Consider the following 57,671-nt stretch of genomic DNA (forward strand, 5'->3'; position numbering starts at 1 on the left):
GCGCGAGCTCATCCTGCCCGAGTACCTCGTGTCCTATCTGTCCTATCCGCCCGTGCAAAGGGCCTTGCTGGGACAGTCCCTCCCGGGTACGGTCCCCTCGCTCAACTCGGCGATGCTGAATGAGCTGCCGCTCACCGTGCCACCCCTGGCCCGGCAGCATGCTGTCGTCGAAGCCCTGGCGGATGTCGACGCCCGGATCAGGATCCAGCGGCAGATGGCCGACCGCCTAGAGGCACTGCGGCCGGCCATCTTCGGAGAGCTGATCCAGGGAACGAGGCGAACATGAGTCTGTCTACCGTCACGCAGTTGACACGTGCCCTGTACGATGCCGCCGATATCCTGCGCGGCCGCATGGATCCATCGCAGTGCCGTGACGTCATCTTCGGGATGCTGGTCCTCAAAAGGGTCTCGGATCAACCAGGCATCCTTCACGTGCCCGAGCATGCGCGCTGGTCCCATATCGTCGACTACGAGGGCAAGCCACTGGGGCGTCTACTCACTGAGGCTCTGTGGGAGCTCGAGCGAAGCAACCCGGATGTACTGAAGGGCGTGTTCGAGGCCCTCGACTTCGACACGCGGCTGAGCCGTGCCGAGTTGAAGGCAGTGGTCGACCACTTCGAGCGCATTCCGCTGAACGACGACGATCTGGAGTTCAGCGATGTAGTCGGTCGTGCCTACGACCGGCTTCTCGGCGACTTTGCCGACAGCGCCGGGAAACGGGGTGGGGAGTTCTTCACTCCCCGTTCTGTGGTCCGGCTGATGGTGCGCCTGGTCCGGCCCAAGGAGGGACAATCGGTCTACGACCCGTTCGCCGGCTCGGGAGGCATGCTCGTTCAGGCCAGACAGTACGTCGAAGAGCACGGTGGGGGCGACGCGGACCTCGCCCTCGTCGGGCAGGAAAAGAACGGCGCAACCTGGGCCACAGCCCGGCTGAACCTCCTGTTGCATGGCATCACGGACAGTTCGGTTCTCTGCGGCGACACACTGACCGATCCCCTCCACACGCTGGGGGACGGGCATCTCAGACGCTTCGACTGTGTGCTGACCAATCCTCCCTTCTCGATGAACTACTCCGAGAAGGAGGTGAGACATCCGGAGCGGATGAAGTACGGCTGGACACCCGGGCAGGGCAAGAAAGCCGATCTGATGAACGTCCAGCACGTGCTGGCCACACTCCATCCGGACGGGATCGGAGCGGTGGTCACCCCGCATGGTGTGCTGTTCCGGGGCGGAGCGGAGACGGAGATCCGCCGGGGAATTGTTGAGGATGCCCGGCTCGAAGCGGTGATCGGCATCGGACCGAACGTCTTTCACGGAACTGCCATCCCCGCCTGCATCCTGGTATTGCGGGGCACGAACGGAGTACCAGAGGGTCAGCGCGGCCAAGTACTGTTCATTAACGCCGAGCGTGAAGTGGTCACGGGGCGGTCGCAGAACCGTCTGGAGCCGCAGAACGTGGAGAAGATCGTCGGCGCTTTCCGCGAGTGGGCAGACATCCCCGGCTTCTCACGAGTGGTCCCACTCAGTGAGATCGCGGACAACGACTTCAACCTCAACATCCGGCGCTACGTTGACGTGGGTCCACCTGCTGAGCCACCGCTGGACGTCCGTGCGGTGCTGTTCGGCGGAGTACCAAGAAGCGAAGTCGACGCGCAAATGGGGAAGTTCCGCCTATTTGGGATCGATCTGGCCGACTTGTTCAGAACAAAAGACCCTGACTACCTAGTTTTCCCGAGTGACGGCTGCGAGGCGACCGCCGAGCGCATCCCGGACCTCGCTGCTGCCCGGGTGAAGGACTTCACCGATCGCTGCCATTCGTGGTGGGAAGGAGCGGAAGCACGTATCGCTGAACTTGCGGGCACGAACCGGCTGTTGATGTTGCGTTCTCGACTGATGGCTTCCTTCCGTGAGGAGCTCCTGTCCGCCGGCATCCTCGACCGGTACCAGTTGACCGGTGCCTTCGCGAGATGGTGGTCAGACCGGCAGGACGACCTCAGAAGCCTAGACCACCGGGGCTTCTCCGGGGTGATCGACCGTTGGGCGGCGGCCGACGGCCGGCCTTTGCATCTCCCTGAGACCCTGGCGCGTGAAAGAGTGCTTCACGTTCTTGGCGACGATCTCCGCTCTCGGGTGGAGAGACTTGTTACTGCGGAACGACAGGGACTGGTCGAGCTCTACCGCTCATGGGGCGACCGATACGCGATCTCGCTCACAGACTTGGAGAAGCAGAGCGAGGCCACTGCGGCACGGCTCAGATCTCGCCTGAAGGAGCTCGGTTACACCTGACCTGGCACTGCAGCTCCCGGCGGCGCGATCGGCAGTCGCCGGCATGGGCCGATCTCCGAACGCCGACGACGTGCCAGGACTGGCTACCACAACCGTCACTCCGAGATCGAGCAACCAGAACAGTGCAGTCACCCCGCGTCTGTCCTCCGCCTTGAGGTTCCGCCCCGGCGCCCGAGACTTAGGACTGCCGGGGCACACTCCACTGGCGCGTCTGGGGCGTCTGATGTTGCCGTAGGTGACCCAACGGCCTTCTTGTTCCGAGACTGAACGGCTTCCTTCAGATCGGTCGCGCCCCTGTCCCTCGTGACTCGCGGCTAATACCCGGACGCAGCGGAGGTGGGCCGGTTAGGCGCCAGCTATCGGGATGACCGCACAGCTGTCCCGCTTCCACGTTTCAGGTGTTCGTTGATGTGTCGCAGGCGCTGCCAGGCGACGGGGTCGGTGCCGTCGCCGAGCGGGTAGTGCAGGGCGGGGCGACCGGCCGGGCCGAGTTGGGTCGGGATGCAGTCCGGCAGGGCGTTGCGGGCATGGCTGATGCCGAGGTCGGCCACGGCGTCCGGGCCGAGAGTGAGAGCGACCGGGATCGACGGCGGTTCGTAGTGGGCCGGAGTGGTCAGGTCTGCGCGCGCCGCACGCAGTTCGCTGATCATTGTGGCGAGGTTGTGCCTGGCGGCGAGGGATTCGGCGAGTTCGGGCAGGAGCTCGATCGGTGCTCGCTCGTCGGCGGCGTAGCCGAGAGCCAGGGTGATGTGCTCCTCTACGCCGTCTCGCGTGTGAGCGATGCTCAACGTGGCGATTGCAGGGCGGTCGGCGGTTCCTACGGCGACAGCCCAGGTCGGCTGTGCCTGGCGGGCGCGGCTGCGGGCCAGGTCGGTCAGCTGCCTTGACGACCAGGGGACGTTGACGGGCTCGGCGGTGGCCCATCCGGCCGGCGGCAGTCCGGTGAGGGTCTGCCAGGCGTCCTCCAGAGCGCCACCGAGTATCAGGTGCTCCTGGGCGGGATGGATGGTGCGGATGGACAGCAGCAACTGCCGTTCACCGCCCTTACCAAACGGGGGTTGGAAGACGTCAGCGATCTGGAGGCCGTTGTCGGCAGCCGGGGTGAAACGTCCGTCATGCCAGCGCAGTACGGCTCCGGAGAGGCCGTCGTAGTAGCCGTTCTCGGGGTGGCGTACGACCCAGCGTGCGGGCATGCGCTCCAGCACGGTGCGGGTGGGCAGGCTCAGCCGGGTATTGGGGGACGTGACGAGATACAGCTCCCGTCGGCTCTGTGCCGCCGTTCGCACCGCCTCGGTCAGCCATGTCGTGGCGGCGACGACCGGGCGGTCGTAGATGACGATGATGCTTTGGTCGGTCAGCACATCCGCATCGGTCAGTACGTCCACGTCAGCGGGCGGGACCGTCACCTCGCCCGTGGCCGGGACGGTCACGACGTCGGTGTGGGCGGCTTCATGCGGCCATGTGGTGCCACCGAGCAGCGTTGTCAGCCGTCCCGCGACCGAGCCGGCGAGCAGCCTGGCTTCTGCGATGGCGGTGGACGCCCGCACCTCGGTCCACCACACCGGTCCCTCTGTCTGAACAGGTCCTAGCAGCCGCTCCGTCTCGCCCGGCACTTGCAGGTAGCGGGGGGCCTCCACGGAGACCAGGGGCTTTCCGTCATCCGTGCACAACTGGGCCACTGATCCCCCACCTGCCCGGTTCACGCGCAGGTCCGGGCCGCCGGCGTGCAGTGCGGCCAGCAGCGTCTTGATGTCCGGCATCTGCGGGGTGAGGGCGATGACGTCCTGGGGCATGTGCTGCTTTCTGTCAGAGAGGGCGGCGCTGCGACTCTCAGCACCGGCCCGAGAGTTCTTCGAGGACGTCCAGGGAGGGGGCTTCTTGAGGGGCGTCCTCGACGACCAAGCCGATCTCCGGACGCGGCGGACTCTGCGCTACCCACGACAGCCCCGTGAGTGCACTGGGCCCTTGGCCATGAGCGACCCGCTGGCCTAGCAGCCATTGGGCGCCCGCTTCGAATGGCACCTTGCCAGCATCCGTTGCGTGTGCGGCCAGGACGTCTTTCCGTTACGCGAGCGGATACCTTCAGCGCCCGGCGTGACTTCCAAGTCCAGTCAACAACGGGTTAGAGATGATCACACGACGCCCTTGAGAAGATCCCCTTTCGAGCTGCCCCGCGCGGGCTTCCGTGTCGTCGAGAGGTCATTGTTGAAGCCTGGCGGGGATTTTCCGCGACCCTCACTACCCTGCCGATATTCGCGCCCTGCTCATTCCTCGTCGTCGGCCTGGGTAGAGAGATTCAAGGTGAGCTCTGCACTGGCCAGCATCCGGACGATTTCGATGGGACGGTTAGCGAATTCCTTGGCTACCACATCGATGGGGTCAACCCGACGGGTCTGTCCGTCGAGTCCGGTTGCCTCGATGACATAGCGGAATCCAACCGGCCCAGTGGGATCATCCGCGACGATCCAGCGCGCACCGTACTTATGGATGAGGAAGTCGGCGACGTAGGACGCCAAGTCCAAATGCAAAGTCACCCAGTCGGACTCCTCGAATTCGCTCAGAGGAGCGCGAGACACGTAGTCGTCCAAGGCCGGGATGAGGCCTGTTGGGTCACTCGCGTAAATTTCGGGGGGCACTCCGAGCATATCCGCAATGTCGATGGCGTTCCGATGCCTCTCCTCACTCCAGCCCTGGAGGTCGGGTTCATTTGCGTTTACCACGCTATGTTCCTTTCGCGGCTTTCGCGGTTACTTGGGGGCCGGCCCGAACTCGATGAAGATGATGCGAGCATGTATGAGGTAGTTTCTCAGCGCTTGCGACGGAGGCGCATGCAGGAAGACCCAGCGTGGATCGAACCTTGGGTCCAGCCGTCTTAGCGTGAGGTCCTTGTTGATTTGCTCAATGATACCTTCGTTCAGCGGGACTTCGCCCCTCACCCGACGGGTGCCGCCACCCTTGAGTTTGATCGTCCTCCATTCAAGGTAATGCTTCACCTCCACAGCCAGAGTACGGCCGTCAGGCATGTCCACTGGGACATCGACATTGCGGCCTCCTGGCTTCTTTACAGGGTGATAAGGGTGGTCATGAGTGGGCACGCGATAGTGTCGCTCAGGTGCGCCACCCGCAATCTTGCGGACGTAGTCCTCTGCCCCCTTGTACCTTTCCCGGCTGTGACGCATGCGCCGCATCTCGCGCAAGGTTCTGTCAGCGGTACCCGGCGGGAGCGCGCGGCGTGTGTGATCCGGCTCTGCGCCCGAGGCGTTGTGATGGTGTGGATCGGACGACTGGCTGCCCGGGTCATCGGGTGAGTCATGGCCAGTGTGCTCATCGCCACCGTCATGGTGGGCGGAGCCGCTGTCGGATGCCGAGCCGTGAGGGCCAGGTCCCGTTCCTCCGGAGCCATGTCCCCCTGCTCCGCTACCCGCTCCACGCCGGCTGACCGGTTCTGCACCGGCACCCCTGGTGGAAGAGCCTTCGGATGATGCAGCGTGACCGCTGGCGTGTCCGCCTATTTGCCCCGGTGTCCGCTCACTGGTGTGCGCGGAGCCGGCAACGTGTTCTGCCCGAGCACCGGTCCCGACCAACTCGTGTGCTCGGTTGGAGTGGGCGGACGTATCCGTGGCGCCGCGTGCCGAATCCGAGGTCGCGTGGCTCAGTGGCGCCTCACCGCCACGGTCGGCGGCGGCAGGCTCGTGCGGGGCCTCGGCAAGGTTGGGCGTGCCGTCGGCGTTGATCGGAATGAGCTGGCCGTTCTTGTCGACCCTGTAGCGGTTGCTGAGGTCGTCCAGGGCGCCGTCGGGGAACCTCGTCTTCGGCAGCCGCAGGTGTTCGCTGACGTTGGTCAGTACCTCAGAGACCTTCGGCAGATCGGACAGGGCTCTCGCCGCCCTTGCGGCGCCGGAGATCGGATCCAGGGCACCTCCGACCTTGGCCACCGTGCTGGCGGCTTCGACGAATCTGGCTCCCTTACCCAGCCTGGCGAGCGCCCCGCCGGCACCCCCCAACACGGTGAGAAGGTTGAAGCTGGTAACGGCGTGGGCCCGAGCCGGGTCCTTGTGCCACTCGTCGTAGGCGATGAACTGCTTGCCGAACTCCTTGGCGTTCTCCTCGCTGCCGCGCTGCCAGTCCGAGAGGTGGTCGCCCTCACCGACCGCATCCATGCCGTAGGCGTAGGCACCGACGACGGTGCGTTTGAGGCCGTCCCAGGTCTGGTGCTGTGCGTCGGAGCCGTTGATGCCCAGGATGTTGTCCTCGAAGGTGCCCAGGCCGACGAAGCCACCCCAGAGGCTGTCTTTGACGAGGCCGTCCCACGCCCAGCTCTTGATGCCGTGGCCCCACCAGTCCAGGCTCCAGCGGTCGTAGGTGCGGGCAACGGGAGTACCCCACGGCAGGTCGGGCATGGACTCGAGCTTGTCGACGCTGATGCCGTACGTGCTGCCCTCGTCGCCGACGGGGCGGCACACCGCCGGGCTGATGGCACCGATCTTGACCGCCGCGTCGTGCTCCGCCTTCTGAAAGCCCACGACGGCCTCCGCCACGCCATGCATGAGGGCGTTGTGCTCGTCCACCTTGTGCTGGTCCTTGGTCCAGCCGTCGTCGCCTTCGACGCTGTCGACGAAGGCGATCGCCTGCTCCTTCAGATGCCTCAAGCGGTCCGCATACGGCTTCGCTTCGCCGACGAAGGTGTCCAGGGCGTCGGCGAGGGACTCGATGTGACCGGCGAACTCGTCCGCCGTGTCCATCACCGGCTGGGTGGAGGAGAAGAGCTGGTCCGCCTCCGGCGCCTTGTAGAACGCGGCCGTCGCCTGGAAGCGCGAATGGACGTCCTTGCCGGCGTCACGGATGCCGATCGCGTGTTTACGCAGCTCGGTGACTGCTTTGGACAACGCGCCGAAGTCGCCGGTGTACTGGAATATCCCCCCCGGCTCGATCATGTCCACTACGCCCCGCCCCCGTGGTGCTTCGTCTGCTCGCCCACGGCCTGCAGCTCGGCCGGGGTGGGTGCCTTGGCCGCGTCACGCTGGGCCCGGGCCGCCATCGCCAGGTCCCCATCGATGTACGCACCGGTCGCCTTGACCGTCCCGTCCATCGTCTTCTTGATACGGGCCGCCATGAACTTGATCGAGCTCTCGGTATCGGACACGAAGTTCGCGACCGCAGCACCTACCGGCCCCACCGGCGGACCACCGCAGTACGGGCCGCTGATCGTGCCCGCGGACTCCGCCGCGTCCTGGACGCTCGTCCCGTAGCCCTTGATGTCCTTGCTCAGGTCGTCGGCCGCAAGCCCCACCAACGACAGAATGGACTCCACCCCGCTGGGACTGATGTCCCACCCCGTCACGTCAACCCCCGCTGTGTCACTTGCAGATACGTTCCATCAGCGCTGCTCAGCATCGCACGCGCTACTGACAACAGGACATTCATCCCTATCAGATCGGTTGTCGCAGCAGCCACACGCTTCTAGCCAAAGGGGCAGCCAACCCATCAATTGGTCATGTCGGGGCCTGCGTTGGCTCGGTTTCGGGTGCGAGGGCGGTCTGGATCAGCTGGTGGCGGCGGCCGCGGCGGACCAGGGTGCCGCGGCCGGGCGGCTGGGTGGAGGCGTACAGGCCGGGGAAGAGCTGGCCTTCGGTGCGGTCGCCCGTCATCACCAGCGCTGTGGTTCCGGTTTCACGCAGCGCCGTCAGGAACGGTTCGTACAGGGCTCGTGAGGCTCCGGCGACTCGGCGGGTGACGACGAAGTGGAGGCCGATGTCGCGGGCCGAGGATATGTACGGCAGGAACGGGGTGAGGGGCTGCTGTCCGGCCGCGGTGAGGATGTCGTAGTCGTCGACGAGGATCACGATCCGCGGGCCGGTGAACGACGGCTCATCGGTCAGGGCGTCGGGGTCGGGGGCCTCCGGAAGGCGTTTTTCCAGTTCGGTGGCGATGCCGGTGGCGAGCGCCTGGGAGAGCGCGGCATTGTGCGCGTAGCCGCCGCGATAGGGCTCCGGGATGACGCCGCGCAGGCCGCGCCGCGGGTCGAACACGCCGAAGACCAGCTCGTCCTTGTCGTAGCGGTCGATGAGGGAGCGGGAGATGAGCCTGAGCAGGTTCGTCTTGCCGCACTCGTTGTCACCGAGGACCAGTATGTGCTGGTCGGCGCCGAACAGGTCCAGGACGGTCGTGGAGAGGGCCTCCTGGTCGACACCGATCGGGATCGCGCGCGGCTCCGCCCCGGTGGAGGGCAGGTGCTGCGCGGGCAGCCTGGTCGGCAGCACCCGCACGGGCGCGGCGATCTCACCGTGCCAGGCGGCGCGCAGCGCGGCCGCCGCCTGCTCCAGGGCCTGGCCGAGACCGTCCGTCGTGGCATGGGCGTCGATGCGGGGAAGTGCCGCCTGGGCGAACAGCTTGCCGTCCGTCAGAGCCCGGCCCGGTGTGTCCGCCGACAGGGTCGCGGAGAGCTTGCGGTCGACGGAGGAGTCGGCCGGGTCGTTCAGGCGCAGTTCGATGCGGCTGCCGAACAGGGACTGGGTGGCGATGCGTACGTCGTTCCAGCGGAGCATCCCCGCCACGACATGGATGCCATAGCCGCTGCCACGTTTGAGGAGGTCGGCGACATCGTCGTCGAGGTGGGCGAACTCGTCGCGCAGAGCACCGAATCCGTCGATGAGCAGCACCACGTCGGTGGAACCGAGCTGAGGAAATTGCCCTCGCCCCCGCAAAGCCCGCAGCTGGTCGACCGAGTCGATGCCCCGTTCGCGGAAGATCTCCTCGCGCTCGGCGAGCATGGCGCGCACCTCGGCGACGGTACGGGCGGCGCGCTCGTGGCCGGCGCGGGTCGCGATACCGCCGACGTGCGGCAGGTCCGCCAGGGCACTGAGTCCGCCGCCGGCCAGGTCCAGGCCGTAGACGGCGACGTCACGCGGTGTGTGGGTGAGGGCCAGGGAGAGCGCGAGGGTACGCAGCAGGGTCGTCTTGCCGGAGGCCGGGCCGCCGATGACGGCAGTGTGCCCGCCCGCGGAGTTCAGATCGTGCACCCACGGGCCCTGCCACTGTCGGGCCGGATCGTCGAGGACGCCCAGCGGCACCTGCAACGGGCCGCCGGGGTGGGCGAGCCGGAGGCCGTCGGCGGATACCTGTACGGGACCCGCTGCCACGTCGAGAGTGAGCGCTTCGGGCAGCGGCGGCAGCCAGATCCGGCGCACCGGTTCGGCGGCTTCGGTGAGCTGGCCGACCGCGACGCCCAGGACCGTCGGACCGGTCTCGCGCTCACGCGGCGCCGGGGTGTCGTCCGCCGTCGTGGGTATCTGTGCCGGGGCGTTGAACGCCGGGTACGTCCAGGCGAGCGGTTCGGCGTCGGCGGTGCTCTCGTGTACGGCGGGGCCGCGGTACGCACCGGAGACGAAGCCGGCCTTGAAGCGGGTGTAGGTGGAGGTGTCGACCTTCAGGTAGCCGAAGCCGGGCAGGGGCGGCAGGTGGAAGGCGTCGGTGGTCTCCAGGACCGTGCGGGACTCGTCCGCCGAGAAGGTGCGCAGACCGAGCCGGTACGACAGGTACGTCTCCAGCCCCCTGAGCTTGCCGCCCTCGATGCGCTGGCTGGACAGCAGCAGATGGACACCAATGGAGCGGCCGATGCGGCCGATCGACAGGAACAGATCGATGAAGTCCGGTTTAGCGGTGAGGAGTTCGCCGAACTCGTCGATGACGACGAACAGATGGGGCAGCGGCTCAAGGTCGGGCCGGGCCGTGGCGCGCAAGGTGCGGTAGTGCCCGATGTCGGCGATGTTGCCCGCATCCTTGAGGACCTGCTGGCGGCGTTTGATCTCACCGGCCAGCGAGGTGTGGACGCGCTCGACCAGTCCGGCCTGGTTCTCCAGGTTCGTGATGACGCCCGCCACGTGCGGCAGGCCGGCGAACGGGGCGAAGGTGGCACCACCCTTGTAGTCGACGAGGACCATCGCCAGATCGTCCGGTCCGTGCGTCGTCACCAGCGCAAGGACGAGCGTGCGCAGTAGTTCGCTCTTGCCGGAGCCTGTCGCGCCAACGCACAGCCCGTGCGGCCCCATGCCGAGTTCAGCAGACTCTTTCAGGTCGAGCAGCACCGGCTGATGCCGGTCGTCCAGGCCGATCGGCACGCGCAGGAAGTCCCGCTCCCCGCGCAGCGCCCACGTCCTGACTGGGTCGAGGGCGGCCATGTCGTCGATGCCGAGCAGCTGCGGGAAGTCGACCGGGCCGGAGACGGGGGTGCCCTCGGCGGCGGACTCGGCGGACAGGCGCAGCGGCGCGAGGGATCGGGCGAGGCCCTCAGCCTCGGGGAGCCCGGTGCGGTCGACGACCCCGTCCGTCCGTACGACCTGCTCTCCGCGCAGATCCTCCACGGTGACCTCGTCGCCGTCGACGGTGATGCGCACGGACACGTGATCGGGCTCGTGGATCTGTTCGGCGAGCAGGTGCAGGACCGTGACACCCATGTCGTCCAGGGCGACGGCGGCGTCCGGACGCGGAAGGTCGACGGCGTTCTCCCCGTACGCGTCGCTGAGCACCAGCAGCCGGTCGGTCAGCGCGAGCGCCTTCCTGTCGGACAGCCCACGGCGCACCTCCGCCGCGTACGAGGCACGCCGCCCCAGATCCGTGCCGATCACCTGAGCCAGCTGAGCCATGCCTGGAGCGATACGGCGTGCTGCGAGGGCGCCGTCATGGCTTTGCGGGTCGAGAACGTGCGGGAGCCACTTCGCCCACTCCCACTCCTCGACACGGCCCCCGGGCATCGCGAGCGCGACGGCCACGTCGTCCGGCGCGTGGGTCACGGCCACCTGCACGAGCAGGGACCGCGCGACGCGCAGCACCCCCGCACGGTCGCCAACGATGCTGACGTTGCCAGCCCGGTCCAGCGGAACGGTCAGCGGATGGTCCGACACCGTGCTGAAGCGGGCCTGCAGGGCGCGCGCCTCGTTCAGCATGAACGGGTCGGGCGGGGTGAGCACGCCTCCGACCGCCTGCTGGCCGATGGTCAACTCCTGCACGGGTACGTCACCGACACCGACCCGCATGTGAAGGAAGTCTGTGTCCGTACGGCGCCGTTCCCACAGACGAGCCGGATCGCGCAGGACGTCGTACAGGGCCACGGGCGCGGGGTGCAACAGCCGGGCGGCACGACGACGCTCTCGCTCGTCAGCGCCCAACTCGGCACGCAGCTCTTCCAGGTACTCCAGGTACCGCGCACGCTGGACGCGCCGCTGGCGCTGCGCCTTGCCGCGCTGCGAGAGGAACAGGGCAACCGCGCCGAGCAGCGCGATGACGAGCACGACAGCGCCCAGGCCCGCGAACTGGCTGGAGCGGATCACCGTCATCATCACGACCGAGCTCATGACGCCGGCCATCGGCAACAGCGCGGTCGCCGGGCTTCCGGTCTTGCCTTCGGGCAGGTTCGGCGGAGGCTCGATCGTGCGCGCCGCAGGCGGGAGCAGCGGGCGCGTCGAGCGGGCAGGACGATGGACCTGTTGCTGGGTCAACGCACCCGCACCGCCCTCTGCAGGATCTCGGCGGCGAGCTGGGTGGCCGCGCGGCGGGTGGCCTCGCCGAGCCGGTCGGGCATGATCGGTCCGCCACCGGCCAGGTGCCGGTCGTAGGGCAGATGCACCAGGGTGACTCCGGTTTCCCGCAAATGGGCTGTGGCGGCCTTCAGATCGAGATGCGCGTCGGGCGTGTTCGAGGTGAGGGCCACGACGGTAGAGGCGAGCGCGCCATGCGGCAGCCCGCCGAGCCAGTCCAGGACGATGCGGGTACCGCCCACCCCTTCGGCGGTGAGCGGGGCGACGATCACCCGCGCGTGCGCGGTGTCCATCGCGGTGCGGGCCACCTCGCCGGGCAGCGTCTCGCAGTCGACCACAGTGACGGCGAAGTAACGCCGTAGCGCGAGCGTGACGGTGCGGTAGGTCGCAACGTCCAGCGGGGCGCCCACCCGCCCCTGACTGGCGGGCAGTAGCCAGCCGCCGTCCGCAACGGGCACCAGGTACCCGGTGACGTCGGTCAGTTGCATCGAAGGGGTGAGTATTCGGGCGAGTTCGACGCACGACCAGCGTACGGACTGAGCGCCCATGCGCACCGGTAGCGTCCCCAGGGCGGCGTCCGCTTCCAGGGCGAGTACCGGGTCGTGCCGGTAGTGGCTGAACGTCCGCGCGAGCAGCGCGGCGGTCGTGGTCTTGCCGACACCACCTCGGATCGACGTCACCGCGATCACCCGGCCCGTGGTCACCGGCTGCTGCAGCAGACCGCCCAGCCGGCTCTCCTCGGCGACCTCCTGCGCGGCCGACGAGGTCAGCTTGCGCAGCGAGCGGCCCGAGCGCCGGACCAGCGAGTCGCCGTGCTGAGGAGAACCAAGCGCTATGGCGAGGCGCGGGTCGAGCGTCGGCACAGGCTCGGGCGTCGCCATGGGCAGCCGGGCCTGGCGGGGCGGCCGTACGGCGGGGGATGCCTTCGGTGGCGTCGCCGGGGTCTGCGAGGCTGCCTCGACGCCGGGAGCGGAGGAGCCGGTACCGGCGTGGGCCTGGGCCGGCGGTGCCGGCGGAACCTTGTTCGCCATGCGCGGGGGCGCTTGAGCCGGGGTGTGCGGGGCGGACTGCTGCTCGTTCTCGCGCGAGACCGGACCCGTGGTGTGCTGTTCGCGGGACGGCCGCCCCGGGTTGGGGCGCTCCTCGTCCGGGAGGCGCACGGGCAAGGGCTGCCGGGCTTCACCCGGCGCAGGCTGCTCGCGCACCTCGTCGGCCGGCCCCGCGGTCAGCTCACGCAGCACGTCGTCCTGCCAGCGGCCGGAAGTCGTCATCACCGCCACCTCACGCGAAGGTGCCCAGGAGCCGCCCGTACACCCCGAACACCCCGAGGACCAGCGGGAACAGAGCGACCACACCAGCCGACTCCAGCACGTCGCCGGCCTTGCGCAGCCGTACTCGGACATGCTCGGCGGGCTGCGCGGCCAGCACACCCAGGGACAGCACGACCAGCACGCCGAGAGCGGCGAGCGGTGCCGGGGCTCCCGAATGCTCCCGCCACAACCAGGCCAACCGCAGCGCCACCACCATGGATGCCGCGAGCAGTGCGACCACCTCCGCCACCAGCGGGTAGGCGCGCGCCCGCAGCGCGAGGACGAACGCCACGGCGACGGCCAGCAGCACCGTCCATACCGTCACGGTACGCACCGCCAGCACTCCGGCGACGGCACCGCAGACCGCGGTGACGAGCGTCGCCAGCGCCAGCCCCCGATGTGTGGCGGCCAACGCGGTGGCCACCTGGTAGCGGCTGACGGACGAGCCCGCGGAGCGCCGGTCGTCCAGCCCGGACAGGCCCGATGCCGCCAGCGCCAACCGGGGCAGCACGCCCAGCGCGACAACGGAGACCACGGCGAGCAGCGCCCCGGCACGTGCCGAACCGGCTCCGCCGGACTGGAACGCGAGCGCAACCTCCCAGCACGCGCCCGCTCCGGCCAGTGCCCCTGCCCCGACCAGTGCACCCCGCCCGAACGGCGAGAACCACCCGAGCAGCAACAGCGCCACCACCAGGACCGAGAGCACGGCGGCCAACCGCACCGCTCCCGGCCAGCCCTGTGCGTCGGCAACCGACCAGGCGCCCTGCACGCCCACAGCGGCGCTCACCACAACCAGAGCGGCGGCAAGCCCCTTGTGCCCGGCCCGCCCCAGCAGCGCACCAGCCGCCGCGGCTACCACCGCGGTCACGAGGAGCGCCCATCCGGCGGCCTTGGCCTCGAATCCCTGGCGCGCCATGAAGCCGACGGCCGACGCCCAGACCACACCCGCGCCCGCGGCCGTGATCCGCCGCGCCCTCGCGTCCCACCGCCAGGCCCGCACATCCAGATCGCCGGCAGCCTCGTCACTCACGTCATGGACTACCGGAGCGGACGGCGCGTCCTCGACCCGGACCAGCCGGAGTACAGCACCGTCGGGCACTCCCGCCGACTCCAGCGTGGCATCCGGCTCCAGAGCACTTCCGTCGGCCGTCACCAGGTGCCGGGCCTGCGGATGCTCGGCCACCCGGTCGTCGAGCAGACGCATCACCTCGGGCAACAGCAGCCCGACAGGCTCCCGGGCCGGTAGCACCAGATCCACCCGACGCCGCTCACCGACCAATGTGACTCGACTCAGTGCCGTACGGCTCACAGTCCCCCGGGATATCACGCGTTCGAACCTATCATCGGGCCGAATTCGCAGGCTGCGGTGGAGCGGTGGGCTGACCGGAGGGCGTGGACACAGGCACAGAGGTCCCGTACGGCGCCTTCCCGATCACGCGATGTGCGATGAAGGACCACCCCACACACCCGGCACACACCACGGCGGCGATCACCACCCCCGCGAACGCCTTCCCGAGCCGCTCGTCCACGGTCCGCCGCTGTCGCTGCGCCCCGAACAACACGGCATCACGCAACCGCCGACGCCGCACCGCCACGGACTCAAGAAGCTGACTGTCGTAATCCTGGGCTGACATCACTCAAATCCGGTTCGCTGGACACGCGGGTGCTCGCCGAACATACTCTCGCCGTGCGGATTCGGGACGCAACGAGGCAGGAGATGGGCGGCGGTCAGCAGCGCAGGCCGACGATGCCTCAGCCATAGCGCTCTGCCTCTGTGACCACCTCGCCCCGTCGTCCCGGATCTATGACGGCCAGACGACTGCGCCGTCACGCACTACCAAAGGCACGGGCAGGCGCTCTTCGTAGAACCGAATCCAGCCAAGATGGACCTCGCCGCCGGAGCCTCGGTGCCGCTCGCCGGCCTTGGCCGCAAGCCAGCTGAGGAGTTCACCAGTGCGCTCGAAATCGTCCGGATGGATCTCCTGCCGGCTGGTCAGCGCCCAGCCCTCCTGCCCCGGGTCCTGCAGACGCAGCAGCACAGAGACAAGTGCACCCCCAACCTTGTAGCCACCACCCTGCTGGCCGAGAAGGGGCTCGGGATGATCCTCGATGACGAACTCTCCGTCTTCGTCATCCACCACGACCGGAAATTCGGTGACGATACGGAAGGTTTCCGGCTGGGGGCCCGCTCCCAGATGCCATCGCAGCTCCGTGAGTTCCCCCGCCGACAACTCGTCACGCAAGTCCAACGCAAGCATCAGCTCGAAGATGTCAGCCATGGTCGCGCAGGCTACAGATGCATGGCCTGTTCGGGCGAGCGGCCGACGGGAGCGGAGAGGGGGCACCGTCAACCGTCGGTCACCCGATGTTGTCGACCGCTGCTTTCGCCTTGGCGAGGGTGGCCTGAGCGGTGCCGTCGTTCTGCTCCAGCGTGTTGCGCACCAGACGGATGATCTCGCGCACCTCGGCCGCGGCTTTGTGCCAGCGGACCTCCTTGCCGTGGTACTCGTCCGAGACACCATCGGCCTGGAAGTTGGCCATCGCCGCCTTGACCGCCCGGTCGCGGTCGGTCAGCACGCGCTCCAGATGACCGATGATGCCGGCCAGGCTGGTCTGTACGTCGGCGGAGGCGCCGGTGTCGTACGAGCGACGGTCTTGGTTCTGAGGCATGATCGAGTCCCCCTTGAAGACGGTGACGACAGCGGTGACTTGCTCTTCGAGGACGGTTATCGCGCGCCGAAACGGGCCGCGTCGAAGTTGGCCATCCCCATGTTCTGGTGCGCGTTGTCACCCAACTCCACGTCACCACTGCCGAACGCCGTGTCCATACCGGACTGACCGCCGAGGATCGCGCCCAGCGAGCTGTTCAGGTCCGCCGTGATCTCGTCGGCATGCACCTTGAACGTGTCGAACGCGGCCTTGCCGGCACCGTTGAACTTCCCCTCCAACGGTTCGGCCGCCTGGATCAGCAACCTGATCAGCGTTCCCAGGTCGTCGCTTGAGTCGACGGTGCTCTTCCCAAGCTGCGACAGGGTCGTCGACCCCATGTCGAACTTCATCCACCCACCCCGTAAGCGTGTTGTGTGCTGGGACTACTCAATCGCCGCTGCTTCACCTCGCGACGCCAGAGCCCACAGTGCGTCGAACATCCTCTCGCATCTCAAGTTGCAGGCGCAACGCGAAAGGGAGCGAAGTGGCGTGATCTGGTGCATGCGATAGGGCGAGGCTGAGGGCCATCTGGTCATCCGGGACGGGCTCGTGTCGCCGAATCGGTCGATGCAACCTGGATGAGCGTTGCATCGCCGACCTCGTACGGGGAAACGGCGGTGCCCCGCAACAGTGTTGCGGGGCACCGTGGGGCTACCGGAGGGCGACCTCGCGTGCACGCAGGAGGTTGTTGAGCACGCGCACCGGTGAAGTCGGGCACAGGGCCAGGCGGGCGTCGAGGGATGCCTCCCACTGTGCGGTGAGACCGAGCATGAGGCGCCGACGCATGCCAGGGGTGACGTGGGCGTAGCGTGCGGAGACCGAACCGTCGAGGTGGCCCATACGCTCGTCCATGAGCACCTTCTCCGTGCCCAGGTCCTCCATCATCGTCCGGTGGGTGTGACGGAGGCCGTGGGGTGTGAGGCCCTTGGCGATCGGGAGCCAGCAGGCATCGGCGCGATCGGTTGCGCCCCGCCCTCGCGCCGGGATGCCGGGCCACGGCTCACCAAGCATGGGCACGGGGCGGGCCTCCTGCGGTGCCTTCTTCGGGTACCAGCCGGAGACCGCCGGCGTGAACAACCAGGTCGCAAAACCGTTCCTGCGCCAGTGGGCTGCATGCCCCGACACAGCGCCACCTCGCACGAATCCGAGGTCGGCGACGGCCTTCTCAACCCGCACCCGCGTGGCTTCGGCGACGCGGTGGGGGTGGTTGAGGACATTGGACACCGTCCCCGTGGAGACCCCGGCCAGCCGGGCTACGTCGGCGAGCTTGGCGCCGTGGTGGCCGCCGGTCCGCGCTGCCCCCTGGCCTCGGAAGACGTACGTCCGCCCGTGGCATGGGCAGGGTGTCGGCTTCGTGCGGGCGATGTGGTCGAAGACCAGGGCCGACAGCCAGTCCATCGCGTCGATGGTCCGGTAGCTGTCGTCCTTGGGCGGGCAGCGCACCAGCTCGCCGGTGTCCAGTTCGTACAGCTGCCATTCGACGCGGAACGCATCAGGCCGGACGAACTCGGTCTCCAGTCCGACGATCTCACCCCAGCGCTTGCCCGTGTAGCCCTTGAGGACGACGGCGACGAACTCGTCGTCACGGCCCGAGAGCAGGGCAGCTCGCTCTGCGGTCAGCAGGATGCCGAGCGCATCGGTGACGACCTTCTCCGGGCCGCGGTTGCGGGAGCGGCCAGCACGTTTACCACGCCCGCGCCGCCGAGCGGCCGGGTTGGACATGATCAGACCCTCGTCGATCGCGTCCTCGAAGATCAGGTGGAGCGTCGAGCGCCAAGTCTTGACGCTGGAGGCCGCGTAGAGGGCCTTCTCCTTCTTCTCCCAGGCGTCGACGTTCGTGCGCAGGATGCCGGCGAGCGCCTTGTCCTCGAACTCGGGGAGCAGGTGCTCCTCGATGTGGCGCTTGTAGTTCTGCATGGTCGAGGCGGCCAGGTCCTGGGCCTTGTACCAGCGGCTGGCGTACTCGCCGAAGGTCTCCTGCCCAAGCCCGGGGTCGCGCCACTGACCACGCCGAACGGTCACCTCTTCGGCGTCCGCGGCCTGCTTGGCCTCGCGCTTGGTGGCGAACTTGATCACGGCACCCGTGGAATCGGCGACCGTGCCGTACTTGCCGTCCTCGATCTTGTACCGGCCGCGCCAGTAGCCGCCGCGCTTCTCTGCGTACCCCATGGGTTCCCTCCCTTCTCTCGTGTGGGGTGCGTTAAGCGGCGGCTCCGAACTGGGACTTGGTCATGCGGCGAGGCGGCCGGGCCTTGAGACGAACCGTGGGCACGGCTGCCTCGGTACGCTCTCGCACGGCAGGCTGCCGAGCCGGCATAGCAATGCCACCGGGATGCTGCGGGTTCCGAGCCGGGCGCTCTTCGTGCATGCGCACGATCTCGGCGAGGTGATCAGACGAGAAGCGGTAGGCGCGGCCGACGCGGGTGAACGGGATGAGTCGCCGGCGGGCGCGGTCCTTGACCCACCAGGCGGAGCAGCCGAGGACCGCGGCGACTTCCTCGGGGAGGTAGAGGCGCGGCAGAACGGTGTCGGGGTGCGGAGTTGGCGTCGAGGCAGGGGATATTACGGGTCGATTCAAGGGGTGATTCCTCTTCTGGCGGGCGTGGGTGCGGCAACACCGGCCCGCCGGTCGATCGCTAGGGATGGCGTGAGGGGTGTCCCGTGCCGGGGGTTTGCGGGCCCAGGACGGAGCGGGAACCGAGCTACGTCTCGTTGGTGGGGTCGGCGTCGCGGCTCTCGCCAGGTGGCGGGCCGTACGTCTCCAACAGGTGCTTGGTGGACGCCTCGGCGATGGCGTTGGAGACCATCACGTCGGCCTCCTCGCGTAGGTCGGGGTGCTCGGCGAGGTAGGCGTCGAGGTCGTCGCGTGCCTTGGTGAAGGCGGCGTTGGCGCGCTGGGTCTCGCGGAACGCCTCCACGACCGCGTCGATGAGCTCCATGGCGCGGGCCTGGGCGGCAAGCTGCGGGGGCCCGACGAGGTTGCGCAGGTCGAGGCCGAAGACCTCGGCGAAGCCGATGGCCTCGTCCAGGTTGATGCGACGTTTGCCGTTCTCGATGCGCCAGACCGCGGACGGGTTCATCTCGAAGCCGGCCTCGTTCAGGCGGTCGGACAGAGCATTGGTGCTCCACCCACGCGCCTCGCGCTCCACCTTGATGCGCACCGCGACGTTCGCCTCGCCGCTGAGCAGCACGCCCTGCGGGGAGTCGTCGTCTACCACGAGCCACCTCCTTCCGTTCGTAGCAGTCCACTGCCATTTGCAGCAACCCCTCAACAGTAGCATGCACTTCTGCGAGATGCAGAACATTGCTGCGATCGGCAATTCATGTGGCATACTAATAGCCCCACCCTGACCAACCCGAGGAATCGCCGCGACCCACCCCACGTAGCGCTGCACGCAAAAAGCCCCCGGCTGTCACCGAGGGCCAAGCGCAAACCTCTCAACCGCCATCCCTAGCGATCGACCCGCGAGGCCGGGATTGCCGTCCCGTATGGCCCGCGAGCAGAGGAGCTGATGCCCAGTATGACCGACGCCCAACCGAATACGCCATCCCGCCTCGAGTACGGCTACGCGTCATCTCCGGACGAGCCTGGGCAGGCTCCCTTCAATCTGGACGCCGAGAGCGCGGTGCTCGGCGCCTGTATGCACCACAGCCACGTCATCGACACCGTGCGGCCCATCCTGGGCGACAACGCCTTCTACCGGCCCGCCCACGAGACCATCTGGCGCGCGATGCTCGCCCAGCACCGCGAGGACAAACCCACCGACCCGATCGTCCTGACCGAGCTGCTCCAGCAGCAGGGGGACCTGAAGCGTGTCGGCGGCGCCTCGTATCTGCACCAGCTCGCCAGTGCGCTCTACGACGCCGCCAGCGCGGAGCACCACGCGGAGATCATCCGCGCGAAGGCCGACCTGCGCCGTCTACTGGCCTCCGCCGTTCGCACCGTTCAGCGTGCACAGGAGCCGGGCGCCGACCCTGATGCGATACGCAGCGAGGTCGAGGCGGAGATGCGGGCCGAGCGCGAGCGGGCACTCGCCTCGGGACAGGGGCGCCTGAACCGCTTCGCCAAGGACGGGTGGTCCTTCGTCAAGGAGACAGGCGCGGACGCCGAGCCATTGTGGGGCACGCGCGAGAAGACCGTCTGGGCACCGGGCGAGAGCCTGATGATCGTCGGCGCACCCGGAGTCGGCAAGACCACCCTGGCCCATCAGGTGGTCTTCGCCCGCCTGGGGCTGCAGGAGACGGTCCTGGAGATGCCGGTCGCGCCGAGCAGGCGGGTGCTCTACCTGGCCATGGACCGGCCCCGGCAAATAGCCAGGGCCATGGACCGGCGCGTCTTCCCCACCGACGAGAAGATCCTGCGGGAGCGTCTCGTGGTCTGGGAGGGCCCACTGCCCGCCACCCTCGACAAGGAGCCCGACCTTCTTGCCGATCTTGCCGCGGCCCACCGGGCGGATACCATCGTGATCGACAGCCTCAAGGACGCCGTGAGCACGATGGTCGACGACGGCCTCGCGGTCGCCTTCCACAACGCCCGCATGCGCGCCCTGCGAGGCGGCGTGGAGATCATGGAGCTGCACCACCAGCGCAAAGCCACCGCCGACGCACCGCGCGGCCAGCGCCCCAGCCTGGACCAGGTCTACGGTTCCGCCTGGATCACCGCCGGCGCGGGCAGCGTCCTGTTCATCAGCGGCCGGGCAGGCGACCCAGCCGTGACCCTGCACCATCTCAAGACGCCCACCGGGGAGATCGGCCCGCTGGATGTCACCCACGACCACGTGCGCGGCACCACCACGGTCGACCCCAGCAAGGACCCAGCCGTCCTGCTGCGCAACGCCCCAGGCGGGCTGACCGCACGCGACCTGGCGGCCGTCCTGGTCGGCGGCGAGCCCGAACGCGCCGACGTGGAGAAGGCCCGCCGCCACCTGGCCCGCCTCGTCGACAGCGGCCTGGCCACCAAGGCCGACGGCATCGCCGGGGGAGCCGGAGGCGGGCAGCAGACCCGCTACTACGCCTCCGCACGCCACCTCACCGCCGTCGGCTGACCCCCTCGCAGGTACCGCGCCAAGCGTTCACGCGACCGTACACGCGGCCCTCACGCGAACACCCCGCCGTGAACCGCTCACGGCGTCCACACTGACCGCAAAACCGCAGGTCAAGCAATCACGCGAGCGTCCACGCCGTACACGCGCCCAAGCGATCACGCGCGGGGCCCCCTTTAGAAGGGGGCCCGCGTGAACGCCCCTGCGTGAACGCCCCTCACCCCCACCGCACCGCCCCTGGAGAGACCTGACTTGCCCTCCCCTGCCCCGATAGCCCCGGCCACCCAAGGCGGCACTGCCTCACTCCTGCCGCACTGGGTTCCCACCCCCGCGATGGCCATGGCGCTTCTTGCCCTGCTCGGCCTGTTCACCGCGTGGATGAGGCGCCGGCAGCGCCGCCGGCCGTCCGGCACCAGCCGCTGGCGCGGGACCGTCGCAGTGCCCGTCGCGGCCATGGCCGCGCTCGGCTGCACCGCGTACAGCGCGGACACCAGCTGGCGGTTCGCCGCCGACTACCTCGACATGGGCGGCACCGCCGAGCGCGTCGCGATGTTCGCCGCCGCCGAGCTGGCCCTGTTCGCCACCGCCCTGATGGCCCGGCAGAACCTCAACGGCCCGAAGCAGGCACCCGGCCTGCCCGGCACCCTCACCTGGGTCATCACCGCAGTGCAGATCCTGCCCGCCTACGCCGAGTCCGGGCTGGTCGGCGGCACCGTACGGGCCTTCGTCGGCCCGGTCATGGCCGCGATGCTGTGGCACCTGGCCATGGGCATCGAGCTGCGCCACCACACCCCCGATGCCGCTTCACGCGGCCTGGCTGCCATCCTCGTCCGCCAGGCCCGCGAACGCCTCCTGGCTCGGCTCGGCATCGCTGACCAGGACGCCGATGCCGCCCGCCTCATCCGGGAGCGCGCGCTGAGCGAAGCCGTCGCCCTGATCCTGCGCTCCGAGTCGATGGCCGACCAGAAGCGCGGCAAGCGGCGGCAGCGACGCCTGACCGAGCGCCTGCACGAGGCTCTGGAGCGGGCCGGCGTCGACGGGGATCCGCTCCAGGACGAGCTGCTGCTGCGCAAGCTCGCCACCCGCAAGCAGGCCCTCAGCCTTGCCTCCCTCACACTGCCGCCGCGCTGGGAGGTCCCGGCCTCCAACCCTGCACGGGAATCCAGGCGCAGCCGCCCGCGCGCCACCCGCCCGGCACCACTGCCACGGGCAGAGGACGCTGCCCGCCCACACCCATCAGACCCGAGCGACGACGAGGTGCCTCCGGCTGCCCGCCCGCAGCCCGCCCACCCGGGGCCCGGGCTGCCCGCACGGGCAGAAGCTGAGGACAGCCCGGCGCTCACGGCCAACAGCTCGGGCAGCGTGTCGGGCAGGCGCGAGCGGAAACCGGCTGCCCGGAAGAAGCGCGACGACGGCAAAGCCCGTGCCTCCGACGAGGTCATCCTCAAGCACGCTCGCCGCATCTACGAGGAGACCGGCAGCGTCGGACGCGACCGGGTCGAGGACGCCCTACGCGCGGTCGGCTACACCGTCTCCAGCGACGGCGTCGGACGAGTCGTCCGCGAGTTCAAGGCCCAGCTCAAAGCCGCAGCCGGCGATCCACCCCGCTGATCCCCGCAGCACCAGCAATCCCGACCACACCTCGCCCCGAAAGGTCCCATGCACACCCCACACCACGAAGACCCCACGCCCCACGAGGAACCCCTGCCGACCACCCCTGCCCCGTCGGGAGCAAGTTGGAGGTTCGGACACTCCCCCGCGGGGGGAGCGCCCGAACTCGACCCCGCCCCTGGGGTGGCGGGGCCCGTCCGGCACCAGGGGGCGCCGGACGGGAAGGCTGCGGCCGAGGGCGGACCGCAGCCAGGCAAGGCCAGCAAGGGCAAGGCCAGGAAGGGGAAGTCGCGTCCGCGTGACAAGAAGCAGCGCCCCGCTCACAGCGTCCGCCTCAACGACCAGGAATTCGCTCTCATCCAGTCCGGCGCCGACCACGTCGGCATGAGCGTGGCCGGGTTCCTGGCCTACTCCGCCCTCGCTGCCGCCCGTGACCAGTCGCGTACCGCGGCGGCCATCGCCACCGAGCGGGACGTGTTGACCGCGTTGTTCGGGGTGCGCCGTCAGCTCGGCTGGGCGGGCAGCAACGTCAACCAGGCCGTCAAGGCCCTGAACTCCGGTGTCGACGCACCCCACTTCGCAGCCGCTCTCGACGATCTGCAGCGCGCCGCACAGGCAGTCCAGCGGGCAGCCGACAGGATCACCAACCGGCAGGAGGGCGAGGCGGCTTGATCCCCCGGATCCACAAGCAGGGCAGCCGCACCCTCGGGCTCCTGCACTACCTGTACGGCAAGGGCACCCACGAGGAGCACGTCGACCCGCACCTGGTCGCCTCCTTCGACGGCATGGCGCCCGACCCCGGCCGCGACCCCTCGGCGACGAAGGAGGACCTCCAGCACCTCCTCGACCAGCCCCTCGCCCTCCTCGCCCCGGACCAGCGCCCTGAGAAGCATGTCTGGCACTGCTCGGTGCGCGTCGCGCCCGACGACCCGGTCCTGTCCGACGAGCAGTGGGGCGACATCGCCCGCCGCATGGTCGCCGCCACCGGCATCGACCCTGGCGACGGCGCCGGCTGCCGCTGGGCCGCCGTCCGGCATGCCAACGACCACATCCACATCATCGCCACCCTGGTCCGCGAGGACGGCCGACGCCCCGACCACCACCGCTCCGGAAAACGCGCCCAGGCCGAGTGCCGGATGATCGAAAAGGAACTCGGCCTGCACCAGGTAGCGCCCGGGGACGGCACCGCCGCCAAGCGGGCCACCAGCGCAGAGCGGCACAAGGCCGAACGCACCGGCAGGGAGCGCCCCGCGCGCGAGGAGCTGCGGGAGGCCGTACGGCGCGCGGTGGCCGGCGCGACGAGCGAGGAGGAGTTCTTCGACCGGCTCGCCTCCGCCGGTCTCCTCATACGCCAGCGCATCGCCCCGTCGGGAGACCGCCTCGGCTATACCGTCGCCCTCCCTGGGGACCGAAACAAGGACGGCGAGCCCGTCTTCTACTCCGGGTCTAAGCTCGCCCCCGACCTGTCCCTGCCCCGCATCCGCGAACGGTGGACCCCTCCCGCAGATGTCGCCACTGCAGCGGACGGATCCCGGCCGGAGAAGCCGGCCGTGCCGGACGTGACAGGTCCCGCGTTCGCACGGCGCCGGGCCACCGTCGCCACGTGGCAGGCCCTGCTGATCATCGACCACAGCGACGACGGCACGGCAGCGGCCCAGATCGCCGCCGCAGGGGAGATCTTCGACGCGCTGGCCAAGACCTCCGCCGCCCACACCCGCACCGAACTCCGCGATGCGGCCTTCGCGTTCGAGCGAGCAACCCGCTCCCACATCAAGGCCGTCCGCGGGTACGACCGCGCGCTGCGCCAGGCGGCCCGCGACCTCGTCCACAGCGGGCCGGCCCTGGGCCGCGGCGAGGACGGCGCCACCACCGCCATGCTCATCGATATGGCGTTCTTCCTGGCCATCGCGGCGGCGAACTGGCATGCCAAGAGGCACCACGCCCAGCAGGCGGAGGCCGCCCGCCAGGCAGCCGAACACCTCCGCGCCGCCTACCAGGCCGCCGCAACCCAGCCCATGGACGTGCTCCGGCAGCGAGGCCGGCGCATGCCTCAGCTCCTGCGGCACCGGCAGGTGGCCGTCCTGCGCCATGCAGTGCCCGACCTGGCCGAACAGATCCTGGCGGAACCCGGCTGGCCCGCGCTGGCCGCCACCCTCGCCGACGCCCAGGCCGCCGGCCACGACCCGGCCACCCTGCTCGCCGAAGCCACGCGACGGCGAGAACTCGACACCGCCGCCTCCGTCAGCGACGTCCTCGTCTGGCGCCTGCGCCGCAGCGCCCACCTGCCCGCCGCCCCGGAAAACCCCCAGGACACAACCACCCTGGACAAGCGACACGCCCCGACTCCGGCGCCCGCCGCGCAACTTCCGAACCGGGCAGCGAACGGCACCTCCCGCCGGCGCTGACCGAACAAGCGCAGGCGGAAGGTAACCGACGATCCCCGGTTACCGAAACCGGGGATCCTCCGGACCATTTGATGTCCACAAACCCCACGCCACGCCCCTTGCCCCGCCGTCCCCACCGCAGTCGAGCGCGCTTCGCGCCCACCGTCGGCCCGCGCCCGACAAACACCCCAAGGTGAAGGCCCCCGCACCTCATGCCCCGAGCACCACCTGCCCGCACATCCCCGAACCGCACACCAGCACCAACCGATCTCACGACACCACACAAGGAAACCGCCCGTGCCCTCCACCGTTCGCCCGGAAGTCGTCCTCCTCATCACCAAGGTGGACTTCAGCCACCCCGACATCCGGACGCGCCCCTACCACCGCGACGGACGCCCGTTCACCCGCGCCGAGCGCGACCTGCTGGTCACCTTCACCCCGGAGGAAAAGGCCGCCGCGAAGGCGCAGATACAGCTCGAAGCCGAATGGCAGCGTGAACTCGACGAAATGAAGGACGACTTCGTCGCACTGCTCATGAAGTACTTCGCCAAGCTCCCCAAGGGATCCGTGGTCGACGACGCCGTCGCCATCATGACCGACGAGGACTACGCAGAGTTCGAACGCCTCGCCGAGATCGTCACCGCGGAAGACACCCTCGAATACCGCGCCCTGTACGAAGAGAACTAACCGGCCGCACACCAACGGCGGCCCACACAGTGGGCCGCCGTTGCGACATGACGGAAACAGCCACCACAAGCAGCGCCCGGCGGACGAGCCCGAACTGCCTGCCCGCCTGACCTGCCTCAACGCTCCGTGGACCGAACCTCCGTGGCCTTGGCGACTGCCTCGTGCACGTGGGCATCGACAAGGCCGGGGCTGCCGGAGACCACGACGACCACCGTCCCGGTGCGGACGGCCGTCTGCTTGACGATGCTGCTGCGCCCGCCGACTCTGAAGGTCAGCAGCTGGCTCCACTGCTCGTCCATTGCAGGGACACCGAGGGATCACCACTATTCGACTGGGTTGGATGGCAAAGCGGCTGGCTTCGCTGACAACGGACAAACGCACTCCCGAACGCAGCTGGCACCGATTCGCTGACCAGGACGGACGAACCTCATTGAGGTAACTGCTCATCGCATCTAGCCACGATCTTCCCGCCGGTCGGCAACGAGATCCGCTGCCGGGAATAGGCCGCAGCGACCGCCGGTCAGCCTTCGACCACCTGGTGGTCTGCGCGCACCAGCTCGTCTCGTGCCTGTCGGCCGGACCTGAGAAGCGTGACGGCACCGCGAACGACATCTGCTCGGCCCGCCTCACTGCTACGGTCGCGTGTATGACGCTCTCGGTCTCCACCGTTCAGTCTGTTGATCTACGGGTGCAGCCGGTTGGCGAGGTTCTTGATCGCGTCGCGCGGTCTCTGCAGGTGGACTTCCTCTCGGAAACGGTGGTGCGCAAGCGCCGGTCCGTGGGAGCCCGAACAGACCGCGGTACCTGGGTCCGTGTCGAGCGGCGCTTGCTCGACAAGATCCCCGATCAAGGGTGGAACGGCACTGAGTGCGCCGCTCGCCTGGAGGGCGTCGCCCAGCCGGCATGGCGGGGATGCGTGGTCTGGCGGGACGCGGAGGGCCCCGTGATGTGGCGGGCCGACGAAACGGACCTCTTGCCGGCCGCTCCCGTCGGAAGCGCCATCGTGAGTGACGCCCCGGAACTTCCGGACGAGTGGTGGGAGGCGCTGAACACCTCGCTGGACGCGCTGGGGGCTCATAGGACTAGGCGGGTCGCCACGCCCGACACCGACACCATCACACAGGCATTGGTCACCGAGTCCATCCGAGGGATCTTCCCTGGCGACTTCGACACGACCATCCAGCGCTGGGTGCCGGCTCACGCCGACCTGAACTGGGCCAACGTGACCGCTCCGGTCTTCAGCCTCTTCGACTGGGAAGACTGGGGGAACGCCCCGCAAGGGCTGGACTCCGCCTCCCTCTGGGCCGGCTCGCTTGCCGTCCCCTCTCTCGCCGATCGCGTACGGACGGAACGTCGGCGGGACTTCGAGAGCCGGGACGGCAAGCTGATGACGCTGTTCGTCTGCTCGAAGATCCTCGGGCCGTACGCGCACCCGGAGGACCCTCGGCTGAAGCCGGCGCGGTGCATGGCCGAGCAGATTATCGAGGAGCTTCAGGCGGACTGATCACGCGATCGGTCCCGAAGGAGCCGCCGGTACTCCTGGACGGTCCGCTCCTCGACCTGGCCGGTCAGGCCACCGACGAGCTCGCCCAAGTGGCTCGGTTCGTCGGTGCCGACGGCGATGGATCCGACCCGCGGAAGGTGATAGGCGGCTCTGAACGCCGCCTGGACGCGGGAGAGCCGACGGCCGTCCCGGAGGAAGACGCGTGGATCGAGCCTGTCCCACACGGGGGCGCTGGTGCTGCCTCCGAAAGGGCTCATCCCCCAGACCTCGGCACAACCCAGATCCCATGCTCCGATGAGGGCGTCTGCGGCCGCCAGTGTCCTGGCGCCGACAAGCAAGCCTGCGCGGACCATGAGAACAGATGGCCTCGGTGCGGTCGCGTCGATCAGGTTCAGCAGCGGTGACGGGTTCCAGGACGCGATACCCCAGGCGGCGCAGAGCCCCTTTGCTGTGGCGTCGTCCAGGGCGGCGCACGCCGCTGCCATCACATCCTGGTTGTGAGGGGCGGCTTCGCTGAGCGAATGTTCCGGGTTGTGCAGGAACACCAGGTGCGGCTCACGCCCGAGACCCTCGGCCGCCTCCTCCACAGCAGCCCGCAGTCGTACAGGATCCAAGGAGTGCTCCACTCCGCCTGGCCCCGGGAAATAGCCGACCTTGGTGGAGACCGTGAACTTCGGCAGCAGATCACCGGCTGCCCGCGCCAGGACCTGATGCGAGCGGAAGCCGAGGTAGTTGGTGCTGGTGTCGAGTGCGGTGACGCCGAGGTCCAGCGCTCCGGTCAGCAGACGGCGTTCGTGACGAGACCGGTGTAGCCCGAGGACAACTCGGGGGTCAGCACCGCGCACAGCTCCTCCTCCACCAGGATCTCGGCGGCCTCGGCCACTTCGGCCCCGACGACGGCTGCGGCATGCTCCAGCTGGACCGGCCTGCCGCTCAGCAGCAGACGCAGTGCGGGCAGGGCCTTGGCCGCGAGGGTGAGCTTCTTCCCGGAAGCCACGACGTCGACGCTCTCCCCGCTTTCCTGGATCCGGGGCGGGAAGTGGGTGGTGCACACCACGGCGTCGAGCGGCCCGAGTATGCCGAGGAACGGCACGTGCCGGGGCAGCGTCGTCTCCTGCTCGTAGGCGGCAAGGAAATCTGCGGGAGAGCGTTCGCCGACCAGTTGGGCGGCGGCCGCGGTCAGGGATTCGCCGCCGGTTTCGTGCCAGCGGTCGAGGTCGTGGCGGAAGATCTCGCGTTCGCGGCACCAGTCGGCCAGCCACGCGAGCCAGCTGGCTCCCGTGCGCTTGGTGATGCCGAACGTGACGTGGAGGCTCTTGCCGGAGCCACTGCCGGTCCGGGTCGCCTGGTGCCAGTGGCCTCGGGGGATGTGCATGACGTCACCGGTCCGCATGACGCCGGACCAGATGATCTCGTCGCTCGGGGTGTCGTTGGGATCGGAGTCCCGGTACATCGGCACCTTGCGGGAGGTCGCGCGTACCTCCCACTCCTTCTCACCCGCGAGCTGGACGATCACGACGTCGTGGTCGTCCCAGTGCAGGGGGAAGCCGGCGGCGTCGTTCGTGGTCAGGTACGCGTTGACCTGGACCCGCTCGCGTGACCACCACTGCAGGGCCCTGCACGCGACCTCCATCGTCGGGTCGAAGACGTTGGCCTGGTCCATGATCACCGTCGCGCCTTCCCGTAGGAGCCCGCCCAGGCTGCGCATGTTGACCATGGGGATGCTCTGGCCCCGGGGACTGACGCTGTCGGCGTAGTAGATGGCCGGATGGACCTCCACGCCCTTCTGGAAGCACCGGAACTGCGGACGGTTCAGGCTCCTGCGCATCGCGATGTCGAGCAGGCGGTTCGGAGTCATGATGCGAGAGACGAGTGCGGGGTCGTCCATGCTCCCGCGTACGAAACCCTTGCCCAGTTCCTCCGCTCCGCTCCACCCGAGCGCTGTCTCGATGGCGGTGATCAGCCGATGTTCCATCGCTGTGTCCTCCATGGGTTCGACGACGTGAATCGGACACGGTGGGGGCCGACCGCGTCGGCCCCCACCGCTTGGTGCCTACTCGCTGTCGTGCAGGTTGCCGTCGCCACCCGGCCACGGCGCGTCGCCGGAGCTTCCGGCGTTGTCGGACCGGAGGCTGTCGTACCGGTCGTGGACGGCGGTCAACTCCTCCACCGCCACCAGGAGCCCGCTACGGGCCGGAGGCAGTGCCGTGTGCTCTTCCACCTCGTGCTCCTTCCTTCTCGGGTCTCCCACCGGGGATCCGGCGGGAGGTCATGGCCGCCCCACGGCGGTGGGAGAGATGGATTTCCGTGGGGCGGCAGTCATTAGGGGACGCGATGAGCCGCGGCGCTGCGCCTACGGCCAGACAGTCCGACCGCTCATCGGTAGGACGGCCGTGTCGTGGCGCATGTTGGACTCCAGGACTCGCTGGTCCAGTGCGTAAAGACACGCGCGGCAAGAGAAGAGGTCCGCGTGCATACCGCTCGACCGGACCGGCCCGATCCAGGTCACCTCGACGTCGTCACGTCCGCACCACAGCCAGCACTCGCCACGCGCCTGCCACTCATGTCGATCCCACAGCGCGTAGGCAGTGGGCTCCCCTGTCACGGGGTCGATGTCGCGGCGGGTAGGCCGGAAGACCACATCGGGATCAGGCAGCGGAATCGCTCGCAACGCGTGCCGGCCCATCACGCGACCGCCGCAGTGAGCGTCTCGGGCTCGGCTACGGTCCTGCGCTTCTGCCGCAACACGAATAACCGGCGCAGAACGGCGGCTCGGATGGCGGGCGCCGCCATCGGAAGCGCGATCTCCGCCCATACGCGCTTTCCACGGCCGGATGGCTCCCAGGCACACCGCGAAGCGAGGCGCCCCACCAGTGCCAGACCGCGCCCGCTCTCGTCGTCAGCCTGGGCGCAACTCATTTGCGGCGCCGAGGGATTGCCATCGAGGACGTCGATCACCACACGGCCGGGCCCGTGGTACAGCGCGACGGTGACGGGCCCCTCCCCATGGACCACGGCGTTGGTGATCAGCTCGGAGGCGACGAGACGGATGACGTCAGCCGTCTCATCGCCCAACGGCACGCCCCACGTACGCACCTTGTCGACGACATTGCGCCGGGCGAGGGGCACGTCCCTTTCCGTACCCGCGAGGACGAATCGATGGACGAGCGTGGGCATGACGGACGCCTCCGAAGGGCTGGAGAGCGGCTCCGCCTCCGACGGGGAAACGGGGACGGAGCCGCCGATCTGAGGAACCGTTCCGGGAGTGGATGACCTGTGCGTTCTCCGTGAACGGCTGATACTCAGTCAACGGCCCCAGCTCGCAAGGCGGAACGTTTCTAGGGGGTTCCTGGCGGGGACGCCCTCCCCGTATACGGCCACGCGAAGTAGCCTCGCCACTACGCCGTGAGGGGATGAGGGAGTGATGACATGCCTGGTGACCCGTTAGCAGTCCACCCGCTGACCTTCCTCCGCCAGACGCGCGGATGGGGGAAGGCCGAGTTCGCCCGACTCATGCAGGCGCACGGGCGGTCACTCGGAATCCCGCTCGCGACCAACCGGACGACGGTATGGAAGTGGGAGCAGGGACAGGAGCCGGACGCGGACGCCCAGCGCGTACTCGCCGACCTGCTGCGCGTCCCGTACGAGCAGGTACGGGAAGAAGGATGGCCCCGGTGGCTTCCGGTCTGGGAGGTGACGGGGCTCACCGCTCCATGGACCGAGGCCGGTACCGTCGAGGCGTTGTCCGAACTCGTGGGGAGTGGACGTATGGACCGCCGGGGCTTTCTCACCATCACCGGCGCTGCCCTGACGGGCCTCGCGGCAAGCTGGGTGGACGCCCCCTCCGCCTTTGCCTCGGCCCTCAACGGAGACCGGGTCACGGACACGATGGTCTCAACGATCGAGCAGCGCATCAGCACGCTCCGCACCCTCGACGACCAGCTCGGAGGCGCAAGGCTCCTGGAGCAGGCACGCGGCGATCTCGCCCTCGTCACCGGCCTCCTGAACGCGGGCAGGTATACGGAGGACATCCGAATCCGCCTCTACGCCCTTGCCGCCCGGGTGTCGCACCTGACCGGCTGGATGGCCTACGACGCAGGGCTGCGGTCCGCCGGCCAGCGGTACTACGTCGGGGCCCTGCGCAGCGCCCGTACCGCTGGGGACGACGCCTTCGGTGCCTTCATCCTCGCGGAGATGGGCGTTCACGTCTCCGAGGCCGGACGGACCGCCGAACGCGTCGACCTCATCTCGACCGCCATCGACAACGCCCCTCGAACGCTGGCGCCGTACACGCAGTCCTTCCTCTACCTGCACAAGGCCGAGGCGCTGTCGCGCGACGGCGACCACCAGAAAGCCGGAACGGCGCTCAACCGCGCCGTGGCCCTCTGGGAGCGCCACACAGTGGAGGAGAACCCGGACTGGCTCGAATGGTTCGGCGAGGCCCAGCTGAAATCGACCGAGGGCAAGGTCCTGCTGCGGTCAGGGCAGGTGGAGCGCGCGACGGGCGCCCTGGAGACCTCCGTGAAAGGCGCGGCTCCCCGGGACAAGGCCGTACGCTCCAGCCGCCTGGCCGAGGCCAGGCTCGCCGGCGGCGACCTGGAGGGAGCGCTGGATGCCGCGAACTACGGCGCCGGGCTCCTGGAGAGCAGCGTCAGCTCCGTACGGGCTCTGGACCGCTTGAAGGAGTTCTCCGCACGGCTCGAACCACGTAAATCCGTCCCTGCTGTCCGTGAGTTCCGCGAACGTCTCCAAGCACTACCCGTCGCGGCGTGACGGCCACCGGCCTCGGACTCCGAGGGTGAGCCCGTCCTCTCGGAGCAGGCGGTCCCACTGCCAGGATGGACGGCATGACGATGATCGACGGTGAGGTCGCGCCTGGGTTCGAACCGGTGCGTGAGGCATTCGCGGCGAACTTCTCCCAGCACGGGGACATCGGCGCGGCAGTGTGCGTGTACCAGTACGGCCGGCCGGTGGTGGACCTGTGGGGTGGCGTCGCTGATCCCGAGACCGGTCGTCCGTGGACTCGGGACACGCTGCAGCTCGTCTACTCGGCTACCAAGGGGGCGACCGCAACCGCCGCGCACATGCTGGCCGAGCGCGGTGCACTTGACCTTGACGCGCCGGTGGCCGAGTACTGGCCGGAGTTCGCCGCGAACGGCAAGGCGGACATCCCTGTGCGCTGGCTCCTGTCCCACCAGGCCGGATTGGTCGCGCTGGATCGACCGGTACCGCTGAATGAGGCGTTGGCCTGGCATCCTATGGCGGCCGCGCTGGCGGCTCAGCGCCCTCTGTGGACTCCGGGCACGGCGCACGGGTATCACGGTCGGACCTGGGGCTGGCTCGTCGGCGAGGTGATCCGCCGGGCGTCCGGTCAGACACCCGGTCGCTTCTTCGCCGACGAGATCGCCGCCCCCCTCGGGCTGGACTTCTTCATCGGGCTGCCGGCGGATGAACGCGATCGGGTCAGCCGCATGGTGTACCAACGGCCGGACGTCGACCTCACGACCGTGCCCGCCGAGTCGGTCCCCGAGGAACTCCGCGAATTAGTCGCCGCCTGGCGCAACCCGAACTCATTCAGCAACAGGGCCTACGCGGTCACCGACCCCGCCCAGATCGACTTCGACTCGCGCGAAGTACAAGCCGCGGAACTCCCATCGTCCAATGGCATCGCCACCGCACGCGCTCTGGCGCGCATGTACGCCGCGCTGATCGGCGAGGTGGACGGTCTGCGCCTGCTCACCCCGGAAACCCTAGAGTCGGCGACCAAGGAGCAGGCCGGCGGGAAAGACCAGGTGATGCTCATCCCCAGCCGATTCAGTACCGGATACATGCTGCCTACCGAAAGCAACCCCATGACCGGCCCGAACGCCTTCGGCCACACCGGCCGAGGAGGCTCACTCGGCTTCGCCGACCCGGAACACGGCATCGCCTTCGGCTACGCGATGAACCACATCATCGGGGGACCCGACGACGCACGTGCGACGTCGTTGGTGGACGCAGTGCGAAGGGCGTCGGCATAGCTGGCTGTCTTCTGAGCCCGGCCAGCCACATACGCCAGCCGAGGCCAACCAGGGCATCGCGTCGCACGAAAGATCACCCGGGGACCATTCAGAAGCCCCGTAAAGTGACCAGATGCTTCCGCCACAGGGGGCCGCCGACATTACGATGTCGGCGCCCGATGCCTTCGACATACCTGTTTTCGTACGACGCAGTTCGCCGTTGGATCCAGCGCCCCGGCCCACAGCTGCAGTGCTGTCCCAGGCCAGCAACGCATGGCCGACGCCTGCGAACATGCCGCCCGATGGCAACTATCTGGTCACCACAACGTGGCGCGACATCCTCGACGCCGCCGTCACGGTGGGCAGGGATATCGCACCCTGGATCGCGGCCGTGCCCCGGCTGGCGCGCCGCGAGATCTTGGCCCGGCGCTACCCCCTTTCGGCGTACCTCATCCGCAGGCAGGCCGTGGTGCCCCACCAGGCCGGCGTCGGACGTGAGGTCGTGCCGAGCGTCATTTACACCCACGGGACGGAGAACTCGACACGATCCGCCTTCGGCTACCACGTCGGGATGACGATGGCGGAGTGGGCCTGTCGAGGGCTCATGGGTCTCGGCCCCACTACCCATGCCGAAAGCGCGGTACCACCCGGCGCACTTCCGGGATGGAAACATTCCAAGAGCCTGCCTGACCTCTTCGGCACTCACAGCTCGACTTCCGACCTCTGGCTCGTGGAAGCGAAGGGAGGCCGCGTCCTCGGCTCGCACAGCCGCCGGAAGGGGGCACGGCAACTGAACGTCGGATCGTTGGTGCCTGACTCGCACCAGAAGGTGCTCTGCGGGACGAGCCTTCAGCAACGCCTGTTCATGATGATCGACATCGAGGATGACAGCTCGGCGGCGCAGAACGAGGATGGCAGCTCGGCGGCGGAGAACACTGATTCGCCTGAGCAGGTCGATGACGACGCGCTGGAACACAACGACGATGCCCTCGTGGAAATGGCACGCGCGCGCATGCTCACGTATCTGGCCCTCGTGTCCCTTCCCCGAGGCAGTCTGAGGGTGACTGCCGTAAGTGATTCGCTGAACGACAGCCCCTCCCGCCGGACGGGGGGTCTCGTGCACTTGTTGGGCGGCGAAGACGCGACTTCCGCTCTGAGGCATGGCCTAGACCACGAGGCGACCAGTTCGGACATCGTCCAGCAGGAGGGCGTTGACATGCTGGCAGCCAGACTGCCGGGCACCGACCTCATGATCGGCATGTCTCGACGGCTCTTCGGCGCCTGTCAGGAACTAGCACGCGCCGAGGCAACTATGGTCGCGGAGATCGAAGAAACCTCCGGCGTGCGCCACTCTGAGTTGTGGACAATCCGGCCGCTCACCGAGGAAGTAGCCTCCGTCCCGGCGCTGCCCGGCGATGTGAGTGAGCAACGGTACGAGAAGCACCTCAGCGAACGGCACGAACGGGTACGGGGCTACCGTGACCGTCGACGGGACGACTTCCGCCAGGCCGCTCGCCGCGGCTTCATCGCTGGCGAGACGAGCCCTTGGGAGCGCTTCATCGAGATCACGCCCCAGCTCACAAGCCCAGCGGAAGACGGGTTCCTGGAAGCCGCGACGCGGGACACGTACCTGGCAGTCGAACAAGAAGCGCTCGACCTGGACACCTGAGCACCCTGAGAACCGAGGGCCCGAGCGGGCCGAGGCCACAAGGCGTGTGACAAGCAGCCCGCGATGCCTGGTCTCAGTTCTGGTCTCATTCACCCCCGTCCAGCGTCGTCCGAAACCTCCGCCATCACCCGATCCACCGCAGGTCAGAACGCTCCCGTCTCTCCCCGAACCTCCAGACGAACATTTGGAAAGCATGTTGGGGGCAACCCCTCATGAGTTCGAATCTCGTATCCTCCGTAGCCGCTGACCAGCGGAAACGAGAGCCCCGACCAGATCTTGGTCGGGGCCCTCGTCATGCTGTGGTCTCAGTTTTGGCCTCAGGTGCCATGATCGGATAGGCGCGGACCTGGGCGAACAGCCTGCATCTGCCGGTGTCTCTGACGCGTCCCCGTGCTGGGCGCCGCCCTAAATGTCCTCCACAGCTCCCCCGGCAGCCACAGGGGTGGAGTAGCCCTGCTCCGAACGCAGTGCGGCCTCATCGCGCGCGCCGGTCGCCTGCCTCTGCAGGCCCCAAGTGCCCTTCATGCGGGGCTGACCACCACCGGCCGGGCTGCCACCAAAAACACGGATCGTACTGCTGGGTAGCAGCTTCAGGAGGCATGTCTCTCGAACGGGGAGGGACGCCTGGCCCGACCGCCGGCGTGGCGACTAGGAAAGCAAGGCAGACCCCACTTGCTGGCAGCCAACGTTTCCCAGCGAGACCCTCCACCCATGCTCACCAAGGAGGAGAACGATCATGACTGCCGTAAACCCCGAGGCATCAACAGCGACACCGCCCCCAGACGGACGGTGCATCTCCACCGCTCCCACAGCTCTCGCCTCCGGACCCACCCCAGTCTCCTGGCAGCAACTCCGCGCGATGAACGATTCCTACTGCGGCGTCACGACCCTGTTGGTCGAGGCCGGGGTCGGCTTACACAAGCTCCTCAAGCGCGATGGCGGCTCGGACCTCAAGCTCGCTTACATGCTCATCCAGGAGTTCGTGATCTGCCCCGTGGACGAACGCGCATCGGATGAGGCCGAAGACGAGGCGATCGCGTGAACACCACCGACATCGACCTCGACAGGCTTCCTCCGGACACCCTCGTCGCCGAGAACGGCCGGATCACCACAATCGGAAAACTGGTCATCGCAAAGATGGCCAAGGAACTGGCCGACGTCTGCCGACAGGCTAACGACCCACAGGCCGTGCTCCAGGTGGTCCTGGAACTCATCCCCAAGCACATGGCGGAGATCGTCAGCCGGCGCGCCGATGTCGCCTCCAGCCCGCTGCGCACCGCCCTCACCGGCCTTGTCGGGTCCGAGTGTCTGGAGCGACGCCCCGGCCGCGACCCACTGACCGAGGATCGGATGGATGGCCAGCCGGACACCGACGACACCTGGTCCGACCAGCTGCCGCGCACCCAGCAGCATGGCCACGGCGGCAACCACCGTGACGCCCTTGGGCGGAACTGGCGACGAGCGGAGATTTCGGCATGACGATCCTCACTCGTGAGCGCCTCTTCACTGTGTCGCTCCACGTGCGCCAGGGGGATGCCCAGCAGGTGAAGGCCGTCATGCTGCGCCGTGACGGGGACCGCTTCATCGCCGCCTACGACCCCCAGCGGGCCTCTCTCGACACGGCAGCCGTGCTCACCCGCGCCCTCCTCTCCTTCGAGCACATCACCATCTCTGAGGTAATCCTCGAAGGCCACGACCCGGACCTGACGGCCTTGTACCGTGCTGCCTCGAAGCTGCTCCTAGACGTAGAGATCGCCAGTGGGCCTCGGGTCACGGAACCCGAAGTGAGGGTGCTCAGCGAGGACCCGACGCAGGCGACGTACTTCATCCCCGAGGGCTGGGCCCTGAACGACGCCCTCGGCAGGCTGCCCGCCGCCTTCGCCGCTGCCCGACCGAAGGTGGCCCGCAACCTGAAGCGGATCGAGCAAGCGAAGAAGGAATCTGGCGGGAAGATCGACCACGCCCTCAACGTGATTGCCGTGCTGGTTCTGGAGACCGACGATCCGGCCGGCGTCTGGGACGAAGTGCTGCAACTGCTCCACAAGGTCCGCGCCGAACGGACGACGGCTGCCCCGGCCACTGCGGCCTGAGCTTGCAGACGGCCCGGAACCGACGGTTTCACCACCGGTTCCGGGCCGCAAGGCCATGCGGCTCGTACAGCCGGGCGCACCTACGAGGCGGCCGGGCCTCCTTCACCAACGGGGGCGGCAATCCGACCGATCGTGTCCGTGGCCTCTGCCATGCTTGGCCCACACCACCGGTAGTGAGAGAGCAGGGCTGAGTTGAGCATCCTGGGTAACTTCGTCTGGTCGATCGCTGATCAACTGCGAGGCGTCTACAGGCCGCACCAGTACGGCGGCATCATCCTCCCATTCACGATCCTCCGACGCCTGGACTGCCTGCTCGAGCCCACCCGTGACGACGTCCGCGCCCTGTCCGAGAGGTTCGATGGTGGCGCCTTGGACGTCCAGGTCAAGCGCAAGACCGGCCTGACCTTCTACAACACCTCGCAGTACGACTTCGCCCGACTGCTTGAGGACCCCGAGGGCCTGCGCGCCAACCTGATCGACTACATCTCGCACTTCTCCGGCAACATCGACGTCTTCGAGCGCTTCGGCTTTGAGGCCGAGATCAACAGACTCGAAGAGAAGAACCGGCTGTACCTCATCGTCGCGAGGTTCGCAGAGGTCGATCTGCACCCGGATACCGTCCCGAACTCGGCGATGGGTGACCTGTACGAGCACCTGATCTACAAGTTCGCGGAAGCCTCCAACGAGGAGGCTGGCGAGCACTACACACCACGCGACGCCATCCGTCTCATGGTTGACCTGCTGTTCGCGGAGGAAAACGAGGCCCTGCTGGAGCCCGGCACCATCCGCACGATCTACGACCCCACCGCCGGCACGGGCGGCATGCTCTCAGTGGCCGAAGAACGCCTACTGGAGCGCAACAAGCAGGCACGCCTGCGCCTGTACGGGCAGGAGATCAACGACCTGTCCTACGCCATCTGCAAGTCCGACATGATCGGCAAGGGGCAGGACGTCGGCAACATCCGGCTCGGAGACACCCTGGCCGACGACAAGTTCTTCGACAAGACTTTCGACTTCTGCATGTCCAACCCGCCCTACGGAGTGGATTGGAAGGCTTCAGAAGCTGCCGTCAAGGAAGAGCGCAAGAAGGATGGGCCCAGCGGCCGCTTCGGCCCTGGCCTGCCGCCAGTCTCGGACGGCCAGATGCTCTTCCTGACGCACTTGGCCCACAAGATGCGCCCCGCGCATGAGGGCGGAGGTCGCGCCGGCATCGTCCTGAACGGCTCCCCGCTGTTCACCGGCGGCCCTGAGTCCGGCCCGTCGGAGATCCGCCGGTGGCTGTTGGAGAACGACCTAGTGGACGCAATCATCGCGTTGCCCACCGACATGTTCTTCAACACCCCCATCGCCACATACATCTGGCTGCTGGACAATTCCAAACGCAGCGAACGGCGGGGCAAGGTTCAGCTGATCGACGCGACCAGCATGTGGACCAAGATGCGGAAGGGAATGGGCTCCAAGCGCAAGGAGATCGACCCGGCTGCACGCGAGCGGATCGTGAAGTTGTACGACGCCTTCACCGAGACGGAGCACTCCAAAATCCTGAAGAACTCCGACTTCGGATACTGGACGATCACCGTCGAGCGCCCTCTGCGGCTCAACTTCTCCGCCTCCCGAGCGACCAAGCTGGATGACAAGGGGCTAGCTAAGGCATTCGGCAAGGGGACAGATCCTGCGCCGTTCCTGGCCGTGCTGGCCGACATGGGCGAGCAGACATACTTGAGCCAGGAGAAATTCGTCGAGGCAGTCCGCGAGCAGTTCTCGGCGGCCGGGCTGAAGATGACCCCTACCCAGTATCGCCACCTCGCCATAGCACTCGGTGAACCTGACGACTCAGCGGAGGCCGTCACAGACACCAAGGGCAACTTTGAGCCGGACAGCGCCAAGCGGGACACGGAGAACGTTCCGTTCACCTACGGCGGTAACACGCTCGGCAATGCAGGCATGATCCAGACGGTCAAGGCGTACTTCGACACTGAGGTGGCCCCGCACGTGCCGGATGCCTGGATCGACACGAAGAAGACGAAGGTCGGCTACGAGATCCCGTTCGCCCGGCTTTTCTACAGGTACGCCCCGCCGCGCCCGCTGGCAGAGATTGACCGGGCCCTGGAAGCCCAGATCGCCAAGATCATGGAGCTGCTGCGGGAGGTCGAGGCATGACCGCGACGCAGGGTATCCGGTTGAAGTACCTGTACTCCCCTTCGGGGGAGGCCAATCACTCTAACGAGGAAGTCCTCTCGGTTTACCGAGAGCACGGAGTGATCCCCAAGTCATCTCGGTCCGACAACTTCAACAAGACCCCTGAGAACGTTGAGCGCTATCTCCTCGTCCGGCCCGGTGACCTCGTCGTCAACAGGATGAAGGCTTGGCAGGGATCCCTTGGTGTCTCGGACTACCGCGGGATCGTCAGCGGAGACTACGAAGTCCTCCGCCCAATTTCCGACTCTGTTTCCGGCCGGTACATGCACTACGCGCTCCGATCACGCCACATGGTCGGGGAATACAGGGTTCATTCGACAGGGATCAGGCCCTCCCAGTGGCGGCTTTACTGGGACAAGATGGGCGACATCCGCATCACCCTTCCCCCTCTGGAGCGACAAGAGCGGATCGCTGACTACCTCGATCACGAAACCGCACAGATTGACACTTTGATCACCGAGCAACTGCGGCTCGTCGAGTTGCTCCGGGAGCGACGCCAGGCGGTGATCGACCACGCATTCGCCACACTCCCAGGAGAGCGGATCCAACTCCGAAGGTTCATCAGGTTTCTGACCAGTGGATCACGCGGGTGGGGTGAGTACTACGCAGATTCTGGTGACGTGTTCGTCCGGATTGGAAATCTACCGAGAGGCTCCCTTTCTCTGGGCGGCGAGGTGCAGCATGTAAATCTTCCCCCAACCGTCCAAGAGGGGCAGCGCACGAAACTGAGGATAGGCGATCTTCTATTTTCGATCACTGCCTATATTGGCTCGGTCGCGATTGTTGATCAGGAATGGGTTGACTCCTATGTCAGCCAGCATGTCGCCCTCTGTCGGATCAACCAATCCGTCCTGGACCCTCATTTCACTGGCTACTTTATGCTCACCACCGAAGGGCAGGACCAGCTCTCTGAAGGCGCGTTCGGTGGAACCAAGGTTCAACTTGCGCTTGACGACATCCGAGCGCTCCGCGTCCCTGTGCCTACTCGGGAAAAGCAGCGACAGATCGCTGACCACCTTGATCGAGAGACTTCCCGGATCGACGTCCTTATCGCCGAGTCCGAGCGGCTGGTCGAACTCTCTCAGGAGCGGCGCACTGCCCTCATCACTGCAGCCGTGACCGGACAGATCGACATCAGGCAGGAGAGCTGATGAGCCAGCACAGCGAGGCCAAGCTCGAGGAGGAGCTGTGCGAGTATCTGGCCGCACATGGTTGGCTGTACTCCGCGAACGACACCGGCTATGACCGTGAGCGTGCGCTGTTCCCAGCGGACTTCTTCGAATGGCTGAAGAAAACGCAGCCCGACGAGCTGGCCAAGGTCGTCAAGGCGGGGGCTGCGGATGAGATCAAGCAACGCGATCAGCTGCTCGACCGGCTGGTGAAATTACTGGCCATCGACATGGAAAACGGTGGCGGCACGCTCAATGTGCTGCGTCACGGATTCAAGCATCTTTCGGCCAAGTTCCGCATGTGCCAGTTCAAGCCCGAATCGACGCTGAACGCTAAGACAGTGTCGGACTACGAGAAGGTCCACCTGCGCGTGATGCGTCAGGTCCATTTCTCGACGGCTGACCAGCGCAGCGTGGACCTGGTGTTCTTCATCAACGGGCTACCAGTGGCCACGGCCGAGCTCAAGACTGACTTCACGCAGACGGTCGAGGACGCCAAGCAGCAGTACAAGACCAGCCGGCAGCCGAAGGACCCAGGCAGCAAGCACATCCAGCCGCTGCTCACCGCCGGGCGTGGTGCGCTGGTGCACTTCGCGGTCTCCAATGACGAGGTCTGGATGACCACGAAGCTGGCCGGAGAGCAAACGTCCTTCCTGCCGTTCAACCGGGGCAGCGAAGACGGTGGGGCCGGCAACCCACTCAACCCGCACGGGTCGCCGTCGTCCTACCTGTGGGAGCGAGTGCTGCAGCGGGACGCGTGGCTGAACATCTTCGGCCGGTTCATGTACATCAAGCACGACCGGCACACCGATCCGATCTCCGGCAAGACGACACGGTCTGCGACTCTGCGCTTCCCGCGCTTTCACCAGTGGGAGGCTGTCACCCGGGTTACCGACGCTGTCATCGAGGAGGGGGCCGGCCACCGGTACCTGGTCCAGCACTCGGCAGGCTCGGGCAAGACTGACTCGATCTCCTGGCTGGCCCACCGGTTGGCGCGTCTGCAGGTGGACAACACCAAGGTTTTCGACTCGGTCATCGTGGTCACCGACCGCAACGTGTTGGACGGGCAGCTTCAGGACGCGATCAAGCAGATCGACAACGACCAGGGCATCGTGCTGGCTATCGACCGAAAGCAAGCGGCCCGTGAGGGCTCATCCAAGTCGGGGGTGCTGGCCAAGGCACTGGCCGACGGCAAGCTGATCATTGTCGTCACGATCCAGACCTTCCCCCACGCGATGGACGAGATCCGGCAGTCCAAGGGGCTGAAGGGCAAGAGGTTCGCTGTCATCGCCGACGAGGCGCACTCCTCTCAGTCCGGGCAGGTTGCCAACAAGCTGAAGGCCGTATTGACGTCCGAGGAGCTGAAGGAGATCGAGGAGGGCGGCGAGGTCGACGTCGAGTCGGTCCTGGCCGCCGAAGCGTCTGAGCGGGCCGCCAGCGAGAACATCTCGTACTTCGCGTTCACCGCCACGCCCAAGGGCAAGACGTTGGAGCTGTTCGGCCGGGTGCCGGAGGGCACGACCCTGCCACCGCAGGCGTTCCACGTGTACTCGATGAAGCAGGCCATCGAGGAGGGTTTCATCCTCGACGTACTGCGGGGCTACCACTCGTTCAAGCTGGCCTTCCAGGTCGGGCAGAACGCGGCCGGCGGCGACTCGGAGGTCGACCAGAGTGAGGCGACCAAGCAGGTCATGCGGTGGGTGAAACTCAATCCGCAGACGATCGCGCAGAAGGCCGCGATCATCGTCGAGCACTTCCGGTCCAACGTCGCGCACCTGCTGGACGGTCATGCCAAGGCGATGGTGGTGGCCGACTCCCGCAAGGGTGCCGTACGTTTCAAGCTGGCCATCGACGACTACATAGCCAAGAAGGGCCTGGGCTATGGCACCCTGGTGGCCTTCTCCGGCACGGTAGACGACCCCGATTCTGGGCCGACGGACTTCTCCGAAGCCTCGATGAACCCGGGCATATACGACCTGCGCACTGCGTTCAAGGGCGACGAGTACAGGGTCATGATCGTCGCCAACAAGTTCCAAACCGGCTTCGACCAGCCGCTGCTTTGCGCCATGTACGTCGACAGGCCGCTGTCGGGCGTGACGGCGGTGCAGACTCTCTCCCGCCTCAATCGCACGTACGTCACCCCGTCGGGCATCCACAAGACCTCGGCGATGACGCAGATCGTGGACTTCGTTAATCCTCCGGACATCATCCAGAAGGCGTTCGAGCCGTACTACACCGACGCGTACCTGGAGCAGTCGACCGACCCGAACCTCGTCCACGACCTGTCCGCCAAGCTGGACACCTTCGGGATCTACACGCCTGCCGAGGTCGACCAGTGCGCCGAAGCGTTCGTGAAGAACAAGGGTAACAACGCCCTGACGGCTGCGGTGAACCCCGGGAAGAAGCGATTCCAGGACCGGTATACCGCCGCTCTTGTCGCGAACGGCGGTGAGGGGGACAAGGCCGTCCTGGAAGAGCTCGGTATGTTCCGCAAGGATGTCGGAACTTTCGTGCGCCTCTACGACTTCATGAGTCAGATCATCGACTATGGCGATGCGGACCTGGAGAAGCACAGCATATATCTGCGGCTGTTGGCCCGCCGGATCCAGCCCGACAACTACACCGCCCCGATCGATCTGTCCGACGTGGTGCTTCAGAATGTCAAGCAGATCGACAGGGGCAAGGTCGATATTTCCCTGGGCGGCGAGGACGTCGCGCTCAAGGGCATGACGGGCGTGGGGTCGGCGAGCAAGAAGGACCCCAAGATGGTCGCGTTCCAGACCGTCCTAGAGCGGCTCAATGATCTCTTCGGCAACGAGGACTTCACGACCAGTCAGAAGGTGTCCTTCCTGGAGGCCCTCCTCGGCTCTCTGTTGGAGGACCAGGACCTCGTGCAACAGGCCAAGGTCAACAGCGCCACTCAGTTCGCCGAGTCCCCAGACTTTGACGATGCCGTGACGGGCGCGGTCGCGGACAACCAGGGCGCGCACAACAAGATGAGTGACTACTTCTTCACCAGCACCCCGGGACGAACGCAGCTCGTCGCTGAGCTGGCCAAGTGGTTCTACGCCGTAGTGATCGATCAAGTGGAGAGCAGCGTCGGGAACGGCGATCCAGCCCCGCAGTGATGCAGGAGGCTCGATACCCAGGAGCGAGTTCTGTTGGGGTCCGAGCAGGGTGGGATCTGGGCTACCTGCCCACATCCCTCCCCCGTGCACTTCAACCCTCACCGGTAGGGCGTCGGGGAGCTTCCACTCGTAGGTGTCGTCGTACTTTCCTGGGTTAAGGGCGCGGCCCATAGGCTGTGTACGAGCCTCGGCGAAGGCAGAAGCGGCAGCTCCCTTCATTGCAGATCTGGCAGTTACCCGGCATCGATGCCCCGCAGCTGGGAGTCCGAACACGTGTGGCTGGCAGGCTTCCTATTGATCAAGATCAGCGAGTTCGCTCCGTAGTCGCTCGGCCTCGGCTTCCGCCTGCTGGAGTCTGTGCTCGAGGTCAGCGCGGGACGGTGGTTTCGGCGATTGTTGTCGTTTCGGTGCTGACTTGCGCGGGACCAGCCAGCCGACGCGCTGATACGCCACGATCCAGTGCACAAAGCTGCAGGTATAGCACGGGTGCTCGGGTTCTGGGCTCGGCCAGCGCTGCGAGAGCATCCGCCGCATGTGTTCGCGCTCGCGAGGGGCCTGCTCGGTCGGGTGCGCTGCCCAGTACTCCTCGCACTCCTCGGTCATCTCCGCCACTCGCTTGACGCTGCACAGACGAGGCCCGTCTTCGGGTTTCCAACCTAGGTCGAGGGCGATGGTGTCAGTGACATGCCCGCAAGTCAGCGTTACCTTCCAGAACGCCCTGGTGTGCGGCTCGTCGTGGCGGAGCACAGCCCACGTCTGAGGGTCCATCCCATCGTCAGGCTCCACCGGGTCTGCGGGGAAGGTCACTTCTCTACGCTCGCCCCACTCCACGATGTCCCGGTACGGCGCAGGCGGAGCGTCATCGTGGACGCAGAGCATCTGTCCCTTCTGCAGCCACTCGCGCTCGGGACCGCGCCACTGCCGTTCACTCGGCAAACGCTCTTCGCCGAGTGTCAGCACCTCCTCAATACAGCCGCAGTCCAGCTGGACCCGCCACCGGTAGCACTGTTCCGCTTCCGTCACCATGAGCGGCCACAAGGCCGAAGGAAGCCGTTCACGCAGCTTGGCATTGGCATCCTCGACCTCGCGCAAGGCTTCCTTGCGGGGCCTTGCCCTGCCGGGCAATGACCGCAGGGCCGGGGTGGGGGCCGAGTGAGAGCTCGCGTCAGGGCTGCCGTCGGCCCCGCTGGGATGGTTGGTCATGTCAGAAGCTCCCCCATCCTGAGTGGGACTCCGGCCCGTATGGGCTCCAGCCCGTCAGGTACGGCTTCAGGTCATCTGGCTTTGGCTCACGAGGAGTCGGCATCCCGGGAAGTCGACGCAGCGGATCGATCGCTTCAACGTAGCTCCGAGCCCAGGCCAGCCACTCCCGTGCCGAGGCGACCTCCGGTCCCTCGGTCCCCGCCACCTCGACGAGACGCAGCTCCAGCGCCTCGCAGTACTCGCGCAGGGCAGTGGCTTCCCTCCACTGGGCGGCCTGTTCACCGAGCACACGAGCCAGCTGGGCCTGAACAGCCTGCTGTTTCGCCGCAGTCATGGCCTCTTGCCAGCGTGCCTTGCGCTCCTCCTTCGCACGCTCCTCGTCCACCTTCCGCTGTGCGTCCTCGACCGCGCGGGCCTCGACTTCCTGAAGTACCGCACCCAGGACGTCCTCGAGCGCCCAGCGCTTGCGGTCGGCCCATTGGCTCCGGCGAGCGGAACGGCTGTAGCCGAGTTCGAGCATCAGCCTCTCGCTGCGCTCCGGCTCTGCAGCCTGTGGACTCTCCTGCTTGATCGTGACGGTGTATGTGAAGTCATCAACGATCAGGTCCAGTTCGCCTTCGCGGCGCGAATAGCTCGGGGGTGTGTAACGCCCGTTGTAGGAGTATCCGCGGTTGCGGTAGCGATCAGGGACAGGCCGTTCCTCCACCCCGTGTCCACGCCGTACGGCTTCAGCAGCAAGTCCCTGCAACACCCGGAGGGCACGGCGGCGCGGCTCCGTCGGCATCACGAGCCGGCCCTCGTCATCACGCAGTGCAGCCACGACCGGGTGTGGTGAGCGCAACTGAACGGGCACCGGAACCTGCGGCGCATCCTCCGGCGTCTGTCGGCCAGCGTTGGGATGAGGGCCGTCGAGAAGAGAGATCTGCAGGTCTCGGGTGCGGTTGAACATGCGGAACTTCTCGACGCGCTTGCCGGACGGCACGAGTCCGTGTCGCTTCGCGAAGTCGATGACGCGCCGCCACTCCACCACTTGGGCTTCGTCGGGCGCGTGGATAATGACTTGCTGCTCCACGACGAGCTGTTCGATGAGCTGACTCGCCTTCGCCCGCCGCGCCACGGGGATGGGCCTCTCGCTGTACGAGGCACCGCCCCTCGTCGTCTTCTTCGCGCCCTTGTCCGTGCCGCGTTTGGGCGCCGCGGCCCGCTGTTCGCTCTCACGTTCCACCTTCGTGGGGCAGCTCTCCGGCTGACGGGTCGGTATCGCGGTCTGCTGGTCTTCAGCCGTGTGCCCTGGGTGGTCGGGATGGTGTCCATGCTGGAGGTAGAACTTCCCGGCCTCTGTCACCTCAGCCGAGAGAACTCCCCGGCTACGCCGTACTGCCAGCAGTCCGCGGTCCCGCAACGCGTAGGCAGAGCGCCTGTCGCTCGGCTCCTGCGCGGTGAGCTCCTCGCCCGCCTCCAAGCGACGAAGAAGCGCTCGTTGCCGATCATTCAAAGCGGACCAGCGATGCATGGCATCAGCTCACATTCTCCCGCCGAGACAGGCAATCACTCGTTCGGGTTGGATCGCCCCAGCGGCAAGCCGCCCTTCCGTCACCTGCAGGCTGCGCGTCCAAAGCAAATGTGCGGGGGCAACCTCCCTTTGCGTGCGCATCTTTCAGCGGGCAGTCGTCCATCTGGGAGAAATCTGGGAGATGATCTTCTCCCGGAGGCCCACCGAGACAACGCGAGGCCACCCCAGCCCAACCCCCTGACCAGGGGATATTCGCATCCAACCCGGTAGCGATCTTGTTCGAACCTCATTCGGGACGAAGAGGTCGTGGGTTCAAATCCCGCCACCCCGACAGCCAAGTAGCAGGTCAGAGGGCCCTTACCGATTCGGTAAGGGCCCTCTGGCTTTGCTGCGTGTCTATCTGCGTGACTATCGATTTTTGAGTGTCTACGACCGTCGCGGGTCGGCGCCGAAGATCCCGTCCATGACCACCGCGCCGGTCTGGATCACCGGATCTGCTTCCGGTAGACCTCCTCCGTCACGGCGGTCCCGGAGTGCCCGACGAGCCGGGAGATCTCCTCCAGCGGCACGCCCCGATCGGACAGCAGGGACACGAAGCTGTGTCGCAGCTCCCTCGGCGTCCACTCGTCGGCGTTGATCCCGTCGATGCCCTTGAGCGCCTGGCGGAAGGCACGCCGGACGTTGGCAGCGTCGAGCGGCTTCCCCACGGCCGAGGGTGAGGCGGGTCCGGCCGAGTAGATGACGGTCGGGCCCGCTTCGCATTGGCCCCTGATCGTCCGGCACCGCGCTCCGTCTGGCACTAACGCGCCAGGTGCTCGACGCAACCTGCGAGCGCCGTCACTGTCGTGAGGATCGGGATCAGAACTTCGGCCTTGGTGGGGCCTCGGTCTCGACCGTTCTCAGACTGCTCAGGCTCTCGGTCTTCCTTCATTGACCACTTCCCATCGGCGGAACTACCCCTAGTCGTACCGGGGTCCCCGACCCACTTGGCCGGGGCGCTAGTGGGATGAGAAGTGAACGGGAGAAGCATAGCTGGTACTCACTGACAGCCAGCCGAGCTAAGAGTGCAGCGCTGCTTACTAGTTGAGCTCCACAGCTATGTGCTCACGACGCCTCCCTCAACGGACTGGCCCCTCCCCCTTCGCATGAAGGCAGCACGCGACAAGGCCGCCAAGAAGCTGTCGCCGGCCCCGCGTTCCATTCCATTCTTACGGGCGTCACTGACACGTAAGCGCTTTCCGTGGGGAGAACCGTCCACGCAAGGTGGACGTGTCAGCTCACAGCCTGGGGAAAAAGCTTTGATCAATAAGGCGCCGAAGTACACCTTCAGTCCCGATCGCCCGTGGCCCTGGGTCTCCTTCGATGATCCTGCTTGGCCGCTGGAACCGTGGGAGGTCATGAATGACGAGGATCTTGCTGATGCAGCGGTCCGTTTCGCGATCCACTACCTCAGTGGTTCGGTACAGAACATGACCACGCTGAGAGCGACCGCGTTGGTCGAGGAAGCGGTCAAGCGCGTCACGGCCGACGTCGTAGCCGAAGCGCGCACGCAGCGGTACTCGTGGGGGCGCATCGCGGCAGCGTTCGGTGTTGGCAGAACGGCAGTGCAGAAGCGCTTCGGTAAGTGGCCGACCTTAGGGCGCACTCAGCAACTAGAAGATCAGTACGAGAGGATGGGGTGGTACCTGGAGAGCAAGTTGGAGTACGAGTACAAGGGCGAGGCGCGCGCAACACGCAGTCGCTGTATCCGTCGCCGGCGCGGGCACGCGATTGAACCGCTTGATCGCTTCCATAAGACCGTGCCTCCGCGACAGCGCCGCAGTGACTAGCGGCATCGCTGTGGCCGCCAACGGCAGGAGGCTTCGCTGACGCCGACAGCGACGAACTGGGCCGGGCAGCAGCGGAAGGGCGCGCCCGGTTTGGTGGCCGCAGTGATCGCCCTGATCGTCGTGCAGGCGATCGCAGCGCGCCTCCCGTAGCCGCGTGTCAAGCCCGTCGTCGTTGCCTGACACCAACAGCTGACACCAACAGCGGCGAACACGGCCGGACGAGAGCGGCCCCCAGCGGTCGGTAGACCGTCGTAGGGCTGAGATCCCTCCAGCCCCCAGGGATCTGTGATCGACCTGATAAGGATGAGGCCACAGGTTCAAATCCTGTTAGCCGCACCAGCCAAAAGACCCCCGGACATCGGTCCGGGGGTCTTCTGCGGCCAGTGCCCATATTTCCTTGGCGCGCCGTCAGGGCGCCGAACTTCCAGCCTGAGCGTCCAACGTCATCTCGCTGATCAGGCCGCGGATGCGCTTCTCGATCTCGTCGCGGATCGGGCGGACAGCGTCCACCCCCTGTCCGGCCGGGTCGGGGAGCTCCCAGTCGAGGTAGCGCTTGCCGGGGAAGACCGGGCAGGTGTCGCCGCAGCCCATCGTGATCACGACGTCGGACGCCTGGACGGCCTCCACGGTGAGCACCTTGGGGACCTCGGCCGAGATGTCGATGCCCACCTCGGCCAAGGCCTCCACCACGGCGGGGTTCACGCTGTTGGCGGGGGCGGAGCCAGCGGAACGCACCTGGACGCGGTCCCCGGCCAGGTGGGTGAGGAAGGCGGCGGCCATCTGGGAGCGTCCGGCGTTGTGGACGCAGACGAACAGGACGGACGGACGCTCGGGAGTGGTCATGCGGGTGTCTTTCTGGGCGCGGTGGGTCAGGAGGCGGAGGGGGCGGCGAGTTCGTGCTCACTCTGGACCGGGATTGTGCCGTTCTGTACCGGCGCAGGCTGGGCGAAGAGGGCGGCCATCAGGCCGAGGCCGAGGGCAGCACCGGCGATCTGTGCCGCAATGAACGGGACGACAGAGCCGGGCGCGATGCCAGCGAACGTGTCGGTGAAGGCGCGGCCGATGGTGACGGCCGGGTTGGCAAACGACGTGGAGGACGTGAACCAGTACGCCGCGCCGATGTAGGACGCCACAGCGACCGGCGCGAGGTGGGCCCGACCAGTGCGCCCGAGCCCGAAGATCAGCAGGACCAGTCCGGCGGTCGCGACCAGTTCGCCGAGCCACAGATGACCGGCGGAGCGGTCGTGGGTGGACCAGTGCACCAGAGGCTTGGCGAACATGCCGTCGGCGAGGACGGCGCCGCCGATGGCTCCGGCCGTCTGCGCGGGGATGTACGCGGCCACGTCCCGAAGGGTCAGCCCGTCTGGGGCGCGCCGGCCGGTGAACCAGGCCGCGAGCGTGACCACCGGGTTGAAGTGCGCGCCGGAGACCGGTCCGAGCAGCGCGATGAGCACGCCCAAGCCGAACACGGTCGCCAGCGAGTCGGCCAGCAGCTGCACTCCGACGTCATGGGTCAGCTCGGTGGCCTGGATGCCGGAGCCGACCACCACGGCGACCAGGGCGGCCGACCCCACGGCTTCAGCGAGGGCACGGCGCCCGAGCGATGCGCTCACGCGGTCGTCTCCGTCGTCTGTGCGGTCGACAGGAACCCGGACAGCCGGTCCAGGGTGCCGGGGAGCACCCAGTAGTAGACCCACGTGCCCCTGCGCTCGCAGTCGATCAGACCTGCCTGCCGGAGCAGCTTGAGGTGGTGCGAGATCGTCGGCTGAGACAGGTCGAAGGCCGGGGTCAGGTCGCACACGCAGACCTCGCCACCCGCCCGCGAAGCGATCATGGACAGCAGGCGCAGCCGGACCGGGTCACCCAGTGCCTTGAACATCTTCGCCAGGTCTGCCGCCTGGGCGTCGTCCAGAGGCGCGGTCAGCAGTCCCGGGCAGCAGGCAGCGGATTGATCATCCTGCCCGAGCACCACAAGTTCTTGCTTCGACATTCTTCTATGTTGACGATTCTCGATCCAAGGCGCAAGCTCTGTATTGACAGACGTCAATGCAAGCAGATGGGAGTCCCGTCATGTCCCGTGCCCAGCTCGCCCTGCGCGTCAGCGACCTCGAAGCGTCGATCACCTTCTACTCGAAGCTCTTCGGTACCGAACCAGCCAAGCGGCGCGAGGGCTACGCCAACTTCGCCATCACCGAGCCCCCGCTCAAGCTCGTACTCATCGAGGGCGAGCCCGGCGAGGAGACCTGCCTGGACCACCTCGGCGTCGAGGTCGAGTCCACCGAGCAGGTCAACGCCGCCGCCGGTCGGCTGAAGAACGCCGGCCTGGCCACCTTCGCGGAGAACGACACCTCCTGCTGCTACGCCCTCCAGGACAAGGTGTGGGTGCACGGCCCCGGCAAGGAACCCTGGGAGGTCTACGTTGTGAAGGCCGACGGCGACACCCTCGGCAAGAGCGCCGACCCCAACGCCACCGGCGACGGCTGCTGCACCAGTCAGGCCGCCGAGGAGGCCCTGGCAGCCGCTGGGTGCGCTTGCGGCCAGTGATTCGAACAGCCCGGCCAGGCGGTATCCGTCCGTCTCGGTTTCCGTCTCATTCAGCGACGGACGCCACCGTTCAGGAGGGTCTGGCCATCGGCTCGCGCTGAGCGCCTGGCCGGGCATGAACGCAGGTGAACGGCCCGGCACCGACCGCGCTCGGGCATCAACAGACTTGGAAAGCGTGCATCTGGTGACATCAACGGCTGACACCAACATTGGCGAACCCGGGCGGACGAGAGCGGCCTTCAGCGGTCGATAAACCGTCGTCAGGCTGGGGGTTTTCCAGCCTCCACGGCGGCTGTGAGCGACCTGATGAGAATGAGGTCAGACCTCAAAGCCTTGGCCTACGCGGGCGCCCGCCGGCCTCACCATCGGCCGACGCCCGTCGCATTGACCTGGTCATCGAGACTCCGCCGACCGCGTGACTCACTATCCGAACCCGGGGGCGTAGCCCCGAGCATGGCCCTGGCGCGCCCGTGCTGCCCGAGGTCAGCACGAACCTGAACACTGAGGGCGCATAAGATCAGCGCCTTGCCAGGATTTAGAACGGGCCGAAGGCGGTCAGGATGGATGCCCTCTCACAGTTGGTGACTATTGCGGCCGTGCTTCTGGGGTCGTTGATGACTTTCGTCACCAACCAGTTGGCAGAGCGGAGCAAACGGCGTGAGACTCGGCGCGTTCGCTGGGATGAGAAGAAGCTCGACACATACACCGACTACATCAGCAAAGTGCGTGCCACCATGGCCGCCAACGTCGTGGTCTACAAAGTCCGCAAGGGCCTACGGACCATGCCGCGAAGCGAGGAGGACGTACGGCTGGACCTCACCCAAGCAGGGACTGCGCAAGCAATCGCCTTTGAGCGGGTAATGCTCCTGGCCGGGGATGACGTGGTCGAAGCAGCCCACGCCGTACAAGAAACGACGGCCGCTTTCGGAGACGTAGCGCGGGGTGACGCGGATGACGCTCCGGACGAGTGGGGAGCTCTTCACAGCGCAGCGTTCCACGCCATCAACCAGTTTCACGAGCGTGCGCGAATAGACCTAGGTGTCAGCGGAGGCTTCCGGGGCGAGCGGCACTCAGCCCGTGGTGGCCTTCTGCCACTTGGGAGCGGAAGTGGCGAAGCAAGCCCGAGCGCCCCAGGGCCCGCAGAGGAGACACGCTAGGGAGAAGATCGGAAGTTGCCCGTGCAAGCCAGCAGTTCGGGACAAATAGGTCGTGCCAGACGCGTGCCAGATCCTACGGGGAACCGCGGGGAACACCGGGGAATCAACGAACCCGCCACCAGGCATCGACAACCTTCCGCCGCAGGTCAGCCCCGCAATAAGCCCTAGATCACCTTAGCTTCCCAAGCTGAGAGCTCGGGTGCCGTCGTCGCGAGCCGACCCCACGGCTCGCTCTGGTCAACAGCACTGGCAGCGTGGTGCAGGCCGGTGGGGGGGGGCAGCAAGACATACGCGCGCCTGGTCGGTCGGCGTACCCGCCGTCATGGCTGACTGTCGTCGGCTGAGGTTCATGCGGGCCATTCGAGGGTGGCCGCCGTCGACCAACGGATCAGACCCGGTGACCCATCGCGCGTGCGGGTAATCCCATACGAGCCACCGATCGGTTGAAACCCGTATACAGTCCCCCTGCACTTGTCCTACTCAAAAGGGGGGGTCCCTTTGCGTGCTCGTCTTGCCGCCTCAGCCATAGCTGTCGCCGTGGCCGGCGTCTTCTTCAGCGCACCGACGGCATCCGCGGCGACGTTGCCGTCCACCAACACCGCCCACCACTGCGTCCACCACACCACGGGCGTCTGTGGCTGGACACACCACCAAAAGCCCAAGGACAAGTACGAGACCGCCAAGTGCGTGGATGCCACGCTGTCTTACTCGCGGCACTCGCAGGGCACCTGCTCCCACCACCACGGCGTCCGCTACTGGTTCAAGTAGGCCGCGGAGCAGGTGCAGCAAGGGGCGGGGCATGAAGTGCGGGTGAGTGTCCAACTGCGTGACAACGCCGACGGACAGCGGCGGACGAGCGCGGATGCCCACGGACTATCTCAGCAGGTGAGAGTCACACCAGCCCAAGGCCGAGCCCCCACCTCAGTTGCTTCGGGACGAAGAGGTCGGAAGGCGAGGGAGCGATCCAGCCAGGTTTCTTCACCGTCGGCGCGGTCGCGGAGGCTCTTGAGGTCTCCCTGGATGATCTGTTCCGGGAGACCCACGTCATCCCCGGCTTGTGGTCCGCCGGATACGAAGGGCGGGACATCGACTCGTTCGTCGCCTCGCTCCTCGACAGCCGCTATGAGGTCACAGGCGCCCGACCGGCCGCGTGCAAAGCGCCGCCCAGCTGGCCGACGATTCCTGGAGAGGACAGCTCGAAGCGTCAATCGTTCGGTGGGTCAGGCCTGCCGAGCAGCGCCGCGGTGAATCCTCACAGCCGTTCGTACAGTGGTGGGTTCGGGACCGTGTGATCGCTGAAACTCATACCAGCCACCGAAGGACTCTCTTCATCACCGGACGAGGTGCCGGTGCGATCGCCGGGACCACCGCGCGCCCAGGAGCACGAGGTCGGCCACGAAGACCACCACGCCGATGATCAGGAGATAGAACAACCCCTTCAGCGCCACGCCGACGAGTCCCAGGACGATCGCGACGAGGACCAGGAACAAAAAAAGCGCCCACATAGCTGACCACTTCCTCCCGCCGGGCCGTCAGCCGCGCGCGAGACGGCGTCCGCGGTCTGCGCCAGGTTCGTAGGACCTGTCGTAATGTTTGAAGATCTCTTCTTCCCTTTGCACCGGCAGGACGTCGTCCGTGCCGATCGACGGTGCCTTCCTCACGATCCCTCTCGAGTGCGCCACCCGCACGTATCCGGGTCCCAGGGTCGCCTCGTCGAGGGGGACGAAGACGAGCCGCTGCCGGGTCGGGATCCCCGTGCGGACGGTGGCCATGGACGGCGCGTCGGTGGTGGTGTCCACGTAGACCGCTTCCAGGGCCCCGATCTTGCGGCCCTTGGGATCGATCACGTCGCGGTTGCGCCACTCGCGGATATCGGCTGAATGGATCATGCCTCGCTCCTTGCGGCCCGCAGTGAACTCCGCGTGTCCCACTGTACTCCGATGGTCTTGACCTGGCCTTTTCCCGGCTGCTACTCCTCGGACCATGCCGATCACCCGGGAAGCCGCTGCAGCCCGGCGGCGGTGAGCCGCCTCGGCTCGCCAAGTGGGCGGACGAACTGTCGGCGGCGTTCGGCAAAGAGCCCCAGCCCGAGCCGGCCGTCGCGGCTTGCTCTGGTAGGCAACCCGAACCGGTAGCGTGACTGGGCGCCATCGTGGCCACGAGTCAGTGAAGGGGACCTACGGCCCATTTTCGCCTCACCACGTCTCGAAACCCCAGGTCAGCGGCACGAAGCGGTCGTTCCCTTCTGGATCTGTGCCGGCGGCCACAGCGAACGGGGTACACGTAGGCTCATACTGAGTCATGACAAAGCCTGCTGCGCCGAAGCGTCATCTGCCTTCCAGCCCCTTCAAGGCTCCGGTCACACCGGCTCCCAAGCACTTCGCCGTGGGCGACCAGGTCACACACGACATGTACGGCCTCGGCCGAGTGGTCGGCGTCGAGGACGGAGTCGCGGCGCTCGTGGACTTCCGCTCGGCGCAAATGCGGATCTTGAGCCCGTACACGAAGATGACCAAGCTGTAGGACCGCTGTGCCCAGTTGCGGCACACCAGGCCCCTTCAGGGACCTGTACCGAAAGAGAGTCCCCTCATCGATCTGACGTCGCTGTTTTCCGCCCTGGAAGGGCAACCTCGCTGCTCCGCTGCGGCATCGCCGCCTCCGACGACCAACCCCTTCCAGGCCCCTGACTTCGGGGAAGACGAGACCTTGCCGCTCGAGGACGCACAGGAGCCTGCCTCGGGCCTACGTACGGCGCGGCCCAAGGCGGCTTAGCTCCACCAATGACGGTGGCTCCGGCAACTGGCCGCGGCCGTCTCACGTGCTGCGGTGAAGAGTGCGGCGGTCTCGGTTTCCGTCTGCGTTCAACCCCCTTCACCGTTGTTCGGGCGAGGCCGTGTGCCGGGTGCTTCCCGTAACCAAGCCAACCGTGAACGCAGGCGAACGACCCTGTACGCGCCCCGACTAGGCGCCAACAGAGTTGGAAAAGCGTGCGCCTGTCACGCCCACGCGAGCCTCACCTCATGGGCACCCACCGTCACGACGGCAACCACATCGCGACCGAGTTGAAGCCGCCAGTAGGACCGGCACCGGGCCACCGCCCGCTGACAGCGCCTTTGACCGGGTCGCCCGCTGCCTGCGAGCAGCCGCACCCCGTCGATGCCCGGTCACGATCGAAAGCCCCTTCGCGAGTCGGCCATGTCCGGATCCGCTCGCCCAGTGAGCCGGCGTGAGCCGGCTGACCGAGAACGACGCGACTGCCTTCGAGGTCGACGGCGACGACGTGGGATCCTCATTCAGGTGGTCACCGGCTGATCAACTCTGTAAAGGCCGACCGCGCCGCGACACTCGCCGGTTGGCCGACACGGCATCGCACGCACCGGGCCAACATCGCCCGCCCCCTGAGGGTGATCCCCGCCCGGTCGCAGGCCCGCCGCCTGGCGGACGCCGACACGGCCTGGGTGATGGCGCGGCTGGCCGGGCATCCAGCGGAGCGCGCATACGCGACGGGGCAACTGAACGGCGAGGAGAACGCCGACTGATCGTCGGCCGACAGCCGCAGCTGATGCGGCACTCGCACTGCCTCGGAACGGTCCCTGAGCAGGGACAACGTGACCATCTCTGGGCTCAGTCCTGGTCTCGTTCACCCCCGACGCCTCACGAGCGAGTGCCACCGCCGAACTGGCGGCCCGATCCCTCGTGGCCGTCGATTCCGCAGGGACGGCAGTCGTGTGTCCCGGAGGCCGGCCCCGTCACCGGCGCCCTCATGTCCGTACGACGCGTCGCCTCTGTGCTCAGCACGCCCCCTGACTCGTCGGCACCGGTGCGACCGGACGGACCGCGGTGAAGCCCTGGAACTCGTGGCGGATGGCGGAGAGCAACAGCAGCCACTCGTCGCAGCCCTGCCACGGATACAGGTCGGCGGCCCCTGCGCGCACCACCCGCGGTCCGGTCCCGACGCGGGGGCGCGCGTCCGCCGGCGCGTCCGCGAAATGCGGGACCCACACGTCAGCGCAGACCTCGTTCGCCGACCCCATCGCCGCCAGTCCGAAGGCGTTCTCAGCCGCGGCGGTGCGCTCCTCGTCGGCGAAGTCGTCGATCACCTCGTCCTCGTCCGGCCTCCCGTCCCCGCGGAAGGTCACAGTGGTCGTGCCCGCGCGGGCCGCGTACTCCCACTCCGCCTCGCTGGGCAGCCGGAACGGCAACGTCCCGAGCAGTTCGTCCAGGCCGGCTTCGAGCCGCGCCGTGCTCGAAGCCGAGTCGGTGAAGCTGTCCTCGTAGTCGGGCAGCCAGTGCCGTACCTGCGCCACCGTGAGCGGATGCCGGGCGATCAGGACGGCTCGACCCGCACTTCGCGCACCGGCCGGGCTCGGACGGCGTCGGTGAAGACTGCTTCGAGGTCGTCGTCGGCGTCGTCCGCCCGCTCGATGGCACGCACCGCGTCCAGTTCCGCGTCGGACAAGCCCATCCGGAACGTCCCACCGGGAACAGCCCGGAAGACCACTGCGGAGGGGGTGTGCCGCCACGCCGGCCGGCCACGATCTCTTGAGCCCACATGGCGCCGGACGCTAGCAGCTGGGCGGCGCGGGTCGGGTCAGGGTGGGGTCGGGCTGCTGTCCTCTCGGGTGGGTGTGCGCAGGGCGAGGAGGGCGACGTCGTCGAGGCCGGGCGGCTGGATGCGGCGCAGGAGGTGGTCGGTGAAGGACGGCAGGGGGCGGTGGGCGAGGGCGGCGGCGTGCTGGCGCAGGTGGTCCAGGCCGTCGTCGAGGGTGCGGCCGGGTGCTTCGACGAGGCCGTCGGTGTAGAGCACGAGGGTGCAGCCGGGTGGCAGGAGCACGGTGGCGTCGGGGCGGGGGGAGTGGACGCCGGTGCCGAGCAGGAGGCCGTGGCCTTCGGTGAGGTACTGGGCCAGGCCGTCCCGGGTGACGAGGAGGGGCGGTGGGTGGCCGGCGTTGGTCCAGGACAGCTGCCACGAGCCGTCGGCGGTCTGGGTCACCCGGGCGAGGACGAGGGTGGCCATGGAGACGTCGGTGATCGGCTCGATCGCCTCGTCGAGGCGCTCGACGATCCGGCTGGGGGGCTTCTGCTGGGACCAGGCGTAGGCGCGGAGCATGTTGCGCAGCTGGGCCATGCCGGCGGCGGCCTCCAGGTCGTGGCCGACGACGTCGCCGATGGCCAGGGCGGTGGCTCCGTCGGACAGGGTGAAGGCGTCGTACCAGTCACCGCCCACCTGTGAGGCGTCGGGGGCGGGCAGGTAGCGGACGGTCATCTGCAGGCCGGGCACGCGCGGCATCTGGGGCAGCAGATGGTTCTGCATGGTCTCCGCGACCTTGCGCTGGCGCTGGTAGAGGCGGGCGTTGTCCAGCGCGAGGCCGGCGCGACGTGCGATGTCCTCCAGCAGGGTCAGGTCCGCGACGGTGAAGTCGCCCGGTCTCTCGGCGCGGCCCAGGGTGAGGGCCCCCAGGACGTCCCGGGTGCTGCGCAGGGGGGCGATGGCGGCCGAGCGGATGCCGGTGGCCTCGAACAGGCGGCGCTGTTCGACCGCGATGCCGGAGTCCGGGGCCTGTCGGTAGGTCTCGGGGCCGGCCAGGGTGGAGGCGACGCCCCGCAGGGCCCGGGACAGGGGCATCCGGGACTCCTCCGGGACCGGCGGCATCGGTCCTTCGAGGTCCTCGTGGTGGACCAGGGTGTCGCCGTCAGCGTGGACCACGGCGGTGCGCCAGACCTCGTCGTGGTCGGTGATCAGGTCGATGACGACCCAGTCCGCCAGGCGCGGCAGGACCAGGCCCACCAGCCGGCGCAGCGCCACGTCGACGTCGAGAGTGGAGGTCAGCTGGGTGGTGGTCTCGGCGAGCAGGGCGAGTCGCTCGAAGTCGGTCAGCGTCGCCCCGGCGGCCGGCTCCGGGAGCGGGCCGCTGCCGGGTGCCGGCCCGCGGGAGTGGAAGACGACGAGGGTGCCGGCGCGTTCCCCGCCGATGTCGTACGGCGTGATCGTCCAGGAGACGGGCAGCAGGGAGCCGTCGGCGCGTTCGAAGTACTCGCCGCCGCCCTGGGCGGGACTGCCGGCGTGGAACGCCTGCCGCATCCCGCACTGCGTCGCCGGAAGCT

Annotated in this window: 51 protein-coding genes and 1 pseudogene (2 of these 52 only partly in view); 22 read left to right on the top strand and 30 right to left on the bottom strand. The window is 67.5% G+C overall.

The genetic code is table 11. The annotated features are described in order from the left end of the window. Positions 1-286, top strand: the 3' end of a protein-coding gene (locus ACZ60X_RS25640) for a restriction endonuclease subunit S (protein ID WP_469602763.1). 407 nt of this gene lie to the left of the window's left edge; the window shows 286 of its 693 coding nt (coding positions 408-693); the start codon falls outside the window, past its left edge; the stop codon is at positions 284-286. Further along, positions 283-2,286: a type I restriction-modification system subunit M gene (locus tag ACZ60X_RS25645; RefSeq protein ID WP_469602766.1), complete on the top strand. Its 2,004-nt coding sequence runs from the start codon at positions 283-285 to the stop codon at positions 2,284-2,286. The genes ACZ60X_RS25640 and ACZ60X_RS25645 overlap by 4 nt, the downstream gene beginning before the upstream one ends. A 356-nt stretch (positions 2,287-2,642) precedes the next feature. Here ACZ60X_RS25645 and ACZ60X_RS25650 read toward each other — a convergent pair whose 3' ends face one another. The 14 genes from ACZ60X_RS25650 to ACZ60X_RS25715 all read right to left on the bottom strand — a co-directional run bounded on the left by ACZ60X_RS25650 (position 2,643) and on the right by ACZ60X_RS25715 (position 19,056). Then, the gene (locus ACZ60X_RS25650) at positions 2,643-4,079 is read right to left on the bottom strand and encodes a DUF6177 family protein (RefSeq protein WP_469602768.1); all 1,437 of its coding nucleotides are present in this window, start codon (positions 4,077-4,079) and stop codon (positions 2,643-2,645) included. A gap of 471 nt (positions 4,080-4,550) precedes the next feature. Further along, positions 4,551-5,006, bottom strand: a complete 456-nt coding sequence (locus tag ACZ60X_RS25655) for a hypothetical protein (protein ID WP_469602771.1) — start codon at positions 5,004-5,006, stop codon at positions 4,551-4,553. A 27-nt stretch (positions 5,007-5,033) separates the two neighbouring features. Next, positions 5,034-7,226 (bottom strand): hypothetical protein, encoded by a 2,193-nt coding sequence (locus ACZ60X_RS25660; RefSeq protein ID WP_469602773.1) that lies wholly within the window; start codon positions 7,224-7,226, stop codon positions 5,034-5,036. Then, positions 7,226-7,627, bottom strand: a complete 402-nt coding sequence (locus tag ACZ60X_RS25665) for a DUF6507 family protein (RefSeq protein WP_403917160.1) — start codon at positions 7,625-7,627, stop codon at positions 7,226-7,228. The genes ACZ60X_RS25660 and ACZ60X_RS25665 overlap by 1 nt, the downstream gene beginning before the upstream one ends. A 151-nt stretch (positions 7,628-7,778) precedes the next feature. Then, positions 7,779-11,780, bottom strand: a complete 4,002-nt coding sequence (gene eccCa / locus ACZ60X_RS25670; RefSeq protein ID WP_469602776.1) for a type VII secretion protein EccCa — start codon at positions 11,778-11,780, stop codon at positions 7,779-7,781. Further along, the gene (locus ACZ60X_RS25675; RefSeq protein WP_469602779.1) at positions 11,777-13,090 is read right to left on the bottom strand and encodes a nucleotide-binding protein; all 1,314 of its coding nucleotides are present in this window, start codon (positions 13,088-13,090) and stop codon (positions 11,777-11,779) included. The genes eccCa and ACZ60X_RS25675 overlap by 4 nt, the downstream gene beginning before the upstream one ends. Before the next feature lie 10 nt (positions 13,091-13,100). Then, entirely contained in the window at positions 13,101-14,456 is a 1,356-nt protein-coding gene (gene eccD / locus ACZ60X_RS25680) for a type VII secretion integral membrane protein EccD (protein WP_469602781.1), read from the bottom strand. A gap of 13 nt (positions 14,457-14,469) precedes the next feature. Continuing rightward, on the bottom strand, positions 14,470-14,763 hold the full coding sequence (locus tag ACZ60X_RS25685; RefSeq protein WP_469602783.1) for a hypothetical protein: 294 nt from the start codon (positions 14,761-14,763) through the stop codon (positions 14,470-14,472). A 168-nt stretch (positions 14,764-14,931) separates the two neighbouring features. Next, a complete protein-coding gene (locus tag ACZ60X_RS25690) occupies positions 14,932-15,408 on the bottom strand; it encodes a hypothetical protein (protein ID WP_469602785.1) in 477 nt (158 codons plus the stop codon). Positions 15,409-15,487: 79 nt separating this feature from the next. Next, positions 15,488-15,799, bottom strand: coding sequence for a pore-forming ESAT-6 family protein (locus ACZ60X_RS25695; RefSeq protein WP_469602788.1), 312 nt, complete (start codon positions 15,797-15,799; stop codon positions 15,488-15,490). Between the two features lie 56 nt (positions 15,800-15,855). Continuing rightward, a complete protein-coding gene (locus ACZ60X_RS25700) occupies positions 15,856-16,188 on the bottom strand; it encodes a hypothetical protein (protein ID WP_469602791.1) in 333 nt (110 codons plus the stop codon). A 301-nt stretch (positions 16,189-16,489) separates the two neighbouring features. Next, positions 16,490-18,007, bottom strand: coding sequence for a LacI family DNA-binding transcriptional regulator (locus ACZ60X_RS25705; RefSeq protein ID WP_469602794.1), 1,518 nt, complete (start codon positions 18,005-18,007; stop codon positions 16,490-16,492). A gap of 31 nt (positions 18,008-18,038) precedes the next feature. Beyond that, a complete protein-coding gene (locus ACZ60X_RS25710; protein WP_469603113.1) occupies positions 18,039-18,401 on the bottom strand; it encodes a helix-turn-helix domain-containing protein in 363 nt (120 codons plus the stop codon). A 139-nt stretch (positions 18,402-18,540) separates the two neighbouring features. Then, positions 18,541-19,056: a helix-turn-helix domain-containing protein gene (locus ACZ60X_RS25715; protein WP_469602796.1), complete on the bottom strand. Its 516-nt coding sequence runs from the start codon at positions 19,054-19,056 to the stop codon at positions 18,541-18,543. A gap of 303 nt (positions 19,057-19,359) precedes the next feature. Between ACZ60X_RS25715 and ACZ60X_RS25720 the strand changes: the two genes are divergently transcribed. The 5 genes from ACZ60X_RS25720 to ACZ60X_RS25740 all read left to right on the top strand — a co-directional run bounded on the left by ACZ60X_RS25720 (position 19,360) and on the right by ACZ60X_RS25740 (position 25,562). After that, positions 19,360-20,883: a DnaB-like helicase N-terminal domain-containing protein gene (locus ACZ60X_RS25720; protein WP_469603115.1), complete on the top strand. Its 1,524-nt coding sequence runs from the start codon at positions 19,360-19,362 to the stop codon at positions 20,881-20,883. Between the two features lie 336 nt (positions 20,884-21,219). Then, a complete protein-coding gene (locus ACZ60X_RS25725; RefSeq protein WP_469602799.1) occupies positions 21,220-22,491 on the top strand; it encodes a hypothetical protein in 1,272 nt (423 codons plus the stop codon). A gap of 183 nt (positions 22,492-22,674) precedes the next feature. Then, positions 22,675-23,163, top strand: coding sequence for a mobilization protein (locus ACZ60X_RS25730; RefSeq protein ID WP_469602802.1), 489 nt, complete (start codon positions 22,675-22,677; stop codon positions 23,161-23,163). After that, the gene (locus ACZ60X_RS25735) at positions 23,160-24,896 is read left to right on the top strand and encodes a relaxase/mobilization nuclease domain-containing protein (protein ID WP_469602805.1); all 1,737 of its coding nucleotides are present in this window, start codon (positions 23,160-23,162) and stop codon (positions 24,894-24,896) included. Before ACZ60X_RS25730 ends, ACZ60X_RS25735 begins: the two co-directional genes overlap by 4 nt. Positions 24,897-25,172: 276 nt before the next feature. After that, entirely contained in the window at positions 25,173-25,562 is a 390-nt protein-coding gene (locus tag ACZ60X_RS25740; RefSeq protein ID WP_469602807.1) for a hypothetical protein, read from the top strand. A 116-nt stretch (positions 25,563-25,678) separates the two neighbouring features. Here ACZ60X_RS25740 and ACZ60X_RS25745 read toward each other — a convergent pair whose 3' ends face one another. Continuing rightward, positions 25,679-25,861: a hypothetical protein gene (locus ACZ60X_RS25745; RefSeq protein ID WP_392051680.1), complete on the bottom strand. Its 183-nt coding sequence runs from the start codon at positions 25,859-25,861 to the stop codon at positions 25,679-25,681. Between the two features lie 347 nt (positions 25,862-26,208). On the opposite strand from ACZ60X_RS25745, the gene ACZ60X_RS25750 reads away from it, so the two are divergent. Continuing rightward, complete coding sequence (locus ACZ60X_RS25750) at positions 26,209-27,066, top strand: hypothetical protein (RefSeq protein ID WP_469602811.1); 858 nt, start codon at positions 26,209-26,211, stop codon at positions 27,064-27,066. On the opposite strand, the gene ACZ60X_RS25755 is transcribed toward ACZ60X_RS25750, so the two are convergent. The 4 genes from ACZ60X_RS25755 to ACZ60X_RS25770 all read right to left on the bottom strand — a co-directional run bounded on the left by ACZ60X_RS25755 (position 27,054) and on the right by ACZ60X_RS25770 (position 30,243). Next, positions 27,054-27,911, bottom strand: coding sequence for an aldo/keto reductase (locus ACZ60X_RS25755; protein WP_469602813.1), 858 nt, complete (start codon positions 27,909-27,911; stop codon positions 27,054-27,056). The genes ACZ60X_RS25750 and ACZ60X_RS25755 overlap by 13 nt on opposite strands. Beyond that, on the bottom strand, positions 27,845-29,041 hold the full coding sequence (locus ACZ60X_RS25760; RefSeq protein WP_469602816.1) for a JmjC domain-containing protein: 1,197 nt from the start codon (positions 29,039-29,041) through the stop codon (positions 27,845-27,847). The genes ACZ60X_RS25755 and ACZ60X_RS25760 overlap by 67 nt, the downstream gene beginning before the upstream one ends. A 78-nt stretch (positions 29,042-29,119) precedes the next feature. Beyond that, positions 29,120-29,287 (bottom strand): hypothetical protein, encoded by a 168-nt coding sequence (locus ACZ60X_RS25765; RefSeq protein WP_469602819.1) that lies wholly within the window; start codon positions 29,285-29,287, stop codon positions 29,120-29,122. A 464-nt stretch (positions 29,288-29,751) separates the two neighbouring features. Further along, positions 29,752-30,243: an ATP-binding protein gene (locus ACZ60X_RS25770; protein ID WP_469602822.1), complete on the bottom strand. Its 492-nt coding sequence runs from the start codon at positions 30,241-30,243 to the stop codon at positions 29,752-29,754. Positions 30,244-30,495: 252 nt separating this feature from the next. Between ACZ60X_RS25770 and ACZ60X_RS25775 the strand changes: the two genes are divergently transcribed. From ACZ60X_RS25775 to ACZ60X_RS25815, 9 genes are all read left to right on the top strand, one after another. Continuing rightward, positions 30,496-31,839, top strand: a complete 1,344-nt coding sequence (locus tag ACZ60X_RS25775; protein ID WP_469602824.1) for a helix-turn-helix domain-containing protein — start codon at positions 30,496-30,498, stop codon at positions 31,837-31,839. 74 nt (positions 31,840-31,913) lie between these two features. Continuing rightward, a complete protein-coding gene (locus ACZ60X_RS25780; protein ID WP_469602827.1) occupies positions 31,914-33,086 on the top strand; it encodes a serine hydrolase domain-containing protein in 1,173 nt (390 codons plus the stop codon). Positions 33,087-33,198: 112 nt separating this feature from the next. After that, the gene (locus ACZ60X_RS25785; RefSeq protein WP_469602830.1) at positions 33,199-34,734 is read left to right on the top strand and encodes a hypothetical protein; all 1,536 of its coding nucleotides are present in this window, start codon (positions 33,199-33,201) and stop codon (positions 34,732-34,734) included. A gap of 859 nt (positions 34,735-35,593) precedes the next feature. Next, positions 35,594-35,776 carry a hypothetical protein gene (locus ACZ60X_RS25790; protein ID WP_469602833.1) on the top strand — a complete coding sequence of 61 codons (183 nt, stop codon included), beginning with the start codon at positions 35,594-35,596 and terminating at the stop codon, positions 35,774-35,776. Beyond that, positions 35,773-36,213 carry a hypothetical protein gene (locus ACZ60X_RS25795; RefSeq protein WP_469602836.1) on the top strand — a complete coding sequence of 147 codons (441 nt, stop codon included), beginning with the start codon at positions 35,773-35,775 and terminating at the stop codon, positions 36,211-36,213. Before ACZ60X_RS25790 ends, ACZ60X_RS25795 begins: the two co-directional genes overlap by 4 nt. Next, complete coding sequence (locus tag ACZ60X_RS25800; RefSeq protein ID WP_469602838.1) at positions 36,210-36,824, top strand: hypothetical protein; 615 nt, start codon at positions 36,210-36,212, stop codon at positions 36,822-36,824. Before ACZ60X_RS25795 ends, ACZ60X_RS25800 begins: the two co-directional genes overlap by 4 nt. 192 nt (positions 36,825-37,016) lie before the next feature. Continuing rightward, positions 37,017-38,984, top strand: coding sequence for a type I restriction-modification system subunit M (locus ACZ60X_RS25805; RefSeq protein WP_469602841.1), 1,968 nt, complete (start codon positions 37,017-37,019; stop codon positions 38,982-38,984). Next, the gene (locus ACZ60X_RS25810) at positions 38,981-40,174 is read left to right on the top strand and encodes a restriction endonuclease subunit S (protein WP_469602843.1); all 1,194 of its coding nucleotides are present in this window, start codon (positions 38,981-38,983) and stop codon (positions 40,172-40,174) included. The genes ACZ60X_RS25805 and ACZ60X_RS25810 overlap by 4 nt, the downstream gene beginning before the upstream one ends. Further along, a complete protein-coding gene (locus ACZ60X_RS25815; protein ID WP_469602847.1) occupies positions 40,174-43,320 on the top strand; it encodes a type I restriction endonuclease subunit R in 3,147 nt (1,048 codons plus the stop codon). The genes ACZ60X_RS25810 and ACZ60X_RS25815 overlap by 1 nt, the downstream gene beginning before the upstream one ends. 291 nt (positions 43,321-43,611) lie before the next feature. Here the strand turns inward: ACZ60X_RS25815 and ACZ60X_RS25820 are convergent, their stop codons facing one another. The 3 genes and pseudogenes from ACZ60X_RS25820 to ACZ60X_RS25830 all read right to left on the bottom strand — a co-directional run. After that, positions 43,612-44,523 (bottom strand): hypothetical protein, encoded by a 912-nt coding sequence (locus ACZ60X_RS25820; protein WP_469602850.1) that lies wholly within the window; start codon positions 44,521-44,523, stop codon positions 43,612-43,614. Position 44,524: 1 nt separating this feature from the next. Then, positions 44,525-45,748 carry a hypothetical protein gene (locus ACZ60X_RS25825; protein WP_469602852.1) on the bottom strand — a complete coding sequence of 408 codons (1,224 nt, stop codon included), beginning with the start codon at positions 45,746-45,748 and terminating at the stop codon, positions 44,525-44,527. Between the two features lie 714 nt (positions 45,749-46,462). Continuing rightward, positions 46,463-46,749: pseudogene (locus ACZ60X_RS25830) on the bottom strand (tyrosine-type recombinase/integrase); the annotation flags it as partial. 432 nt (positions 46,750-47,181) lie between these two features. On the opposite strand from ACZ60X_RS25830, the gene ACZ60X_RS25835 reads away from it, so the two are divergent. Then, positions 47,182-47,865 (top strand): hypothetical protein, encoded by a 684-nt coding sequence (locus ACZ60X_RS25835; RefSeq protein WP_469602855.1) that lies wholly within the window; start codon positions 47,182-47,184, stop codon positions 47,863-47,865. Between the two features lie 408 nt (positions 47,866-48,273). Here ACZ60X_RS25835 and ACZ60X_RS25840 read toward each other — a convergent pair whose 3' ends face one another. Genes ACZ60X_RS25840 through ACZ60X_RS25850 form a run of 3 tightly spaced genes read right to left on the bottom strand, consistent with a single transcriptional unit; the run spans position 48,274 to position 49,855 of the window. Then, positions 48,274-48,708 carry an arsenate reductase ArsC gene (locus ACZ60X_RS25840; RefSeq protein WP_469602858.1) on the bottom strand — a complete coding sequence of 145 codons (435 nt, stop codon included), beginning with the start codon at positions 48,706-48,708 and terminating at the stop codon, positions 48,274-48,276. A gap of 26 nt (positions 48,709-48,734) precedes the next feature. After that, positions 48,735-49,478: an aquaporin gene (locus ACZ60X_RS25845; protein WP_469602860.1), complete on the bottom strand. Its 744-nt coding sequence runs from the start codon at positions 49,476-49,478 to the stop codon at positions 48,735-48,737. Continuing rightward, complete coding sequence (locus ACZ60X_RS25850) at positions 49,475-49,855, bottom strand: ArsR/SmtB family transcription factor (protein ID WP_469602861.1); 381 nt, start codon at positions 49,853-49,855, stop codon at positions 49,475-49,477. The genes ACZ60X_RS25845 and ACZ60X_RS25850 overlap by 4 nt, the downstream gene beginning before the upstream one ends. Before the next feature lie 80 nt (positions 49,856-49,935). On the opposite strand from ACZ60X_RS25850, the gene ACZ60X_RS25855 reads away from it, so the two are divergent. After that, the gene (locus tag ACZ60X_RS25855) at positions 49,936-50,409 is read left to right on the top strand and encodes an ArsI/CadI family heavy metal resistance metalloenzyme (RefSeq protein ID WP_469602863.1); all 474 of its coding nucleotides are present in this window, start codon (positions 49,936-49,938) and stop codon (positions 50,407-50,409) included. A gap of 1,694 nt (positions 50,410-52,103) precedes the next feature. Beyond that, on the top strand, positions 52,104-52,334 hold the full coding sequence (locus ACZ60X_RS25860; protein WP_469602866.1) for a DUF3761 domain-containing protein: 231 nt from the start codon (positions 52,104-52,106) through the stop codon (positions 52,332-52,334). A 563-nt stretch (positions 52,335-52,897) separates the two neighbouring features. On the opposite strand, the gene ACZ60X_RS25865 is transcribed toward ACZ60X_RS25860, so the two are convergent. Together ACZ60X_RS25865 and ACZ60X_RS25870 are read right to left on the bottom strand one after the other, a co-directional pair. Then, on the bottom strand, positions 52,898-53,071 hold the full coding sequence (locus ACZ60X_RS25865) for a hypothetical protein (RefSeq protein WP_469602868.1): 174 nt from the start codon (positions 53,069-53,071) through the stop codon (positions 52,898-52,900). Between the two features lie 27 nt (positions 53,072-53,098). Continuing rightward, on the bottom strand, positions 53,099-53,455 hold the full coding sequence (locus tag ACZ60X_RS25870; protein ID WP_469602871.1) for a PRC-barrel domain-containing protein: 357 nt from the start codon (positions 53,453-53,455) through the stop codon (positions 53,099-53,101). A 412-nt stretch (positions 53,456-53,867) separates the two neighbouring features. On the opposite strand from ACZ60X_RS25870, the gene ACZ60X_RS25875 reads away from it, so the two are divergent. Continuing rightward, complete coding sequence (locus ACZ60X_RS25875; protein ID WP_469602874.1) at positions 53,868-54,089, top strand: hypothetical protein; 222 nt, start codon at positions 53,868-53,870, stop codon at positions 54,087-54,089. An 881-nt stretch (positions 54,090-54,970) separates the two neighbouring features. Continuing rightward, positions 54,971-55,105, top strand: a complete 135-nt coding sequence (locus ACZ60X_RS25880) for a hypothetical protein (RefSeq protein WP_469602877.1) — start codon at positions 54,971-54,973, stop codon at positions 55,103-55,105. Positions 55,106-55,357: 252 nt separating this feature from the next. Here the strand turns inward: ACZ60X_RS25880 and ACZ60X_RS25885 are convergent, their stop codons facing one another. From ACZ60X_RS25885 to ACZ60X_RS25895, 3 genes are all read right to left on the bottom strand, one after another. Continuing rightward, on the bottom strand, positions 55,358-55,873 hold the full coding sequence (locus tag ACZ60X_RS25885) for a formylglycine-generating enzyme family protein (RefSeq protein ID WP_469602881.1): 516 nt from the start codon (positions 55,871-55,873) through the stop codon (positions 55,358-55,360). 20 nt (positions 55,874-55,893) lie between these two features. After that, positions 55,894-56,031 (bottom strand): hypothetical protein, encoded by a 138-nt coding sequence (locus ACZ60X_RS25890; protein WP_469602883.1) that lies wholly within the window; start codon positions 56,029-56,031, stop codon positions 55,894-55,896. A 126-nt stretch (positions 56,032-56,157) separates the two neighbouring features. Beyond that, positions 56,158-57,671: the 3' portion of a PP2C family protein-serine/threonine phosphatase gene (locus ACZ60X_RS25895; RefSeq protein ID WP_469602886.1), read on the bottom strand. 214 nt of this gene lie beyond the right edge of the window; the window shows 1,514 of its 1,728 coding nt (coding positions 215-1,728); the start codon falls outside the window, past its right edge; its stop codon occupies positions 56,158-56,160.

Source organism: Streptomyces sp. NPDC104106 (assembly GCF_055584345.1).

Bases quoted from the DNA above. Each gene is read 5' to 3' on its own strand.
- ACZ60X_RS25865 (WP_469602868.1), bottom strand. From the start codon at position 53,071: ATGTGGGCGCTTTTTTTGTTCCTGGTCCTCGTCGCGATCGTCCTGGGA.
- ACZ60X_RS25650 (WP_469602768.1), bottom strand. From the start codon at position 4,079: ATGCCCCAGGACGTCATCGCCCTCACCCCGCAGATGCCGGACATCAAG.
- ACZ60X_RS25685 (WP_469602783.1), bottom strand. From the start codon at position 14,763: ATGTCAGCCCAGGATTACGACAGTCAGCTTCTTGAGTCCGTGGCGGTG.
- ACZ60X_RS25760 (WP_469602816.1), bottom strand. From the start codon at position 29,041: ATGGAACATCGGCTGATCACCGCCATCGAGACAGCGCTCGGGTGGAGC.
- ACZ60X_RS25770 (WP_469602822.1), bottom strand. From the start codon at position 30,243: ATGCCCACGCTCGTCCATCGATTCGTCCTCGCGGGTACGGAAAGGGAC.
- ACZ60X_RS25810 (WP_469602843.1), top strand. From the start codon at position 38,981: ATGACCGCGACGCAGGGTATCCGGTTGAAGTACCTGTACTCCCCTTCG.
- ACZ60X_RS25820 (WP_469602850.1), bottom strand. From the start codon at position 44,523: ATGACCAACCATCCCAGCGGGGCCGACGGCAGCCCTGACGCGAGCTCT.
- ACZ60X_RS25800 (WP_469602838.1), top strand. From the start codon at position 36,210: ATGACGATCCTCACTCGTGAGCGCCTCTTCACTGTGTCGCTCCACGTG.
- ACZ60X_RS25720 (WP_469603115.1), top strand. From the start codon at position 19,360: ATGACCGACGCCCAACCGAATACGCCATCCCGCCTCGAGTACGGCTAC.
- ACZ60X_RS25850 (WP_469602861.1), bottom strand. From the start codon at position 49,855: ATGTCGAAGCAAGAACTTGTGGTGCTCGGGCAGGATGATCAATCCGCT.
- ACZ60X_RS25890 (WP_469602883.1), bottom strand. From the start codon at position 56,031: ATGGGCTTGTCCGACGCGGAACTGGACGCGGTGCGTGCCATCGAGCGG.
- ACZ60X_RS25700 (WP_469602791.1), bottom strand. From the start codon at position 16,188: ATGAAGTTCGACATGGGGTCGACGACCCTGTCGCAGCTTGGGAAGAGC.
- ACZ60X_RS25725 (WP_469602799.1), top strand. From the start codon at position 21,220: ATGGCGCTTCTTGCCCTGCTCGGCCTGTTCACCGCGTGGATGAGGCGC.
- ACZ60X_RS25780 (WP_469602827.1), top strand. From the start codon at position 31,914: ATGACGATGATCGACGGTGAGGTCGCGCCTGGGTTCGAACCGGTGCGT.
- ACZ60X_RS25840 (WP_469602858.1), bottom strand. From the start codon at position 48,708: ATGACCACTCCCGAGCGTCCGTCCGTCCTGTTCGTCTGCGTCCACAAC.
- ACZ60X_RS25815 (WP_469602847.1), top strand. From the start codon at position 40,174: ATGAGCCAGCACAGCGAGGCCAAGCTCGAGGAGGAGCTGTGCGAGTAT.
- ACZ60X_RS25695 (WP_469602788.1), bottom strand. From the start codon at position 15,799: ATGCCTCAGAACCAAGACCGTCGCTCGTACGACACCGGCGCCTCCGCC.
- ACZ60X_RS25705 (WP_469602794.1), bottom strand. From the start codon at position 18,007: ATGGGGTACGCAGAGAAGCGCGGCGGCTACTGGCGCGGCCGGTACAAG.
- ACZ60X_RS25875 (WP_469602874.1), top strand. From the start codon at position 53,868: ATGACAAAGCCTGCTGCGCCGAAGCGTCATCTGCCTTCCAGCCCCTTC.
- ACZ60X_RS25790 (WP_469602833.1), top strand. From the start codon at position 35,594: ATGAACGATTCCTACTGCGGCGTCACGACCCTGTTGGTCGAGGCCGGG.
- ACZ60X_RS25775 (WP_469602824.1), top strand. From the start codon at position 30,496: ATGCCTGGTGACCCGTTAGCAGTCCACCCGCTGACCTTCCTCCGCCAG.
- ACZ60X_RS25870 (WP_469602871.1), bottom strand. From the start codon at position 53,455: ATGATCCATTCAGCCGATATCCGCGAGTGGCGCAACCGCGACGTGATC.
- ACZ60X_RS25645 (WP_469602766.1), top strand. From the start codon at position 283: ATGAGTCTGTCTACCGTCACGCAGTTGACACGTGCCCTGTACGATGCC.
- ACZ60X_RS25785 (WP_469602830.1), top strand. From the start codon at position 33,199: ATGCTTCCGCCACAGGGGGCCGCCGACATTACGATGTCGGCGCCCGAT.
- ACZ60X_RS25835 (WP_469602855.1), top strand. From the start codon at position 47,182: ATGAAGGCAGCACGCGACAAGGCCGCCAAGAAGCTGTCGCCGGCCCCG.
- ACZ60X_RS25690 (WP_469602785.1), bottom strand. From the start codon at position 15,408: ATGGCTGACATCTTCGAGCTGATGCTTGCGTTGGACTTGCGTGACGAG.
- ACZ60X_RS25750 (WP_469602811.1), top strand. From the start codon at position 26,209: ATGACGCTCTCGGTCTCCACCGTTCAGTCTGTTGATCTACGGGTGCAG.
- ACZ60X_RS25855 (WP_469602863.1), top strand. From the start codon at position 49,936: ATGTCCCGTGCCCAGCTCGCCCTGCGCGTCAGCGACCTCGAAGCGTCG.
- ACZ60X_RS25675 (WP_469602779.1), bottom strand. From the start codon at position 13,090: ATGACGACTTCCGGCCGCTGGCAGGACGACGTGCTGCGTGAGCTGACC.
- ACZ60X_RS25745 (WP_392051680.1), bottom strand. From the start codon at position 25,861: ATGGACGAGCAGTGGAGCCAGCTGCTGACCTTCAGAGTCGGCGGGCGC.